At 72.5% G+C, this 56,578-nt stretch carries 49 protein-coding genes and 1 tRNA gene (1 of these 50 cut by a window edge); 20 read left to right on the forward strand and 30 right to left on the reverse strand.

Annotated elements, in window-relative coordinates; genetic code table 11:
• Positions 1-187: 187 nt before the first annotated feature.
• Complete coding sequence (locus ACFY1P_RS31690; protein WP_361529884.1) at positions 188-772, reverse strand: Uma2 family endonuclease; 585 nt, start codon at positions 770-772, stop codon at positions 188-190.
• Between the two features lie 124 nt (positions 773-896).
• Positions 897-2,501, reverse strand: coding sequence for a glutamine-hydrolyzing GMP synthase (gene guaA / locus ACFY1P_RS31695; RefSeq protein WP_390752572.1), 1,605 nt, complete (start codon positions 2,499-2,501; stop codon positions 897-899).
• A gap of 315 nt (positions 2,502-2,816) precedes the next feature.
• Between guaA and ACFY1P_RS31700 the strand changes: the two genes are divergently transcribed.
• Entirely contained in the window at positions 2,817-3,104 is a 288-nt protein-coding gene (locus tag ACFY1P_RS31700; protein ID WP_361529878.1) for a chorismate mutase, read from the forward strand.
• A 589-nt stretch (positions 3,105-3,693) separates the two neighbouring features.
• Here ACFY1P_RS31700 and ACFY1P_RS31705 read toward each other — a convergent pair.
• The 3 genes from ACFY1P_RS31705 to ACFY1P_RS31715 all read right to left on the reverse strand — a co-directional run bounded on the left by ACFY1P_RS31705 (position 3,694) and on the right by ACFY1P_RS31715 (position 8,933).
• The gene (locus ACFY1P_RS31705) at positions 3,694-5,463 is read right to left on the reverse strand and encodes an FAD-dependent oxidoreductase (RefSeq protein WP_390752573.1); all 1,770 of its coding nucleotides are present in this window, start codon (positions 5,461-5,463) and stop codon (positions 3,694-3,696) included.
• Positions 5,464-5,487: 24 nt separating this feature from the next.
• On the reverse strand, positions 5,488-7,131 hold the full coding sequence (locus ACFY1P_RS31710) for a succinic semialdehyde dehydrogenase (RefSeq protein ID WP_390752574.1): 1,644 nt from the start codon (positions 7,129-7,131) through the stop codon (positions 5,488-5,490).
• 128 nt (positions 7,132-7,259) lie between these two features.
• Positions 7,260-8,933 carry a serine/threonine-protein kinase gene (locus ACFY1P_RS31715; RefSeq protein WP_390752575.1) on the reverse strand — a complete coding sequence of 558 codons (1,674 nt, stop codon included), beginning with the start codon at positions 8,931-8,933 and terminating at the stop codon, positions 7,260-7,262.
• Between the two features lie 225 nt (positions 8,934-9,158).
• Between ACFY1P_RS31715 and ACFY1P_RS31720 the strand changes: the two genes are divergently transcribed.
• Positions 9,159-9,231, forward strand: a tRNA-Arg gene (locus ACFY1P_RS31720).
• Positions 9,232-9,394: 163 nt separating this feature from the next.
• The gene (locus tag ACFY1P_RS31725) at positions 9,395-9,871 is read left to right on the forward strand and encodes a hypothetical protein (protein WP_361533150.1); all 477 of its coding nucleotides are present in this window, start codon (positions 9,395-9,397) and stop codon (positions 9,869-9,871) included.
• A gap of 13 nt (positions 9,872-9,884) precedes the next feature.
• On the opposite strand, the gene ACFY1P_RS31730 is transcribed toward ACFY1P_RS31725, so the two are convergent.
• The 3 genes from ACFY1P_RS31730 to ACFY1P_RS31740 are packed head-to-tail and all read right to left on the reverse strand — an operon-like array spanning position 9,885 to position 11,571.
• Entirely contained in the window at positions 9,885-10,592 is a 708-nt protein-coding gene (locus ACFY1P_RS31730; RefSeq protein WP_361533147.1) for a TetR family transcriptional regulator, read from the reverse strand.
• Positions 10,593-10,601: 9 nt separating this feature from the next.
• Complete coding sequence (locus ACFY1P_RS31735) at positions 10,602-11,138, reverse strand: thiol-disulfide oxidoreductase DCC family protein (RefSeq protein WP_390752576.1); 537 nt, start codon at positions 11,136-11,138, stop codon at positions 10,602-10,604.
• 4 nt (positions 11,139-11,142) lie between these two features.
• Positions 11,143-11,571 carry a hypothetical protein gene (locus ACFY1P_RS31740; protein WP_390752577.1) on the reverse strand — a complete coding sequence of 143 codons (429 nt, stop codon included), beginning with the start codon at positions 11,569-11,571 and terminating at the stop codon, positions 11,143-11,145.
• Between the two features lie 325 nt (positions 11,572-11,896).
• On the opposite strand from ACFY1P_RS31740, the gene ACFY1P_RS31745 reads away from it, so the two are divergent.
• Complete coding sequence (locus ACFY1P_RS31745; protein ID WP_361533139.1) at positions 11,897-12,322, forward strand: VOC family protein; 426 nt, start codon at positions 11,897-11,899, stop codon at positions 12,320-12,322.
• Between the two features lie 130 nt (positions 12,323-12,452).
• Here ACFY1P_RS31745 and ACFY1P_RS31750 read toward each other — a convergent pair whose 3' ends face one another.
• The 3 genes from ACFY1P_RS31750 to ACFY1P_RS31760 all read right to left on the reverse strand — a co-directional run bounded on the left by ACFY1P_RS31750 (position 12,453) and on the right by ACFY1P_RS31760 (position 16,541).
• Entirely contained in the window at positions 12,453-13,634 is a 1,182-nt protein-coding gene (locus ACFY1P_RS31750) for a winged helix DNA-binding domain-containing protein (RefSeq protein WP_361533136.1), read from the reverse strand.
• A gap of 68 nt (positions 13,635-13,702) precedes the next feature.
• Positions 13,703-14,992, reverse strand: coding sequence for a M64 family metallopeptidase (locus ACFY1P_RS31755; RefSeq protein WP_390752578.1), 1,290 nt, complete (start codon positions 14,990-14,992; stop codon positions 13,703-13,705).
• A 208-nt stretch (positions 14,993-15,200) separates the two neighbouring features.
• The gene (locus ACFY1P_RS31760) at positions 15,201-16,541 is read right to left on the reverse strand and encodes an alpha/beta fold hydrolase (RefSeq protein WP_361533130.1); all 1,341 of its coding nucleotides are present in this window, start codon (positions 16,539-16,541) and stop codon (positions 15,201-15,203) included.
• A gap of 168 nt (positions 16,542-16,709) precedes the next feature.
• Here ACFY1P_RS31760 and ACFY1P_RS31765 point away from each other — a divergent pair, with 168 nt between their 5' ends.
• On the forward strand, positions 16,710-18,071 hold the full coding sequence (locus ACFY1P_RS31765) for a helix-turn-helix transcriptional regulator (protein ID WP_361533156.1): 1,362 nt from the start codon (positions 16,710-16,712) through the stop codon (positions 18,069-18,071).
• Here ACFY1P_RS31765 and ACFY1P_RS31770 read toward each other — a convergent pair.
• Positions 18,068-18,223, reverse strand: a complete 156-nt coding sequence (locus tag ACFY1P_RS31770; protein ID WP_390752579.1) for a hypothetical protein — start codon at positions 18,221-18,223, stop codon at positions 18,068-18,070. The two genes, ACFY1P_RS31765 and ACFY1P_RS31770, sit on opposite strands and share 4 nt — an antisense overlap.
• Positions 18,224-18,451: 228 nt before the next feature.
• Here ACFY1P_RS31770 and ACFY1P_RS31775 point away from each other — a divergent pair, with 228 nt between their 5' ends.
• Together ACFY1P_RS31775 and ACFY1P_RS31780 are read left to right on the forward strand one after the other, a co-directional pair.
• Positions 18,452-19,147 carry a response regulator transcription factor gene (locus ACFY1P_RS31775; RefSeq protein ID WP_361533825.1) on the forward strand — a complete coding sequence of 232 codons (696 nt, stop codon included), beginning with the start codon at positions 18,452-18,454 and terminating at the stop codon, positions 19,145-19,147.
• Between the two features lie 52 nt (positions 19,148-19,199).
• Positions 19,200-20,348 carry a sensor histidine kinase gene (locus ACFY1P_RS31780; protein ID WP_390752580.1) on the forward strand — a complete coding sequence of 383 codons (1,149 nt, stop codon included), beginning with the start codon at positions 19,200-19,202 and terminating at the stop codon, positions 20,346-20,348.
• A gap of 38 nt (positions 20,349-20,386) precedes the next feature.
• Here ACFY1P_RS31780 and ACFY1P_RS31785 read toward each other — a convergent pair whose 3' ends face one another.
• On the reverse strand, positions 20,387-20,755 hold the full coding sequence (locus ACFY1P_RS31785; protein WP_361533819.1) for an STAS domain-containing protein: 369 nt from the start codon (positions 20,753-20,755) through the stop codon (positions 20,387-20,389).
• A 398-nt stretch (positions 20,756-21,153) separates the two neighbouring features.
• Between ACFY1P_RS31785 and ACFY1P_RS31790 the strand changes: the two genes are divergently transcribed.
• Complete coding sequence (locus ACFY1P_RS31790; protein ID WP_361533816.1) at positions 21,154-21,726, forward strand: sigma-70 family RNA polymerase sigma factor; 573 nt, start codon at positions 21,154-21,156, stop codon at positions 21,724-21,726.
• Positions 21,723-22,862 (forward strand): maleylpyruvate isomerase N-terminal domain-containing protein, encoded by a 1,140-nt coding sequence (locus ACFY1P_RS31795; protein WP_361533813.1) that lies wholly within the window; start codon positions 21,723-21,725, stop codon positions 22,860-22,862. Before ACFY1P_RS31790 ends, ACFY1P_RS31795 begins: the two co-directional genes overlap by 4 nt.
• Before the next feature lie 28 nt (positions 22,863-22,890).
• Here the strand turns inward: ACFY1P_RS31795 and purU are convergent, their stop codons facing one another.
• The 3 genes from purU to ACFY1P_RS31810 form a co-directional block, all read right to left on the reverse strand.
• Positions 22,891-23,775, reverse strand: coding sequence for a formyltetrahydrofolate deformylase (purU, locus tag ACFY1P_RS31800; RefSeq protein ID WP_361533810.1), 885 nt, complete (start codon positions 23,773-23,775; stop codon positions 22,891-22,893).
• A 59-nt stretch (positions 23,776-23,834) separates the two neighbouring features.
• Positions 23,835-24,272, reverse strand: coding sequence for a hypothetical protein (locus tag ACFY1P_RS31805; RefSeq protein ID WP_361533828.1), 438 nt, complete (start codon positions 24,270-24,272; stop codon positions 23,835-23,837).
• Between the two features lie 126 nt (positions 24,273-24,398).
• Positions 24,399-25,811, reverse strand: coding sequence for a hypothetical protein (locus ACFY1P_RS31810; protein ID WP_361533807.1), 1,413 nt, complete (start codon positions 25,809-25,811; stop codon positions 24,399-24,401).
• Positions 25,812-26,326: 515 nt separating this feature from the next.
• Between ACFY1P_RS31810 and ACFY1P_RS31815 the strand changes: the two genes are divergently transcribed.
• Positions 26,327-26,629 (forward strand): hypothetical protein, encoded by a 303-nt coding sequence (locus tag ACFY1P_RS31815; protein WP_116213435.1) that lies wholly within the window; start codon positions 26,327-26,329, stop codon positions 26,627-26,629.
• Between the two features lie 718 nt (positions 26,630-27,347).
• Here the strand turns inward: ACFY1P_RS31815 and ACFY1P_RS31820 are convergent.
• Positions 27,348-28,754 carry a transcriptional regulator gene (locus ACFY1P_RS31820; protein ID WP_361535640.1) on the reverse strand — a complete coding sequence of 469 codons (1,407 nt, stop codon included), beginning with the start codon at positions 28,752-28,754 and terminating at the stop codon, positions 27,348-27,350.
• 329 nt (positions 28,755-29,083) lie between these two features.
• On the opposite strand from ACFY1P_RS31820, the gene ACFY1P_RS31825 reads away from it, so the two are divergent.
• Positions 29,084-29,755, forward strand: a complete 672-nt coding sequence (locus tag ACFY1P_RS31825) for a bifunctional DNA primase/polymerase (protein ID WP_390752581.1) — start codon at positions 29,084-29,086, stop codon at positions 29,753-29,755.
• A 47-nt stretch (positions 29,756-29,802) separates the two neighbouring features.
• Here the strand turns inward: ACFY1P_RS31825 and ACFY1P_RS31830 are convergent, their stop codons facing one another.
• From ACFY1P_RS31830 to ACFY1P_RS31840, 3 genes are all read right to left on the reverse strand, one after another.
• A complete protein-coding gene (locus ACFY1P_RS31830; protein WP_390752582.1) occupies positions 29,803-31,212 on the reverse strand; it encodes an FAD-dependent monooxygenase in 1,410 nt (469 codons plus the stop codon).
• 130 nt (positions 31,213-31,342) lie between these two features.
• Positions 31,343-32,200: an alpha/beta fold hydrolase gene (locus ACFY1P_RS31835; RefSeq protein WP_390752583.1), complete on the reverse strand. Its 858-nt coding sequence runs from the start codon at positions 32,198-32,200 to the stop codon at positions 31,343-31,345.
• 746 nt (positions 32,201-32,946) lie between these two features.
• Positions 32,947-33,639 (reverse strand): metal-dependent transcriptional regulator, encoded by a 693-nt coding sequence (locus tag ACFY1P_RS31840; RefSeq protein ID WP_361530934.1) that lies wholly within the window; start codon positions 33,637-33,639, stop codon positions 32,947-32,949.
• A gap of 196 nt (positions 33,640-33,835) precedes the next feature.
• Here ACFY1P_RS31840 and ACFY1P_RS31845 point away from each other — a divergent pair, with 196 nt between their 5' ends.
• Entirely contained in the window at positions 33,836-34,591 is a 756-nt protein-coding gene (locus tag ACFY1P_RS31845; protein ID WP_361530937.1) for an SIS domain-containing protein, read from the forward strand.
• A gap of 29 nt (positions 34,592-34,620) precedes the next feature.
• Here ACFY1P_RS31845 and ACFY1P_RS31850 read toward each other — a convergent pair whose 3' ends face one another.
• Both ACFY1P_RS31850 and pdxH read right to left on the reverse strand, forming a co-directional pair.
• Positions 34,621-36,066 carry a PAS domain-containing protein gene (locus tag ACFY1P_RS31850; protein ID WP_390752584.1) on the reverse strand — a complete coding sequence of 482 codons (1,446 nt, stop codon included), beginning with the start codon at positions 36,064-36,066 and terminating at the stop codon, positions 34,621-34,623.
• 319 nt (positions 36,067-36,385) lie between these two features.
• Positions 36,386-37,009, reverse strand: a complete 624-nt coding sequence (gene pdxH, locus ACFY1P_RS31855; protein ID WP_390752594.1) for a pyridoxamine 5'-phosphate oxidase — start codon at positions 37,007-37,009, stop codon at positions 36,386-36,388.
• Between the two features lie 441 nt (positions 37,010-37,450).
• On the opposite strand from pdxH, the gene ACFY1P_RS31860 reads away from it, so the two are divergent.
• The gene (locus ACFY1P_RS31860) at positions 37,451-38,560 is read left to right on the forward strand and encodes a citrate synthase 2 (RefSeq protein ID WP_361530943.1); all 1,110 of its coding nucleotides are present in this window, start codon (positions 37,451-37,453) and stop codon (positions 38,558-38,560) included.
• A gap of 268 nt (positions 38,561-38,828) precedes the next feature.
• Here ACFY1P_RS31860 and ACFY1P_RS31865 read toward each other — a convergent pair whose 3' ends face one another.
• The 6 genes from ACFY1P_RS31865 to ACFY1P_RS31890 are packed head-to-tail and all read right to left on the reverse strand — an operon-like array spanning position 38,829 to position 46,699.
• Positions 38,829-39,479, reverse strand: a complete 651-nt coding sequence (locus ACFY1P_RS31865) for a TetR/AcrR family transcriptional regulator (protein WP_390752585.1) — start codon at positions 39,477-39,479, stop codon at positions 38,829-38,831.
• A complete protein-coding gene (locus ACFY1P_RS31870) occupies positions 39,467-40,207 on the reverse strand; it encodes an enoyl-CoA hydratase family protein (RefSeq protein WP_390752586.1) in 741 nt (246 codons plus the stop codon). Before ACFY1P_RS31870 ends, ACFY1P_RS31865 begins: the two co-directional genes overlap by 13 nt.
• A gap of 18 nt (positions 40,208-40,225) precedes the next feature.
• Positions 40,226-41,383, reverse strand: coding sequence for an acyl-CoA dehydrogenase family protein (locus ACFY1P_RS31875; RefSeq protein ID WP_390752587.1), 1,158 nt, complete (start codon positions 41,381-41,383; stop codon positions 40,226-40,228).
• On the reverse strand, positions 41,380-43,332 hold the full coding sequence (locus tag ACFY1P_RS31880) for an acetyl/propionyl/methylcrotonyl-CoA carboxylase subunit alpha (protein WP_390752588.1): 1,953 nt from the start codon (positions 43,330-43,332) through the stop codon (positions 41,380-41,382). Before ACFY1P_RS31880 ends, ACFY1P_RS31875 begins: the two co-directional genes overlap by 4 nt.
• A gap of 8 nt (positions 43,333-43,340) precedes the next feature.
• Positions 43,341-44,939, reverse strand: a complete 1,599-nt coding sequence (locus tag ACFY1P_RS31885) for an acyl-CoA carboxylase subunit beta (RefSeq protein ID WP_390752589.1) — start codon at positions 44,937-44,939, stop codon at positions 43,341-43,343.
• Positions 44,936-46,699: an acyclic terpene utilization AtuA family protein gene (locus tag ACFY1P_RS31890; RefSeq protein WP_390752595.1), complete on the reverse strand. Its 1,764-nt coding sequence runs from the start codon at positions 46,697-46,699 to the stop codon at positions 44,936-44,938. The genes ACFY1P_RS31885 and ACFY1P_RS31890 overlap by 4 nt, the downstream gene beginning before the upstream one ends.
• A 962-nt stretch (positions 46,700-47,661) precedes the next feature.
• Between ACFY1P_RS31890 and serC the strand changes: the two genes are divergently transcribed.
• The 5 genes from serC (at position 47,662) to ACFY1P_RS31915 (ending at position 52,898) form a co-directional block, all read left to right on the forward strand.
• Positions 47,662-48,780, forward strand: a complete 1,119-nt coding sequence (serC, locus tag ACFY1P_RS31895; RefSeq protein ID WP_361533276.1) for a phosphoserine transaminase — start codon at positions 47,662-47,664, stop codon at positions 48,778-48,780.
• A gap of 185 nt (positions 48,781-48,965) precedes the next feature.
• The gene (locus tag ACFY1P_RS31900; protein WP_390752590.1) at positions 48,966-49,910 is read left to right on the forward strand and encodes a hypothetical protein; all 945 of its coding nucleotides are present in this window, start codon (positions 48,966-48,968) and stop codon (positions 49,908-49,910) included.
• A gap of 427 nt (positions 49,911-50,337) precedes the next feature.
• Entirely contained in the window at positions 50,338-51,552 is a 1,215-nt protein-coding gene (locus ACFY1P_RS31905; protein ID WP_361533267.1) for a helix-turn-helix transcriptional regulator, read from the forward strand.
• 286 nt (positions 51,553-51,838) lie between these two features.
• Positions 51,839-52,117 carry a hypothetical protein gene (locus ACFY1P_RS31910; RefSeq protein WP_361533264.1) on the forward strand — a complete coding sequence of 93 codons (279 nt, stop codon included), beginning with the start codon at positions 51,839-51,841 and terminating at the stop codon, positions 52,115-52,117.
• A gap of 13 nt (positions 52,118-52,130) precedes the next feature.
• Positions 52,131-52,898 carry a phosphotransferase family protein gene (locus ACFY1P_RS31915; RefSeq protein WP_390752591.1) on the forward strand — a complete coding sequence of 256 codons (768 nt, stop codon included), beginning with the start codon at positions 52,131-52,133 and terminating at the stop codon, positions 52,896-52,898.
• 28 nt (positions 52,899-52,926) lie between these two features.
• Here the strand turns inward: ACFY1P_RS31915 and ACFY1P_RS31920 are convergent, their stop codons facing one another.
• Positions 52,927-53,310, reverse strand: a complete 384-nt coding sequence (locus ACFY1P_RS31920; protein WP_390752592.1) for a VOC family protein — start codon at positions 53,308-53,310, stop codon at positions 52,927-52,929.
• Positions 53,311-53,466: 156 nt separating this feature from the next.
• Here ACFY1P_RS31920 and ACFY1P_RS31925 point away from each other — a divergent pair, with 156 nt between their 5' ends.
• Both ACFY1P_RS31925 and ACFY1P_RS31930 read left to right on the forward strand, forming a co-directional pair.
• Positions 53,467-54,153, forward strand: a complete 687-nt coding sequence (locus ACFY1P_RS31925) for a GDSL-type esterase/lipase family protein (protein ID WP_361533255.1) — start codon at positions 53,467-53,469, stop codon at positions 54,151-54,153.
• 82 nt (positions 54,154-54,235) lie between these two features.
• The gene (locus ACFY1P_RS31930) at positions 54,236-55,216 is read left to right on the forward strand and encodes an aldo/keto reductase (RefSeq protein WP_390752593.1); all 981 of its coding nucleotides are present in this window, start codon (positions 54,236-54,238) and stop codon (positions 55,214-55,216) included.
• A gap of 789 nt (positions 55,217-56,005) precedes the next feature.
• Here the strand turns inward: ACFY1P_RS31930 and thpR are convergent.
• Positions 56,006-56,578: the 3' portion of an RNA 2',3'-cyclic phosphodiesterase gene (gene thpR / locus ACFY1P_RS31935; protein WP_361534792.1), read on the reverse strand. It continues 15 nt past the right edge of the window; only the last 573 of its 588 coding nucleotides appear in the window; its start codon lies beyond the right edge, outside the window; it ends in the stop codon at positions 56,006-56,008.

Raw genomic sequence — 56,578 nt, forward strand, 5'->3', positions numbered from 1 at the left:
AACGTTCTGTGGGCGATGATCCGAGACGGAGAGTGCTTTCACTCTTCACCCCCCGTCACGGGAGCAGCTTGACAACACGATTGGGAAGTTCCTTCCGTGGGGTTGCGGTGCGTCGATTCGAAACGATACGTTTCGTCTCGCGATCTCGCAAGAGAAATGGCGGCGTCCGGAGGGACGCCGCCGTTGGCTACAGCTGGTTGATCTCCGTGAGATCGATGTCGATGTCGAAGGGGACGGAGAGCTTCAGGGTGTCGCGGTATACGCCGGTCGAGGTGTAGACACGCGCCTCTTTGTCGAGCTCGAAGACATGGACGACGGGCTGAAGGTCCGTACCGGCCATCTCGACGCGCCAGAAGTGCGGGATGCCCGCAGTGGCGTACTTGTGCGGCTTGGTGTCACGGTCACGGGACACCGAGTCAGGAGAAACCACCTCGATCGCGAGCACCACATCTCTGACCTGGTAGTAGGTCTGCTGCATGCTCTGCACCGACAAAGCGCGCACTACAGAGACATCCGGCTCCGGTGCATTGTGCTCATTGATGACCACAGTCATCTCCCGCCGGACCCTGAGCTCAGGTGGCGCGGCGAGGCGCAGGCTATGTGTCAACAGGTCGATCACAACGCTGTGAAAGGCTCGCTGCGGACTCACGAAAACCAGGCTCCCGTCGATCAGCTCCGTGTGCGGCGGGAGGTCGGGCAGCGTCAGCAGGTCGTCCACGGTGTAACCGTCCTGCGGCGGCACCGGCCAGGGGTGCGCGGTCTCAGCGGTCATAAGTCCTCCCATGGACGGGATTCTGGGCCGTACAGCCAGCGTACCCACCACAAAAGACAGTGCCGCCGCCCAAACGGATGAGCGACGGCACTGGCGTTTGATCCCGGCGGGCCTCAGGGGAGGGCTACTCCCACTCGATGGTGCCCGGCGGCTTGCTGGTGATGTCGAGGACGACGCGGTTCACGTCGTCGACCTCGTTGGTGATGCGGGTCGAGATCTTCGACAGGACGTCGTACGGCAGGCGCGACCAGTCGGCCGTCATGGCGTCCTCGGAGGAGACCGGGCGCAGCACGATCGGGTGGCCGTAGGTGCGGCCGTCGCCCTGGACGCCGACGCTGCGGACGTCCGCGAGCAGGACGACCGGGCACTGCCAGATCTCGCGGTCGAGACCGGCGGCGGTCAGCTCCTCGCGGGCGATGGCGTCGGCCTCGCGCAGCAGGTCCAGGCGCTCCTTGGTGACCTCGCCGACGATGCGGATGCCGAGGCCCGGGCCCGGGAAGGGCTGGCGCTGGACGATCTCGTCCGGCAGGCCCAGCTCCGAACCGACCATGCGGACCTCGTCCTTGAAGAGCTGGCGCAGCGGCTCGACGAGCTCGAACTCCAGGTCCTCGGGGAGGCCGCCCACGTTGTGGTGGGACTTGATGTTGGCCGTGCCGGTGCCGCCACCGGACTCGACCACGTCGGGGTAGAGCGTGCCCTGGACGAGGAACGCGACGTCCTCGCCCTCGGCGCCGGCCTCGGCCACGATCTCGGCCTGGGCCTGCTCGAAGACGCGGATGAACTCCCGGCCGATGATCTTGCGCTTGGCCTCCGGCTCGGAGACCCCGGCGAGGGCGGTCAGGAAGCGCTCCTGCGCGTCGACGACCTTGAGCTGCACGCCGGTCGCGGCGACGAAGTCCTTCTCGACCTGCTCCGTCTCGCCCTTGCGCATGAGGCCGTGGTCGACGTAGACGCAGGTGAGCTGGTCGCCGATGGCCTTCTGGACGAGGGCGGCGGCGACGGCGGAGTCCACGCCGCCGGAGAGACCGCAGATCGCGCGCTTGGTGCCGACCTGGGCACGGATCGCGGCGACCTGCTCCTCGATGACGTTGCCGGTGGTCCAGCTGGGCTCGATCCCGGCGCCGCGGTAGAGGAAGTGCTCCAGCACCTGCTGGCCGTGCGTGGAGTGCATGACCTCGGGGTGGTACTGGACGCCGTAGAGCTTCTTCTCGTCGTTCTCGAAGCCGGCGACGGGCACGACGTCCGTGGACGCGGTGACCGTGAAGCCCTCGGGCGCGGCCGAGCAGGCGTCGCCGTGCGACATCCACACCGACTGCTCGACGGGGGTGCCCTCGAAGAGCGTCGAGCCCGGCTTGGTCACCGTCAGAGGCGTACGGCCGTACTCACGCGCGCCGGAGTTGTCGACCGTGCCGCCGAGGGTGGTGGCCATCAACTGGAAGCCGTAGCACATGCCGAAGACCGGGACGCCGGCCTCGAAGAGGCCGCGGGCGTCGTCGAGACGGGGGGCACCCTCCTCGTAGACGGACGACGGGCCGCCGGAGAGGATGATCGCCTTCGGGTTCCTGGCGAGCATCTCGGCCACCGGCATGGTGGACGGGACGATCTCGCTGTAGATCCGCGCCTCGCGGACTCGACGGGCGATGAGCTGGGCGTACTGCGCACCGAAGTCGACAACGAGCACCGGTTCCGCGGTGTTGTCGTGGGCGGCGGCGGGGGGTGCTGCTGACACGGGAGCGGCCTTCCGGCGGTCGGTGAGGGGGTCTCTATTTGTCGATTCTACCGGGGCGTGGGTGCTTGCTTTTGTCTCACCATCCGAATCCGCGTTGGCCCCGGAGCCTCGGCCGGGCCATACTGTGCGCCATGCGCAAGCACCTGACCTACGTCTTTACCTATGGCGACCGGCCCGTCCGGCTGCCATGGTCGTGCTGCTTGAGCCACTGACAAGCGACTTCGACAGGCGCCCCGGGCCGACAAGGCCCGGGGCGCCTGTCGTTTTCCCGGGTCTTGCCGCTCCGGGGGGCCACGCCCCTTTGGAGGAACACACATGAGCACTCGGACCGTCGCGGAGACCGGCGCCCGTACCGACGAGGCCGCGGGCGTCATCACCGACGAGCGCAAGCGGATCGACGATCTCGACGGCCGGATCATCGGTCTCGTGCAGGAACGGATGGCCGTCTCGGCGGTGATCCAGCGCGAACGTATCGCCTCCGGCGGCCGGCGCGTGAACCTGGCGCGCGAGATGGAGGTCCTCGGCCACTACAGCGACCAGCTGGGCAAGCCGGGCACGGCCCTCGCCATGACGCTGCTGGAGCTCTGCAGGGGGCGCGTCTGAGCCGGTGGCCCGCTCCCGCACCACCCCCTCGTCACCCGTACGGCGCGTGACCGCCCCCTGAAGCCCTTCGTTGGACCCGGTGCCGCCCCGGCCAGGAGCGGCACACCGAAATCCACGCGTGGCTTCCGTCCCTGTTCACCTGGGCGCCCGGCGACGACAGGGCGGATCCGCCGGAACGCGAGACGTGCGCGTGCGTGCGTCGTGGGACCGCGTTCCGGTGACGCGGCGACCGGTCAGCAGGGGACAGCAGCCCGGCCGCCACCCGGAGGACGGTCGGTTCCGGGGACGCCTGGAACCGACCGTATCCGGTCGAAACGGTTGCGCTCGGAGCGGCGCATCCCGCACGATGCCAGGAGAGCGCCGAAGCCCCGGCTCCGTACCGCCATTGGTTGAACCACCGCCGTCGGTGAGGCGCCCGCACGAGTCGCGCGGCGAGCGCGACGCACCACCCGGAAGCCAGCGGCGCTCCCCCCGGCGCCGCTCCGCGGCACCGACCCTGCCCTGACCCCTCGGTGCCGGCAGTCAAGGGCCCCGTGGCCGCCCGCACGCCCCCGCGGAGGCGGCCCGGGGCCCTTCGCCGTGCGCCTGGCTAAAGCAGCCGCAACTCCCCGAACGCGCCCTTCGGCACCGCCGGACGGCGCGGTGCCACCGCCCGCACGCGCTCGTACGCACCGCCCTGCGGCGGGCGCGCGTCCTGCTCGCCCTTGTTGGGCCAGAGGGACATCGCGCGCTCCGCCTGGGCCGTGATCGTCAGTGACGGGTTGACGCCGAGGTTCGCCGAGACCGCGGCGCCGTCGACGACGGAGATCCCCGGGTGGCCGTACAGCCGGTGGTACGGGTCGATGACACCCTGTGTGGCGTCCGCGCCGATCGGGCAGCCGCCCAGGAAGTGCGCGGTGAGCGGAGTGCCCATCAGCTCGCCGACGTTGCTGCCCGCGAAGCCGTTGATCTCCCGCGCGATCAGCGTCGCCGCCCGGGCCGCCTCGGGGATCTGCTTCGGGTTGGGCGCGCCGTGCCCCTGCCGCGCGGTGAGCAGCCCTTTGCCGATGCCCTTCCGCTTCCGGTACGTCGTCAGGGAGTTGTCGAGCGACTGCATGACGAGCCCGATGATCGTGCGCTCGGACCAGCGGTGGTTGGACAGCGAGCGCAGCAGCTGCACCGGGTGGCGTGCGCAGTGCGCCGCGAACGCCACGGCCCGTGGTGCGCGGGTGCCCACCGGCACCTGGAGGATCGACAGGGTGCCCATCGCGTTGGAGCCCTTGCCGTAACGGACAGGCTCGATATGCGTGTTGGCGTTCGGATGGATCGACGACGTGATCGCGACGCCCCGGGTGAAGTCGACCTCCGGCACGCCATGGGCCGCGCGGTAGCGGCGGTTGTCGGTCTGGGCGCCGACCAGCGCCTCGGAGTTCGTCCGGGTGAGCCGGCCGAGCCCGTCGGGGATACGGGGCAGCAGCCCCTTGTCCTTCATAGTGTGCAGCAGCGTCTGTGTGCCGTACGTGCCGGCCGCGATCACCACGTACCGCGCGCGCAGCACCCGGGGGCGGGCCTTGTGGCGCTTGTCGGTGGGGACGGTGAGGACGCGGTGGCCGCCCTCCCGGTGTTCCGTGACGGCGACGACCGTCGTCATCGGGTGAATGACCGCCCCGGCCCGTTCGGCGAGATGGAGGTAGTTCTCGTTGAGGGTGTTCTTCGCGCCGCGGCGGCAGCCGGTCATGCACTCACCGCATTCGACGCACGCCTTGCGCGCCGGACCGGCGCCCCCGAAGTACGGATCGGCGACCTCCTCGCCGGGCCGCGCCCTGGCCGCGCCGTCCGCGTCCTGGCCGTCCCCGAAGAACACGCCCACCGGTGCGCGGTGGAAGGTGTCCCCCACGCCCATCTTCTCGGCAGCCGCGCGCAGATGGACGTCCGAGGGCGTCATGGTCGGGTTGAGCCGTACGCCGAGCATGCGCCGCGCCTGCGCGTAGTACGGCTCCAGCTCCTTCTGCCAGTCGGTGATGCCGGCCCACTGCGGGTCGTCGAAGAACGCCTTCGGCGGGACGTACAGCGTGTTGGCGTAGTTGAGGGAGCCGCCGCCGACACCGGCGCCCGCCAGGACCATCACGTGGCCGAGCAGGTGGATGCGCTGGATGCCGTAGAGGCCGAGGGCGGGCGCCCACAGGTAGTTGCGCAGGTCCCAGGAGTTCCTGGGCAGGGTGTCGCGGGTGAAGCGGCGGCCCGCCTCCAGCACGCCCACCCGGTAGCCCTTCTCGGTCAGCCGGAGGGCGGAGACCGCTCCGCCGAAACCCGAACCGACGACGATCACGTCGTAGTCGTAGCCGCCTTCACTGTCCTTCTCGTCGGCAGACGCCGGCACCTGTACCTCCGTAAGAGCGTCCGGTCAGCGCAGGCGCAGGGCCTTCAGCGCGCGCAGGCTGCGGGTCATGAACTCCGCGTACTTCTCGTCCGTCATCCCGAAGGACGGTGCGAGCGGCATGAGCCGCTGCTGGGCGACGGTCTGGGACTCGGTGTACTTCAGGATGCCCTCGGAGCCGTGCCGGCGGCCCAGGCCGGAGTCGCCCATGCCCCCCATGGGTGACTGCGCGCTGCCGTAGGCCGCCGCGTACGCCTCGTTGACGTTGACGGTGCCGGCCCGCAGCCGTGCGGCGACCGCGCGGCCGCGCCGTCCGTCCTCCGTCCAGACGGACGCGTTCAGCCCGTAGGGAGTGGCGTTGGCCGTCGCGACGACCTCGTCCTCGTCACGGAAGCGATAGACGGAGACGACCGGCCCGAACGTCTCCTCCGCGCAGACCGCCATCGGTGCCTCGACGCCTTCGAGGACGGTCGGTTCGTAGAAGAGCGGGCCGATGTCCGGCCGGGGGCGGCCGCCGGTGAGGACGGTGGCGCCCTTGGCCACGGCTTCCTCGACGTGCCGGGTCACGGTCTCCAGTTGCCGGGCGGAGACCAGCGACCCCATGTCGGCGCCGTAGGCGAGGCCCGTGCCGAGCCGCATCGCGCGCGTACGGGCGACGAACCGCTCGACGAAGGCGTCGGCGACCGACTCGTGGACGTACAGCCGCTCGATGGAGATGCACAGCTGTCCCGCGGAGGAGAAGCAGCCGCGGACCGCGCCCGCCGCCGCCTTCTCGACGTCGGCGTCGCGCAGGACCAGCATGGCGTTCTTGCCGCCGAGTTCGAGCGAGCAGCCGATCAGCCGGGCCGCGGCGCCCTGCGCCACCTCGCGGCCTGTACGGGTGGAGCCGGTGAAGGAGACGTAGTCGGCGTGCGCCACGACGGCGGGTCCGACGACCGGCCCCTCCCCCAGCACGATCTGCCAGACCGCCGGGGGCAGCCCCGCCTCGATCAGCAGCTCCCGGGCCCACAGGGCGGTCAGCGCGGTCTCGGTGTCCGGCTTGGTGACCAGGGTGTTGCCCGCGACCAGGGCGGGCAGCGCGTCGCCGACGGACAGCTCAAGGGGGTAGTTCCACGGCGATATCTGGCCCACGACACCACGCGGCTGACGCAGTTCGGTGACCTTGGTGAGTGCCGGTACGACGCCGGCGTGCCGCTTGGGTCGCAGATACGCGGGAGCCTTGCGCCCGTAGTGCCGGGCGGCGACGGCCACCGCCTGCACCTCCTCGTGCGCGTGCAGCCGGGCCTTGCCGGTCTCCACCTGGATCAGGTCGAGCGCCTCCGCCTGGCGCGCCAGCACGAGGTCGTGGAAACGCAGCAGGACGGCGGCACGCTCCCGTACGGGCACGGCCGCCCACGCGCGCTGCGCCTCGCGGGCCCGCCCGAACGCGGCGGCCACGTCCTGTGGTCCGGCCTCCGGCAGGTCCGCCAGCTTCCGCCCGGTGAAGGGCGTATGGCTGACGGTCGTCCCGGATCCGGGGAGCCCCCGGGTGAGCCGGGCGACGAGCGCGGGTGTGACGACGTCCGCGGCGGTACGGGCTCCGGGCGGGGCGACCGGGTTCCCGCCCGGAGCCGGTATCGCTGCTTCCACTGCCGTTCCGTCTGCTGCTGCGCCGTGCCGCGAGTCGGTCATGAGGGCGAGCGTAGGCGGGCTCGCACACTTTGGGTACCCGGCAGTAACCACTTTCCGCCGGGCTCGCTCCCGTGACGGTCGTCATGGAAATCCCGGTGACCGTCGTGGACGACGTTCCCTGACGGCCGTCAGGGAACCGATACGGGCCGGACGCGTACGAAGGTGTCGAGCGCCGTCTGTGCGTAGCGGCGGCCCTCGTCGGCCTGGCCGTCGGGGGAGGCGACCCATACGTCGTACCGCTTGTCGCCCTCGTCCCAGCAGACGTCGTACATATGCCGGGTGCCCTTCGCGCCACCCGTGTCGCCGTCCCCTCCCCCGTCCCAGGTGAATTCCCACAGGGCGGCGAAGTCCTCTTTGTGCGTCGAGGGGTTGACCGTGGCGTCGCGGTAGCCGGGGTAGCGGTCGGGGGCCGCTTCGGCGGCGGTGCGCAGTGCGCCCATGGGGCCGTCCTCCTGCCGGTCCTGGATCGTGACGCCGATGACGAATTTCCCGCCGGGTGAGCGGTAGAGGACGCGTGGCGGCTCGAAGGAGCGGGTGAAGCCGTCCGGGACGGCGAGGGCGAACCCCGCGGGGTCCTGGACCGCGTGATAGCCGTCCGGGGCGTCGACGGCGGCGGTGGCGGGCGGTGCGGAGGGCGAGTGGGGTGAGTGCGACAGCGGGCCGCTCGCCACATGGCTCGGTTTGTCGTCGGCTCCTCCGGTGTGCGAGCCCGTCAGCAGGGTGGCGAGCCCGGCGCCCATCCCGGCCAGGGTCATCACGGCGACACCGGTCATCAGGGCGAGCCGGGCGCGGCCCTGGGCGGCGCGCTCGAAGGGCGGTGGCGGGGGCAGCGGGGAGATGGTGGCGGACCGCGGGGCGAGCGGCCCGGTGTCGCGCCCGCGCCTTCGCGCGCGCGGCGCGCCCCGGCGGGACCGCCGGGGCGCCCGGGGGCCGGGCCGGGGCCCAGCCGGAGGCATGCGGCCCGAGGCGAGGTAGGACAGCAGCAGCCACTCCGCCTCGTCCACGCCCATCCGGCGCTCGGGGTCGCGCTCCAGCAGTCCCCGGACGACCGGCAGCAGCGGTTCGGCCGCGGCAGGTGGCCGGATCTCGTCCTGGACGACGGCTTGCAGGATGCCGCCCAACGAGTCGCGGCGGAAGGGCGATTCACCGCTGAGCACCACGCACAGCAGCACCCCCAGGGACCACAGGTCGGACGCCGGTCCTGTGCTACGGCCCGCGATCCGCTCCGGCGCGGTGTATTCAGGCGAGCCGACGAACGCGCCGGACTCGGTGATCGTCGTGGCTCCGGAGACCCGCGCGATGCCGAAGTCCGTCAGCACGACGCGCCCCGTACCGGCCTCCAGCAGGACGTTCGGCGGCTTGATGTCACGGTGCAGGACGCCCCGGGCGTGCGCGGCCCGCAGCGCGCCCAGCAGCGCGGCCCCGATGCGGGCCGCTTCGCGCGCCCCTGCGGGCCCGTCCGTCGTCAGGACCTCGGACAGCGCCCGCCCCTCGATCAGCTCCATCACGATCCAGGGGCGCCCTTCCTGGATCACTATGTCGTGGAGGGCGACCACGTTCGGATGGTTGATCAGCGCGGCGGCGCGCGCCTCTCTGAGCGTGCGGTCGACGCTGGACGTCGGGAGGGTGGTGGCTCCGGAGAGCGAACGGTCGTCGTCCATGTGCAGCTCTTTGACCGCGACTTCGCGGGCGAGCAGCTCATCGGTGGCACGCCAGACGGTGCCCATGCCGCCGCGCCCGATCTTCTCCCTCAGGCGGTAGCGGCCCACGATCAGACCATCGTGCGCGGCGAAGGTCCCCATGAACACATCTTGCCCCTCCTCCCCCCACCTCACCGCGCCTGTACCGGCCGGTTGTGCGCGTACGGGGGACACGCCCCGGGGCGGCGCCGCCGGTGGCCGCTCCGCGGGCGCTCCCGGCCGACGGGACGGCCGTCGGCGGGGCGGGAAGGATCACGGAAATGTTCGGGTAATATTGCTCCCGCAACGCCGACCCGGCAGCCCCACGAGGGCCACCGGAATCGACGGGCACTCGTAGCTCAACGGATAGAGCACTTGACTACGGATCAAGAGGTTGCAGGTTCGAATCCTGCCGAGTGCACAGCCGGCGCCCCGGACGATGATTTCGTCCGGGGCGTTTTGTCTTGCCCCGAGCCCGGCCCCGGGCGCTGTTCACTCGTTCGTGGCAGGTCACCGCGGTCCGGCGACCGCGGCCGCCGCGGGTTGGGATGCTCCCTGCCACACATCGAACGTGGGGGGGCACCATGTCGGAACAGCCGGCCGCCGGGGCGAGTGGCGGCAAGTGGAAGAAAGGCTGCGGTGGCTGCGCCGTCGCGGGCGCCGCGTTCACGGTCGTCCTCGTGATCATCGGAGTCGCGTCCTCGGGCAGCGGGAAGAGCTCGGCCCCGGCGGCGTCAGGGCACAGCCCTTCCGCGGCCCCGGCCGACCCACCCCCGGCGAAGCCGCGGACGGTGCTCACCGAGTCGGGCAACGGCGTCAAGTCGACCGCGAAGTTCACGGTCCCCGGCGACTGGGACCTGCGCTACTCGTTCGACTGCTCGTCGTTCGGCAGCGCGGGGAACTTCGCGGTCACGGAGGGCGGGGCGCTGGGCGAGGTGCTGGTGAACGAGCTGGCGGCGAGCGGCAGCGACGTGACGCACCGCCATGACGGCGGGACCAAGTACCTGGAGATCAACTCCGAGTGCTCCTGGAAGGTGGAGGCCGTCGCGCTCCCCCAGTGACTCCCCCGCGCCCTCACTTGCGCGCGGCCACCGACTGCGCCATTCCCGGCAGGAAGTCCGTGAAGAGCTCGTGGACTTCGTGGACCAGGGGGCGCAGGACGCGGAAGCGGGCCAGGGTGACGCCGCGGGTGGTCAGGCGGGCGCCGCGGTCGGCCAGGCGGCGGCTGCGGGCGCGGCCGGGTGAGCGGTCGAAGATCCAGTAGAGGACGAGCCCCATCTGGGACAGCCACATCAGCTCGGGCAGCACGTCGGCGAGCTCGGCCGGGATCTTCGCCTTGGAGCCCGCCAGCACCTCGCGGTGCACGTCGATGGCCGCCTCGCGCGCGTGCTCGGACTCGGACGAGAAGGGGCTGAGGGGGCTCTCCGGGTCGGCGGCGTTCTTGAAGAACTGCGCCGCGAACTCGTGGTACGGGGCGGCGATGTCCAGCCACACCTGGAGGACACCGGCGAGCCGCGCCTCCAGGTCGGTCTCCCGGTCGAGCACCTCCCGGACGGCCACCTGGTGCTCGGCGGCGATCCGGTCGTAGAAGCCCTGGATCAGGTGCTCCTTGCCGGCGAAGTAGTAGTACGCGTTGCCGACGGAGACCCCGGCCTCCTTGGCGATGGCCCGCATCGTGGTCTTGTCGTAGCCCCGCTCCTGGAAGAGCCGCATCGCGGTCTCCAGGATCAGAGCGCGGGTCTGCTCGCTCTTGGCCGGTCGGGGCTCGTTGTCTGCTGGCACGCTCAGAGCCTAATCGGGCGTGGCACAACCGGTGTCACAGGCCGCGGGGGCCTCGGGGACGGTGGGAGGGGCGTAGGTCCACCCGGCCGCCGGGGTGTACACCCAGCCGGCCCGCCCGTCGTACGCGCCGCCGCCGGCCGCCCCGGAGCGCGGCTGCCACTGCGCCCCGCGGTACTTGGCGGCGGCCAGCACCGCGCCGCGCGCCAGGCGCATCCCGGAAGGCGTGCTGAACCGGTGCGAGAGCGGGCGGTACTCGGCGAGCGCCCACAGGCACACCACCCAGGCGGCGGCCCCGCGGTAGACCTGCCCGCCGTCCCCGACAACGGTGATCTCCTCGAAGGCCGCGGCATGGTCGAGGTAGGGAAAGCGGTTCCGGGCCTCCGGGGAGCCGACCGGCACCAGGTCGAGCGGCACGAGCTGCCGCTGCCGGACAAGCCAGTCGCGCAGGAAGGAACAGAGCGGGCACCGGGCGTCGTACAGCACGGTGAGCCGGCGGACCGGGGCACGCTCGGCGCCCCGGTCCGCGGTGCTGACAGTGGTGTCCACGGACTCAGGCCCCACCGGTCGGCGCGGCCCACGGTCCGGCCGGGCCGGTGTACGCCTGCGGCGGGACCGGCGGGACCTGCTCCCGGTCCATCATTCCGCGCCGCCGGAACTTGTTCAGCGCGTAGACATTGCCCAGGTGCATGACGCCGAGCACGAGCAGCACGACACCGAGTTTCTTCGACAGGGCCTCGAACACGCCACGGGCGTCGGCGATCGTGCTGTCGTCCTGGAGGTAGAGGGCGATGAAGCCCAGGTTCACCAGATAGAAGCCGACCACCAGCAGGTGGTTCACGGCGTCCGCGAGCTTCTCGTTCCCGTGCAGCACATCGGCGAGAAAGACCCGGCCGTTCCGGCTGAGCGTGCGCGCGACCCAGACCGTGAGACCCAGGCTGATCACCAGGTAGATGACATACGCGACGACGGTGAGATCCACGTCCCCAACCCCTTCTTGAACGTGTTCAAAACTCTCTTGCCGGTGACTGTAGACCTGTTTTTGAACGCGTTCAAGTGAAGTGTTGGGAGGGGCTGCCGGGAACCCAAGGGACCCGTCCGGCGCGGACCGAGTACACGGGCCGCCGCTGGGTACTGTTCGTCAATGTGCCCATAGGCCTCGCCTTGCCGGCCGCGGCCCTGGCGCGCGTCCCGGCCACCGCCTCCGGGCGGGGCGGACCGCGCCGCCGCGGCCTGGCCACCGCCGACCTCATGTGGGGGTTCACGAGCGGCCGCCCAGCCGCTCCCACCCCAGGGAAGGACCCGTCATGGCCAACGAGTTGAACCACATCATCGTCCACGTCAAGGACCGCCGGCAGACCGCCGCGTTCATCGCCGAGCTGATGGACACCGAAGCACCCGTCGACTGGGGCCCGTTCACCCAGATCACCAGCTCCAACGGCGTCGGCATCGACTTCGCGGACGACCATGTGGCGCCGGATGCGATCAACTTCAGCCATCTCGCCTACCTCGTGACGGACGACGAGTTCGACGCCATCTTCGGCCGCATCGAGAAGAAGGGTCTGCGCTACTGGGCGGACCCGGCGATGAAGCGGGAGGGGCAGATCAACCACGAGTACGGCGGGCGCGGGGTCTACATCAAGGACCCGGGCGGCACGTGCGCGGTCGAGTTCATCACCAAGCCGTACGGCCAGACGCCGTCCCCGAACGTCGAACGGCCCGAGCCGGCTTGACGCTCTAGGGCCGGCGATGTCGGGCGGAGCTTGTCGGTCGGCTGCGGGCCGGTGGGGGCTGGTCGCGCCCGCGCGGCGGAGCCGCACAGCATCGCAGCCCCGCGCCCCGACCGGACTTCGACAAGACCGCTCAGCGCGTCAGCAACAGCTCCCTCTCCAGCGGCGTGCGGAAACGTGGCGTGACCCGCACGTCGCCCAGCCACGCCGACAGCCGTGCGGCCTCCGCGGCGATCGCGGCGGCCGCTTCGGCGCCCGCGTCCGACAGCGGCCGCCAGACGACCTCGCCGTCCGGGCGCTGCGCCCAGCCGCCGACGACGCGGCCGTTCCACCACACGGTGGGGCCGACGTTGCCCGCGCGGTCGAAGAGGGCGGGCACGTGCTCCGGGTCCAGATACCAGTCCCGGCCGCGCCAGCCCATGGCCGTGGGGTCGAGGCCCGGGAGGAACGCCGCCCACGGCCCGGCGGGTTCGGCGTCCTCCAGGTCGTCCGGCAGGACGAAACCGGGGCCGTGCGCCAACTCCACGTCCTGGGCGCCCACATCGGCCAGCGCCCGGCGCGTGTCACCGAGCGTCCAGCCGGTCCACCACTTCAGATCCGCCTCCGTCGCCGGACCGAAGGACGCGAGCCACCGCCGGGCCACTTCCGCCTTGGCCTCCCGCACGGGGACCTCCGGCAGCCGGTGCACGGGCGCCCAGGTGTACATGCTGCTGGTCCACGAGCCGCGCGGCCGGGCGCGGCGCACGTGGCCGTCCGAGGCCAGCAGGCGCAGCATCCGGCTGCCCACGCTCTGCCGGGACGCGTACGGCTTGCCCGCCGAGACCAGGACCGTCTCCCGCAGGGCGGGCACGTCCTCGGCGAGCTGGGCGGTGGTGGCCTCGCCGCGGGCGGCGAGGGCGGCCAGCACCTCCTTCTCCGTCCGGGCGAGCCGCTGTTCGTCCCAGCCGCTCCCGGTGCCCTGCTGGAGGAACTTCACGAACGCGGCCCGCTCCCGCACGGCGATCGCCCGCGCGGTCGAGGCCTCGACGTACGGAGCGAGCCGGGAGCTCACGGCGAAGATGGTGCGGCGCATGGAGAGCAGCTTCCACAGCGTCACGTCGTCGTACAGCGCGCGCTCCACCTCGGCCACCGACGGCTCCGCCAGCCGCGCGTACGCGGAGAGGTAGACGGTCGCGGCGTCGGTGGCGTGCAGCCCCACGAGGGCGTCCGCCACGTCCTCGACGGACGCGGCGCGGTGCGCGGGTGCGAGGAGGTGCCGGCGGCCGAGGCGGGCGCGGCGCTGTTCATCGGTGATGCGAGGGCGGAAGCTGCTCATGGGGTGAGCGTAGGAGCGATATAGGTCGGATCCTGTCCTATGCCGCGCCGCTCGGGCCACGCATCGGTTCAGCGCGCGGTCTCCCAGGCCAGTGAGGTCCGCATCCGCTCCCGCAGCAGCGGGTCGCGCACGGCGTCCGTGCCGTCCGCCGCCCGGGCCGACACCGTGTGCGCCCGGTGGTCCACAGGGACGCCCAGCGTGCGGGGCGTCACCGACAGCCGCCCGCGCGCGCCGGTGACCTCGCGCCCGTCGACGTACCACCGGACGACCGCGCTGTTCACGGCCGGCCGTACGGTGATGTGCTCGTTCCGGCCGACAGCGGCGTCCGTGCGGCGGTCGCTCGTCAGCACGCTCGCGTGCCGGTAGAACCCGGCGATCATGGCCTCGCGGCCGGGCAGGTTGAACTCGTGCCCCAGGGTGCGCATGATCGAGTTCTCGGTGGGCCGGAAGAGGCCCTTGGGGTAGTAGCCGCCGCCCTCGTACGCGCCGACCGTGCCGCCGTCCGGTGAGGTCCGGCCGATCCAGCGGTACCACTTCTGCCGCTGTGCGGTCATCTCGTCGGCGGTGAGCTTCGTGATGTTCGCCTGGCCCGGTTCGGTGCCGGTGTAGGTGCCGTTGTCGTCGTACTGGTACTCGTCCGCGAGCTTCCCCAGGGAGTGGCCGGTCTCGTGGACAGCGATCTGGTCGGACTTGGCGTTGTCCGATGAGGCGGTGGCGATCCCGTCGTAACCCACCTTGGAGACCACGTCGTTGTAGCCCGCGCCACCGTATTTGGTGGAGTTGGACAGGACCACGGCGAGGTCGGCCGCGGGCGCCTTCGCGGCGTACGACTCGACCCTGCCGGTGTCGACACACAGCAGCCGCTCGACGCCGTCGCAGAAGAAGGCGGAGCGGAGCGCGGTGTCCTTGACCACGTCCTTGCCCGGGTCGCCGGAGACGCCGGAGTCGTGGGAGACGGCGTCCACGGCCCACACGTTGAACAGGTTCTTGTACGAGGCGTAGGGCTCGACGGCGGACATCTTCGCCCACTTGGCGCGGACGGCGGTGTGGAAGTCGCCCTGCTGGGCGGCGGTGTAGCCGTCACCGACGAAGACGACGTCGAGCTTGCTGCCGACCGGGCCGTTGCGGACGATCGAGGTGACGTCGCCGTCGCCGCGCACGGACGGCGCCAGGGAGCGGGGCGGTGCGGGAGACGCGGGCACCGTGGTGTGGCGGGGGTGGCCGTCGGGGCCGAAGTATTCGACCTGCTGGGAGCGTTCGGGCCGTGGTGTGGCGCCGGAGGCCGCCGGAGCGGCCGTGGCGGCCAGCGCCGCCGTCAGGGCGGCCGCGCCGGCCGCGAGGGATATTCGTCTGCGCATGGGGGGTTCCTCCCGAATCCCCGCCGCGCTGTAAGCGGCGGGTTAAGTCGAGTTAAGGTGCCGCTCAACGTAGGGGTTCGGGAGGACGGGGGCAATGGCCGTGACGCGAGTGATGGCTCGAGAAGTCGCGGGAACTTCCGCCGGGTCACGGGGAGTTATCACTCCGGTACGGCCACCCGCCGGTCCGTATCAGCCTGAAGCGCCTTGGTCACCCCTCGTCGCGCACGAGCGTCAGCAGCCGGTCCAGCACCACGCGCCCGCTCGCCCGCACGCCGTCGTGCTCGTATTCGTCGGTGACCCAGGTGCGCAGGCCGCCGATGGCGCGGGCGGTGCGCAGGGAGTGTCCGGTGTCGACGTAGAGGTCGTCGTGGTAGATCGCGGCGGCCACGGGGACGGTGTTGCGAGCGAGACGGTCGGGGTCGTAGAGGGGCGTCCAGCCCTTGCGTTCGGCGAGGAGTTCCGCGGTGTGCCGCAGGGGGCGCAGCGCGGGGTGGGTGCGCAGCATCCAGGGGTGGACGGTCTCACCGGTGAAGAGGAAGCGCGCACCGGGCTCGAAGTGCTGGTCGAACTGCGGGAATTCGGCGCGCACGCGCTCGGCGGACCAGTGCGTCGCGCGCCCGTCCTGGGCATAGATGGCCTCATGGAGGATCGCGTAGAGCGGGCAGTGGGCGCGGGAGAGCACCGCGGCGACCGCCTCCGCGAAGGCGTCGGACAGGCGGGGCCCTGCGACCGTGTCGACGAAGGCGTCCTCCAGGAGGTAGTGCAGCCGGTGCGAGCCGTCGCCGGTGCCGAGCAGGATGCCGAGCTGCTGGAACGCCTCGACGGTCAGGAGGGTGCCGTCGGGCAGCACCTCCTCGCGCTCGGCGAGGTGGGCCGCGATGCGCCGGGCGGCCGCCTCGTCGCCGGGGTAACGCGCGTAGTGCGCGAGGTTCTTGCGCTCCATGCGCGGATAGGCGGCGCGGTAGACCTCGTCCGGGTCGGCGTCGAGCGAGGGCAGGCCGCCAGTGATGATCACCTCGGCGAGCCCCTCGGGGGCGTACGAGAGGTAGGTCACCGCGCAGAAGCCGCCGAAGCTCTGGCCGAGCACGGTCCAGGGCCGCCCGCCGGTCAGCCGGGGGCGGATGAGCTCGCAGTCGCGGACGATGGAGTCGGCCCGGAAGTGGGCGAGGTAGTCGGCCTGTTCGGCGGGCGTGCCGCGGAGCGGGAGCGTCTGGCGGTCGGCGGGTGTGGAGCGTCCGGTTCCGCGCTGGTCGAGCAGCAGGACGCGGTAGTCCTCCAGGGCGCGGTCCAGCCAGTTCTCCCGGCCGAGCGGGCGGCCCGCCGCGAAGCCGGGCCCGCCCTGGAGGTAGACCAGCCACGGCAGGTCGTCGTGCTCGTGGCGGGTGGCGACGACCTCGCGGGCGTAGAGGCGGATGGTCTCGCCGCCGGGGTCGGCGTGGTCGAGGGGCACGTCGAAGTGGTGATCGGTGAGGACGAGTCCGGGCTGCCGGAAGGTGGCCGCACCAGCTGTTCCCGTCGTGACAGCCGCTCCGCGGACGGTCTCCGGCATGCTTTCCACCCTCATGTGAACGGGCCCGCCAGGTGTCGGCCGGACATCGGACAGGCATCAGTAGGACATCGGACAGCGGTGAGCGGGCCCGGCGGGGTCCGGCTCACGCGTGCGTCGCACGGCGTAACTTATCGAGGGGCACCAGTGGCCGAGAACAGCACCCAGGGCATGCGGGCGGACGAGCCCTTGGACATAGGGCGGCGCGTGCTGCGGCTGCGCACGCAGAAGGGCCTCACCCAGCGCCAGCTCGCCGAGCCCGCCTATACCGCCGCGTACGTCTCCACCCTGGAGGCCGGGCGGGTGCGTCCCTCGGAGAACGCGCTGCGCCACCTCGCCGAGCGGCTCGGCACGACGGTCGAGGAGCTCGCCACCGGCCGCCCGCCGCACCTGGCGACGGGCTTGCGGATGCGGCTCACGGACGCCCGGCGGACGCTGGCCACGGGCGCCGCGCGGGACGCCGCCGAGCTGTTCGGCGCGCTGCGCGAGGAGGCCGCCGGGCTGGCGCTCGTGCCCGAGCAGAGCGCCGCGCTCCTGGGCCTCGGGGACTGCGCCCTGGAGACGGGCGACCTCACCGAGGCGCGCGAGCACTTCACCGCCGCCGAACAGCTCCTCGCGGACGAGCCGTTGCCGCGCCGCGTCCCCGCCCTCCGGGGGCGCGCCACCGCGCACCTGCTCGCCGGTGAACTGCGCTACGCCTGCTATCTGCTGGAGAGTGCCGTCGACGAACTGAACGCCTCGGGGCTGCACGACCCGGACGCGCTGCTGCTCCTCTACACGGCGTCCATCGCGCCCTATATGGACATGGGGGCGCACGCCCGCGCCGCGCACGCCGCCGAGCTCGCGCTGGCCCTCGCGCCGAAGGTGGAGGACCCGGCGCTCGTCGCGGGGATGCACCGGGGGGTGGCCCGTACGCTGATCGCCGAGGGGCGCACCGCCGAGGCCGACGCGTCCCTGGCGAAGGCGCAGGAGCTCTACCTCCAGCTGCACATCCGTACGGAACTGGCCCACTGCCACTGGATGCGCGGTTACGTCCGCGCGCAGGACGGCGACCTGGAGGGCGCCGAGAGCGAGCTGCGCACGGCCCGGGACATGCTGGCGTCCAAGCGGGCCGCGCTGTTCACCGTGCAGGTCGAGGTGGAGCTGGCGGACGTGCTGCGGCGGCGCGGCAGGACGGACGAGGCGGAGCGGCTGCTGCGGCCCCTGCTGTCGCCCTCGGCGCTGGGTGCCGAGCGGGGCGCCGTCCACGCGGGCGGCGCGCACCGGCTGCTGGGCCTCATCGCGGAGGAGCGCGGGGAGCACGAGACGGCGGAGGAGCACTACTGCTCCGCCCTGTCCCTCCTGGAGCGCACGGGGGCCGCGGGCGACCTGGCGGACCTGTGCCGCCTGCTGGGTGACCTGCTGCGGCGTACGGGCCGGACGGAGGCGGCGCTGGACGCGTACCGCACGGGCCTGGGGCACCGCGCGGCGCCGGGGACGACGACGCTGGGTCCCGCGCCCACCGAGCCGCCCTTCCGGGGCGGGGCGCTTTAGCGGGCCACCGCGGGCGGCGGCGCGCGGTGCGCGGGCCGCCGCTTGTGGGGGACGCGGCGGTCCGCGACCGCGAGCCGCCGCACCGCCCGCGGCCGCACGGGCGCGCCACCGGCGGCCGGGCGTCCGGACCCGGCCCCGGCATGGTGCAGCATGGAGTCACTCTGCCCGGTGGTGTGCCCGGACGGTATCCGTCCGGGGTCCCGGCGGACCCCCTCCGGTCGGCGGGGGTGCCGCACGGAGCGGACAAACCGACGACTGGAGCCTTACGCTCCGTTTCTAGCCGTCCTCGCCGAACGGTGCGGCAGGCTGGAGACCGGCCGGCCCCCGGAGGCACCCGGGCGGTCCGGCTGAACAGAGCTGACAGGAAGAGGTAGCGGTCGGTGATCCGTGTTGCGGTGGTGGACGACGAGCAGCTCGTCCGGTCCGGGCTGCGGATGATCCTGGGCACGGCCCCGGACATCGAGGTCGTCGCGGACTGCGGCGGGGGCGAGGCCGTGGACACCGTGCTCGGCTGCGCCCCGGACGTCGTCCTGCTCGACATCCGGATGCCCGACGTCGACGGCCTGACCGTGCTGCGCTCCCTGCGCGACCTCCCGCGGCCGCCCGCCGTGGCCATGCTCACCACCTTCGACGCCAACGAGTACCTCGCCGCGGCACTGCGCGGCGGGGCCACCGGCTTCCTGCTCAAGGACACCGACCCGGAGCAGCTCGTCCAGGCCGTACGCACCCTCGCGGCCGGGGGCAGCGTCCTCGACCCGGGCGTGACGCGCGCGGTCATCGGCGGCTATCTCGCCGCGGAGTCCGAGTCGACGGCCGCGCGGGCGGTGGCCACGCTGACCCCGCGCGAGCGCGAGGTCCTCACCCACCTCGGCGCGGGCCTGGCCAACCCCCAGATCGCCGAACGCATGGGGCTGGCCCCCAGCACGGTCAAGGACCACGTGCGGGCCGTCCTCGGCAAGCTGGGCGGCCTCAACCGCGTCCAGGCCGCGATCGTCGCCGACCGCGCGGGCCTGGTGACGACCCCGCACCCCACGCCCGGCCGCGGCCCGCGCCCGGCGCCGGGACACCCGCGATGAGGCGCGCCGCGGCCCGCCCCGGCGGCGCGAGCACGGCCGGGCGGGGCGGCCGGTGACCGGGAGAGCGTGGCACCGGGTGCCCGCCGGTGCGCGCGAGGCCGCGCCCGTCCTCGTGCCCGCGCTGCTGGCGACGGTCGACGCGCTGCTCGTCAACGGCGCCGGATTCGGCCGGGGCATGGGCGTCTCGCTGCTCGCGGCGGTGGCGCTGCTGTGGCGGCGGCGGTTCCCCGTCACCGTCTTCCTGGCCACGCTGCCGGGCATCTACATCGGCTACATCTGGTTCGCGCCGATGATCGCCCTCTACACCGTGGCCGTCCGCCGCCCCGACCGCCGGCTGCTCGCCGTCACCGGACTGCTGCTGGCCGTCGCGCACTTCCTGCCGTTCCCGGCCACCGAGCTCTCCTTCTCCGACCGCCGCCAGACCGCCCTGCTGCTCGTCGACGCGCTGGTCACCGCCGCGACCCCCATCGCGCTCGGACTGCTCACCCGCACCCGCCGCGAACTCGCCGCCCGGCTCGACGAACTGACCCGCAGCCGCGCCCGCGAGGACCGGCTCCTCGCCGACCAGGTGCTGGCCACCGAACGCGCCCGGCTGGCGCGGGAGATGCATGACGTCGTCGCCCACCAGGTCAGTCTGATCAGCCTTCAGGCGGGCGCCGTGCAGATCAGCACGCGGGAGGAGCGGGCGCGCGAGGGAGCCACGAAGATCCGCGAACTGTCCGTGCGCACCCTGGAGGAGCTCCGCCACATGGTCGGCATCCTGCGCGCGGCGGGCGCGGACACCGAGGAGCTCACCCCGCAGCCGAGCCTCGCCGATCTGCCGCGGCTGATCGAACTGAGCGCGCTGGACGTCGCGTACGAGAGCGGGTGCGACCCGGCGGCGGAGCGCTCGGAGGCCGTGGAGCGCGCGGCCTTCCGGACGGTCCAGGAGGCGCTGACCAACGCCCGTAAGCACGCGCCCGGCGCGCGCGTACGCGTGCGCGTGGCCGAGACGGGCACGGCGACGGCGGCGCCCCGGCTGCTGGTCGAGATCCGCAACGGCCCGCCGGACGCGGCCGCGGCCGCGCCGGACCTGCCGGGCGGCGGCCACGGGCTGGTGGGCCTGCGCGAGCGCGCGCAGAGCCTCGGCGGAACGCTCCTGGCGCACCGGACGGAGGACGGGGGATTCGTCGTACGGGCGGAACTCCCCCTGGAAGGGTAGGGCCGGGGCACGTCGGGCTTCAGGCAGCCGGGCAACCGCTATGCGGAGAGCGGCTCTTCGTGCGTCGCCGCCGCCAGATCGGGGTAGATGTCGAAGAGACGGCGCACCCCGAGCGCCGCGAGGACCCTGTTGACGTGTGATCCGTCCGCGCCGCCCTGCTCGGGCAGGATGAGTCTCAGCCGGCCCTGACAGGAGCGCATCAGACGACGCGCGGCGATCAGCACGCCGACGCCGCTGGAGTCGCAGAAGCGCACCTCGGCCAGGTCGAGCACCAGACGGCGGCGGCCGTCGGCGACCGCGTCGTGCACGCGTTGCCGGACCACCGGCGACGTCACCAGGTCCATCTCACCGGATACCAGGAGGACTGCCCAGTCCCCCTGGTCGGCGTCCTTCACCTTCAGCGTCACGCGCTCGAAGCCCCTTCGCTCGGTCTCTCGTTCCCCGGAACGGACCCTTCCTCGGATGCGGCTGCCCGACCGCTCCCCCGTGAAACGCCACAGCGCCAGCCGGCCCTCATCGAGCCTATGCCCAGCTCGAACCCGCAATTCTCATAGATCCGGTCACACACGCATAACACATCGGCACATTCGCGCACGCACGATCTATAACGATCGGACAATGGTGCGGAACGTGACCGCGGCAATACCATCCGCAGCCGCGGCGGGGCCACCTTTGCGGCAAACGCGTCTGCGATGTCACACCCGGCAACTACATTCGGAAAGCATGTGACGCCGCGCACAAGCACGAGCGATCATCAGTACGAGAGCCACGCGGGGACGACCGGGCGCACGTAAGGAGGGGCGGCATGACGACCGACGCAGCACCACCCAAGTGGGACCGCAAGATGCAACAGCGGCTCGCGCACGGTGAGGCGGCGGCGCTCGGCGAGCTCTACGACCGCTTCGCCACGCTCGTCCACACCCAGGCCCACCGCGTGCTCGGCGACGAGAGCGGCGCCGACCGGGTCACCCGCGAGGTCTTCGGCTATGTCTGGGAGCACCCCGGCGCCTACGACCCCAAGCAGGGCTCCCTGCGCTCCTGGATCGCCTCCCTCACCCACCAGCAGGCCGTCGAGCGGCTCCGGCAGGCGCAGAGCGACGACGACCGGAGCGGCCCGGAGGAGATCGAGGAGAAGGTCCGCGCGGCCTCCGCCGCCGCCCGCGCCGACTACATCGTCACCTCCATGCCCGCCCCGCTGCGCGCCGCACTGGACCTCGCCTACCTGCGCCGCCTCGACTACCGCCAGGCCGCCGCCCAGCTCGGCGTCACCGAGGACGAGGCCCGCCGCCGACTGCGCCTCGGGCTGCAACTGCTCTCCACCGCGCACCACGGGCCCCGCGTCGTGACCGCGCCCCGTACCCACGGAGGAGCGCGATGAGCGGCGCCGCGGCCGGGTCCCGGGCGACCCACAAGGTGCTGAAGTCGCTGCTCGGCGCCTGGGCGCTGGCCGCCTGCTCCGGCGAGGAGACGGCCGCCGTCGAGGAGCACCTGACCGACTGCGCCACCTGCGCGGACGAAGCCGTGCGGCTGCGGGACGCGGTCGCCCTGCTGCACCCCGAGGACAGCCTCGACCTCGACCCGAGGCTGCGCTCCCGGGTGCTCGCCTCCTGCCTGGGGCGCCGCCCGGCCCGGATCCCGGTGCCGGAGTGGGCCGCGCCGTACGACGCGGAGACGGCCCGGCTCGACGCCCTGCTGCGTGACATCGGCGAGGCGGAGTGGCGGGCTCCGGTGCGGCTGAGGTGGTTCGACGGCGAGCGGAGCATGGCCCGCGACCTCACCGCGGCCGCCGTGATCAGCCACCTCACGGCCGTGGACGGCCTCGTCTCCGCCGCGCTCGGCCTCCCGGACCCCCTCGGCCCCGGCGCCAGCCGCTCGCCCACGGAGCGCACCGAGGTGCTCTGGGCCCAGCAGGCGGCCGCCGGCGCTCCCGACCGGCACAGCCCCGGCACGGCGCGCGGCGCCTGGCGCGAGCAGAGCACCGCGCTGATCCGCAGCGTGTCCTTCGCCGCCGACGAGGTGGCGGAGCTGCCGGTGCCCTACGGCGCGTTCAGCCTGCCCCTGCGCGACTCCCTCGTCGACCGCGCCTTCGAGTGCTGGGTGCACGCCTCGGACATCGCCGAGGCCGTCGACTATCCCTACGACCCGCCCGCGCCCGGCCACCTCAAGCACATGGTGGGCCTGGCGGCGCGGATGCTGCCCGCCGCCCTGGCCGGCCGCCGCCGCGCCGGGCTCGCCCCGCCGGCCCGCACCCTGGTCGCGGCGGGCGCCCCGGGCCGCACGCTCCACCTGGAGGTCGAGGGCAGCGGCGGCGGCCACTGGTACGTCCCGCTGGACTCCCCTGGCGCCCTCGGTTCACCCGAAGGGACGGTGGCCCACGTCGCACTGGACGGCGTCGAGTTCTGCCGGCTGGCCGCCGGCCACATACCCCCGAAGGACGTGGCCGTGGGCCGCACCGGCGACGGCGAGGCGATCGACGACGTCCTCCTGGCCACGGCCTCCCTCTCCCGGCTGTGACGGGAGAGGGCAGCCACCGGCCGGGGGACTAGGCGAAGACGACCGTCCGCCGGCCGTTGAGGAGGACGCGGTGCTCGCTGTGCCACTTCACCGCGCGGGCCAACGCCTGGCACTCCACGTCGCGGCCGATCGCCACCAGCTGGTCGGGCGTGACGCCGTGACCGACGCGCTCGACCTCCTGCTCGATGATCGGGCCCTCGTCGAGGTCGGCGGTCACGTAGTGTGCGGTGGCACCGATCAGCTTCACACCACGCGCGTGCGCCTGGTGGTACGGGCGGGCGCCCTTGAAGCTCGGCAGGAACGAGTGGTGGATGTTGATGATCTTGCCTGAGAGCACCTTGCACAGGTCGTCCGAGAGCACCTGCATATAGCGCGCCAGCACGACCAGCTCGACGTTCTCCGCCTGCACGAGCTCCAGCAGCCGGGCCTCGGCCTCGGCCTTGTTGTCCTTCGTCACCGGGATGTGGTGGAAGGGGATGCCGTAGGAGCCGACGAGCTCGGCGAAGTCGGTGTGGTTGGAGACGACCGCCGCGATCTCGACCGGCAGCGCGCCGATCCGCGAGCGGAACAGCAGGTCGTTGAGGCAGTGCCCGAACTTGGACACCATCAGGACGATGCGCATCTTCTCGTCGGCCCGGTGGATCTGCCAGTCCATCGCGAAGGAGTCACCGATCGCCGCGAAGCTGGCCCGCAGCTTCTCCAGCGTCACCGGCGCGTCCGCACCGAAGTGCACGCGCATGAAGAAGAGCCCGGTGTCACGGTCGCCGAACTGCTGGCTGTCCTCGATGTTGCAGCCGGTCATGAAGAGATAGCTGGACACCGCGTGCACGATGCCCTTCTTGTCCGGGCAGGAGAGGGTGAGCACGTACTGTTCCGGGGCCCCTTCGGTGACAGGGGACTGCGAGGCGTTCATAGCCCAATAGCGTCGCACACCCGGCGGCCCCTCCTGACCGCGCCGGCCGCCCGGCCCGCTCAGCGGGCGCCGGTGGCCAGGGCCAGGACGTCCAGCGAACGGGGCGGGACGTCCGGATCGTCACCGTCGTTCGCCGCCAGCCGGACGTGCGCCTCGCGGGCGGCCCGTACGGCGTCCGGCCAGCCGTGGTGCTCCAGATACGCCGAGACCGGGGCGTCGGCCCCCACCTGGTGCATGATCCGCAGGACCCGCAGCACGGCGACGTCGACGACGGCGACCTCGGCGGCGTCCCGGAAGATCGTCCCGAGGTACTTCTCGGCCGACCAGTTGTCCAGCCAGGTGTCCTCGACCAGCCGGTAGACGGCGTCGGTCACGTCCCCGAAACCCGCGCGCCCGGTCAGCCAGCACTCCTGCTGGAACACCGGGTCGGAGAGCATGTGCAGCGCGGAGCGTACGTTTGCGCGCCAGCGCCACCACGGCATGTCATTGAGCGGCATGCCGTCCATGGTGGTCGAGCGGCGGCCGCGGCGGGGAGACTTCTCCGAAGCTGTCACACGCTCGATCGTACGTTCCCCCTCCGTGCCCCCGGTCAGGGGTCCGGGCCCGGCGGCGGACCGGCGGTGCTACAGCTGGGTCCACTGGTGCTGGGACAGGTGGTATTTCCTCGCGATCGGGTTCCACAGGTCGGCCGCCTTCTTCTTGGCCGCCGTGGCGTCGCCGCTCGCCTTGTCACCCGCCGCGGCATCACCCGTCGGCTTGGCGTGGCCCTTGACGCAGCCGCCCTTGCCGCCCGCCTGACCCGCCCACGCCGCGTAGTGGCTGTCCGCGGCCGAGGACGACTGCCAGGCCTTCGTCAGCTGCGCCGACAGCTCCGCGCTGTCCGGAAGCTTGTCGATCGATGTCTGCTGGAGCCGGGTCACCAGGCCGTCACGCTGCTTCGCCGCGTCCCGCAGGTCGTTCCCCGACGTGTCGAGGTCCTTGCAATTGCGGATCGCGTCGACCGCCCTGATGACGGCGTCACGGCTGTTGTTGCTGTCCTTCAGGAGCGCGTCGAGCGCCTTCGCCTGCGCGAGCGCCGGGTCGTCGGCCTTGGCCTCCGGGTCCTTCTTGCCGTCGTCGGCGGCCGGACCGGAGCCGGGGGCGGACGAGCTCGACGCCGTGTTCTGCTGATCGCTCTTCTTGTCGTCGCCACCACCGCTGAGCAGCGCACCGGCACCGAGCCCGGCCGCGGCACAGGCCGCCACGACGATCCCGACGATCGCGGCGGTCGGCAGCTTCTTCCTGCGCGGCGCGGGAGGCTGGGGCTGGGGCGGCGGACCCGCGTGCGGCCCACGCGGCGGCGGCGCCTGCCGGTGCCCCTGGGACGGCTCCGCGGCACCGCTCCCGCGGAACAGCCCGTCGAACTCGGCCGGCGGCGGCCGCTCCCCCGCCTGCGCGAAGGCCGCACCGCCGGCCGGGGGTATGGGCGGACCGGACGACACCGGCGGCAGGTACTGCGTGGCCGCCTCGTTGGTCACCGGAGGCAGATACTGCGTCGAGCCCGCCTCCTGCACCGGCGGGAGGTACTGCGTGGCCGCGCCGTTGTCGACCGGCGGCAGGTACTGCGGAAGCTCCGACCCGCCCGGCTGCGGAGGCAGGAGCTGCGTGGCGTCCCCCTGCGGGCTCGCGGGCACGGGCGGCAGATACTGCGTCGCCGCGCCCGCGGCGTCGGGCAGCGGCCCGCCGCCCACGGGCGGTATGTACCGCGTCGCCTCGTTGTCCGAGGCCGGGTCCTGGACCGGCGGGAGGTACTGCGTGGCCTCCGAGGCACCGGGCGCCTGGGCGGGCGGCAGCGGCGCGCCCGGCGGCATCTCCGGCGGCAGCGGCGCACGCTGCGCGTCCGGCCCCCAGGGCTGCCCCCACGGCCGCCCCGGTGCCGGAGCCTGCTGACCGGCGCCCCGCCGCTCGGCGGACTCCTGCTGAGCGGGCAGCACAACACCCTCGCGCGGGGCCTGCGCGGGAGGCTGCGGCACGTTTCCCTGTCCGCTCTGCGTCACCGGGACTCCTAGTTGTACGGGACTTGGCGTCGGCTCACGCTACCGGGTCGCCGGGCGGCGGTGCCATGTCCGCTGGGTGCGGGGGCGGGGATGGGGGCGGCTCGTTCTTTTTGGTGCGGGCCGATTCACGCCTGCGGCGGGCAGCCTCGAGCGCCGGCCGGGCTGGAGGGATGAGGCCGGGACAGGGGCACGGCCCGCCAATTCGGGCACGGGTCGATTCACGCCTCCGACGGGCAGCCTCAAACGCCGGTCAGGCCGGAAGGATGAGGCCGGGACAGGGGCACGGCCCGCCAATTCGAGTACGGGTCCGTTCACGCCTCCGACGGGCAGCCTCAAACGCCGGCCGGGCTGGAGGGATGAGGCCCGTTCACGCCTGTCGGGCTCGAGGGGCGACCCGCCTTCCCTGTGTGGGGGGACGGTGCGGGTACGGCTTGTCAAGCCGGAGTGCGGGGCATTGCGGGTTGCCCTACGGTGCTCCCAAGTAGCCAGGAATCATGCGCAGAAGGAGGGGAAGAGTGGACGAGGAGGAGGACCGGCGGCTGCGGGCGATCGCACCGGAGATCTCCCACACCACGATCGGCCTGATGCGAAAGGTCGTCGGACTCGAACCGGCCGAGCGGGTGCCCGAGGAGGCCATGCGGGTCGCCGACGAGGTGCTCGCCAAACATGGCACGGACGGTCTGCGCGTACTCATCATGAGCCTGTCGGGGTGGATGGCGGTCGGTATCGAGAACGTCGCCCACCTCACCCACCAGACGAACGAGGCCGTGATCGACAGCATCGAACTGACCTGCTTGGAAGCCAACCCCGACGGCTGAGCCGGACGAATGGGCCCGCCGCGCCGCGCCGGCGGCGGGCTTTTCCCCGCCCTGCCCCGCCCCTTCCCGGCTGTATCTGATGTGCGGCTCCGCCGCGTGGGGGGCGCTGCCCCAGCCCACTGGGTGCGGGCCCGTTGCGCCTGCGGCGGGCTTCTTCCCCCTATCCCGCCCCTTCCCGAAACTGGGGGCAAGCCCCCAGACCCCCTGACCGCGCTCCGCGCGGTGTCCTCAAGCGCCGGACGGGCTGAAAAGAACGGCGCACCCCGGAACTGGGGATCCGCCCCAGACCCCGAGCCTCAGGCCCGTTGCCGCCTACGGCGGGAGCGGCCTGCGGCCGCGTCCTCAAACTCCCCCAGCTACCTCCCCCAGACTCCGTCCGGGGGTGCCCCCAGAGGTGCCCCCAACGGGCTGAAAGAAAAGCTGGCGTGCCCGGGCTGGAATGAGCGCCCCGGACGGGCGAAAAGAAAGAATGGCGCACCCCACGACCCGATGTCGCCCACCGGCGGGAGGGGGTGGGGTCGGAGGGTGGGGTTCTGGAACGCGGTGCGACTTCACGGCACTCAATACGAGGCACGGTGCCCGCACCGCGTTCCAGGTCCCCAGCCCGGAGGCCCCACCCCCGGCACCCACCACCAACCCAGCCCGGCCGGCGATTGAGGCCACCCCACCCCAGCCGCAACACAACCCGCACCCAAAAGCAGGGGCAGCAGCCTGCCACCTACGCCGCCGCCACCTCCAACCGCGCCCCGAACTCCCGCACCACCGGCTCCTCCCGATAAGGCGCCAGCCTCTGCTGGAAGTCGTCCAGATACTCCGCCCCCCGGTTGGACCGCAACGTACCGAGCAGTTCCAGCGCCCGGGTGCCCGTCGCGCACGCCTCGTCGACGTCACGCTGCTGGACCTGCGCGGTGGCCAGGAGCAGCATCCCGATGGCGCGGCGGCGGACCCGCCCCTCGGGGTGGCCCGCGATGGCGTCCTCCGCCTGGCGGCGGGCCTGGTCGGCCTGGCCGAGGTCGCGGTGGCAGTGGGCGAGTTCGTCGGCGAGATAGGCGTGGTCGAAGTGGCGGATCCACGGCGGATCGTCGCCGGTGCCCTTGCCGGCGGCGTCGGCCCCGGCGGCCCCGGCCTGTTCGAGGTGGTTCAGGGCACGCCCGGCGGCGGTCTGGAAGGCACGCGCGTCCCCCATCAGCGCGTGCCCCCGGGCCTCCGCCGCGCAGAACATCGCCTCGGCCCGCGGCGTGACCTGCCCCCGCGCCCCTTCCTGCGCGGCCTTGGCGAGTTGGGCGATCTCCCGCGGGTTGCCGAGGGAGGCGGCGAGGTGGCTCATGCCGGCGGCCAGTACATAGCCGCCGTAGCCGCGGTCCCCGGCGGCCTGGGCGAGCCGCAGGGCCTGGATGTAGTAACGCTGCGCGAGCCCCGGCTGGCCGGTGTCGACGGCCATGTAGCCGGCGAGCTCGGTCAACCGGGCGACGGCGGCGAAGAGTTCCCGCCCGACGGATTCCCGGTAGGAGCCGGCGAGCAGCCCGGAGACGACGCTGTTGAGGTAGTGGACGACGACGGGCCGGACGTGTCCGCTGCCGTAACGGTGGTCGAGCTCGACGAGGGCGTCCGTGGTCGCGCGTACGGCCTCGACGTCCGAGGCGCCCACGCGGGCCCCGGCGTTGCGCGCGACCTGGGGGTCGGCGCCGGTGATCAGCCAGTCGCGGCTGGGCTCGACGAGGGCGGAGGACGCCACGGACGTGCCGCTGAGGAAGTCCCGCCGTCCGACGTCGCTGCGCCACAGTTCGCAGACCTGCTCGATGGCTCCCAGTACGGTCGGGGAGAACTGGAGGCCGACGCCGGACGCGAGGTTCTTGCCGTTGGCCATGCCGATCTCGTCGATCGTGACCGTGCGTCCGAGCTTGCGGCCGAGCGCCTCGGCGATGATGCCGGGTGCGCGGCCGCGGGGCTGCTGGCCACGGAGCCAGCGGGCTACGGATGTTTTGTCGTACCGCAGGTCGAGGCCGTGCTCGGCACCGCACATGTTGACGCGGCGCGCCAACCCGGCGTTGGAGCAGGCTGCTTCCTGGATGAGTGCTTGCAGCCGTTCGTTCGGCTGCCGCGCCACGAGTGGCCGTGCGGCCATGCTGTACCCCCTGAGACTGCTAAGCGTTCGCGGCTCGCGCCGCGAGGTGCGGAGAAGCTGAGACAGCTGCTGAGAGCGCCTTCCCCTGTGATCTTTGCCCCCTGAATGTCCGGAGAATGCGGACTTAACGGTAATGACAGCAAAGGCGGTAATGGCCAAACAATGACTGTCTCGCCCTTTCGCCTCGCAGGTGGCTACCCACCTGCGGCGGGGGACCCGCACCTGCGCCCCCGTACATGCATCCGTGCGCCCCATGTGCATATCCGACCGCGACGGACAAGCATGACCCTGAGCCGTAACCCCTCGTGACAAGGGGAGTTGTGAAGGACGTGGAAGAGACCATCGGAGTAGTAGGAGCACCGCTCGTCCCCCAACAGCGCGGCGAGCGGCTGCTCGACGCGGCTGTCCGGTACGCGGAAGAACGGCACTGGGACGTCTTCGCCGGCACCTGGCTGGAGGCCGAGGAGGGCCGGGAGCGCTGCTCGTGCGGCGAACTCGGCTGCCCCGCCCCGGGCGCGCACCCCGCCCGCCCCGACTGGGCGACCCAGGCCACCGGGAGTGCCGTCGCCGCCCGCCGGATGTGGGCGCGGCAGCCCGGCTCCTCGGTCCTGCTGCCGACGGGGCGCACGTTCGACGCGCTGGACGTCCCGGACACCGCCGGCTGCCTGGCGCTCGCCCGCATGGAGCGCATGGGCACCCCGCTCGGTCCCGTCACCTGCACACCGTACGGACGGATGCTGTTCTTCGTGCTGCCCGGTGGGGCGCTGAAGGTCGGCGACCTCGCGCGGAAGCTCGGCTGGCACCCCTCCACGCTCGACCTGGTCGCCCGCGGCGAGGGGGACTACGTCGTCGCACCGCCGACCCGCATGGGCTCGCGCGGCTCGGTGCTGTGGGCGCGCGAACCCACCGCCGCCAACCGCTGGCTCCCCGACGCCGAGGAGCTGGTCAGCTCACTGGCGTACGCGTGTGGGCGGGACGCGGCGGACGCCCGGCGCAGGTGACGCGCCCCCGACGCGCCCCCGTTTTCCGCACCTGCGCCGGGCGCCGGTCAGGAAGCCTCCGCCACATGCCCGTCCGGGCGCACGAGCAGGGTCACCGGGAGCGCGTCGGCGCGGGTGACCGTGGTGACGTCCGGCTCGGGCCCGGCCTTCGCGCCGCGCGGCAGGACGCGTACGTGCCGTCCGGCGCGCAGCGCTTCGTAGAGCCTCGACGGGCCGTCGGCCGTCTCGGCCAGGGGGAGGTCGGGGGCGCGGTGGCCGGTCATCGGGTGGGCCCCGGGCGGGGCGGGGTAGTCGATGCCGATGCCGGACACCAGGCCCGCGCCGCGGTCCAGCGCGGAGGGCAGGACGCCGACGGCACCGGCCGCGAGGTCGCGCAGGGCGCGGGCGGCGGGTGAGCCGAGGAGGGCGGTGTGCAGGATGGCGCCGCTGAGGCGGAGGGTCAGCTTGCCGACCGGGTGGCGTTCGTCGTGATAGCTGTCGAGCAGCGCCTCGTCCGCCCGGCCCTGGAGGACGGCGGCGAGCTTCCAGCCGAGGTTGGCGGCGTCCTGGATGCCGGCGTTCATCCCCATGCCCCCGGCGGGCGAGTGGACGTGCGCGGCATCGCCCGCGAGGAAGACCCGGCCGTCGCGGTAGCGCGGCACCTGCCGCTCGTCGCTGTGGAAGCGCGAGGTCCAACGGACGTCGTGCATCCCGAAGTCGGTGCCGAACGCGTCCCGGGTGACGGCCCGCAGCTCGTCCATGTCCACGGGGGCGCCGGAGGGCAGGTCGCTGCCGCGCTTCCAGGCGATGGCGCGGTACCACCCGTCACCGAACGGCACCAGGAACGCGAAGCCGCCGGACCCGGCCTGGAAGGCGGGCAGCTCCTCCGGCTCGGACTCGACCCGGACGTCCGCGAGCATCACGGACCGCAGGATGCCCTTCCCCGGGAAGGGCATCCCCAGCGCCTTCCGCACGGCGCTGTGCACCCCGTCGGCCCCCACCACATACGCCGCGCGCAGCCGGCTCTCGGCGCCCTCCTCGCGTACGTCCACGTCCACACCGTCGGCGTCCTGGCGGACGCCGGTCACCTCGGCGCCCCGCCTGATCACCGCACCGAGGGCGAGGGCACGCTCCTCCAGGACGCGCTCCGTCTCGTACTGCGGGGTCAGCAGCACGCCCGGGAAACGGGTTTGCAGCCGGGAGAGGTCGACCCGGACCCGGCCGAAGAAGCGCAGGGAGGCGGTGAACACCCCGGTGGCCAGCAGTCGTTCGGCGACGCCCCGGGCGTCGAACTGCTCCAGGGTGCGCGCGTGCACCGCGAACGCCCTGGTCAGATTGGACTCCTCGGCCCGCCGCTCCAGCAGCGTGACCCGCACTCCGGCGGCGGCGAGATCCCCCGCGAGCAGCAGGCCGGTGGGACCGGCGCCGACGACGAGGACATCGGCGGACAGGGACGCGGAAGGCAGCTGGGAGGACATGGCATCTCCTCGGTGTGCACGGTCAGTGCTCGGTGAGCCGTACTCCCAGTGGACACCCGCACCCGAATTATGTCAACGCTCGTTGAATTAAATGGGCGAGGGCCGGACGGAAGCCGGGAAGGGTGCCCGGCTACGCCGGGAGCGCCGCTTCCAGGAAGCGCTCGACCTCGCGCCGCCAGGCGTCCGGCTGGTCGTAGTGGACGAAGTGCCCGGCGTCGTGGACCTCGGCATAGACCCCGCGCGGGAGCACCCGCACCATCTCCTGCGCCTCGGCCCGCCCCAGCTCGCCGTCGAGCCCGCGGACGACCAGCGTCGGGCACTGCACCAGCGCCAGATCCTCCCAGTGCGCGTCGCGCGCGTACGTCTCGCGTGCGAGCAGCATCTGGCGGCGGGAGAAGACCGGGCGCCAGCCGTCGGAGCGCTCCGCCATCACCTCGGCATAGAAATCGCCGCGGGCCGGCTTGGGGCGCTCCAGGGCCGGGTCGTCCTCCCCGAACCACTTGCGGACGTCCGCGAGCGTGGCGAAGGGCACGGGCCAGGAGTTGAACCACTCGCCCCACTCCCGCCGACCCGCCACCCCCAGCGCGGAGGCCCGCATCTCGCAGATCACCAGGGCCCGCACCAGATCGGGGCGGCGGGCGGCGAGCTGCCAGGCGACGAGGGCGCCCATGGCGTGACCGACGAGGGTGACGGGCGCGAGCCCGAGCTGCTCGACGGCGGCCTGGGCGTCGGCGACATACGCCTCGCGGGTGAAGGGGCCGTCGACGGGGCGCTCGCTGCGGCCGTGGCCCCGCAGGTCGAGGGCGACCGCGCGGTGGCGGGTGGAGAGCCAGCGGGCCGTATCCGCCCAGTGCGCGGCGCGGCCCATCAGGCCGTGGAGCAGCAGCACCGCACCCTCGGGGCCGCCCTCCGCCTTCGGCGGGTCGGCGAACTCCCAGGCGGCGAGCCGGACTCCGCCGCCTCCCCTCACGTCGATACGCCTCGCCATGAGCCTGGCACCCCCTTTTCTCCCCCGAGCAGCTCCACCGTATAGAACTGGCATTCGAAAACTCGGCTGTCGTGCGCAACACCCCTCGTTCGAGTGACCTTGCTGAAGGGTTGACCGGCGGCGCCCAGGGGAGTAATCGACCTGGGCGTGGACCGCTCGGGGAAGAAGGTCCACGGGGCGGACCCTGGGAGCTCGGGGCTCCGGGTCGCCACGGGGGTACATGGGGAGGCAGGGCCCCGGCAGCTCGTGAGAGCTCCGGGGCCCTCGCCATGCCCGGCCACGGACCTCATCGCAGCCCCCTCCCCAGGACGACGGCGCACCGCGCATATGCGTCAGCGCCAGCGTGGCATGAGGCGAGCCGCTTCGCGCCCTATACGCGGACTCCGGGCTGGAGTTGACCGTTGTCCGCGGGTCCGTTGCCGCCTGCGGCGGGAGCGCCCTGCGGGCCCGTCCTCAATCGCCGGACAGGCTGGATTGCGGACCGTAGTCCGTAACCCGGCGGCCCGGCACGATCAGCCCGGCCGACGCTTGAGGCCGCCCGCCGCAGGCGCGAACCGGCCCCCGCACCCGACAACAGCGGCCCGCACACTCAGCCCGTTGGGGGCACCTCTGGGGGCACCCCCGGACGGAGTCTGGGGGAGGTAGCTGGGGGAGCTTGAGGACACCGCGCGAAGCGCGGTCAGGGGCCCGGGGTGAAGCCCCTCAGTCGACAACAGGCAGCAGTCCAACCGCCACCACCGCCGGAACTACCGCTTCGCCACGAACACGTGCGTGGCGATGTCCGCCTCCAGCTCCGCCGCCTCACCGCCGCTGCCGACGAGCACGCCGCCCGCGGACTCCGTCACGCTGACGACCGCGCCCGGCTGCACTCCCGCCCGGCGCAGCGTGTACATCAGCTGGGGGTCCGTCTGGATCGGCTCGCCGATGCGGCGGACGACGACGGTCTTGCCCTCGGAGCCCGGCTCCAGGTCCATCAGGCTGACCATGCCGTCGTTGAGGAAGGGGTCCGGCTCGGGCTTCTCGCCCAGCTCCTCCAGGCCCGGGATGGGGTTGCCGTACGGCGACTCCGTGGGGTGGCGCAGCAGCTCCAGCACGCGCCGCTCCACCGCCTCGCTCATCACGTGCTCCCAGCGGCACGCCTCGGCGTGCACCTGCTCCCACTCGAGGCCGATCACGTCGACGAGCAGGCACTCCGCGAGCCGGTGCTTGCGCATGACGCGCGTGGCCAGCCGGCGGCCCTCCTCGGTGAGCTCCAGGTGCCGGTCGCCCGCGACCGAGACCAGGCCGTCGCGCTCCATGCGGGCCACTGTCTGGCTCACCGTCGGGCCGCTCTGGTCGAGCCGCTCGGCGATGCGGGCACGCATGGGGACCACACCCTCCTCCTCGAGCTCGAGAATGGTGCGGAGATACATCTCCGTGGTGTCGATCAGTCCGGACATGCGTGCCCCTTGATAAGTCGTGCGCTGGCCCTGGACTCAATTCTGACGCATATCACTGACAACGGTGCCGCGGGCGGCGACGCCCGCCGCCGTCGTATTGACAGGGCCCAGGTCCAGACCGCAACGTGATCCGCGCCACGAGCGTACGCCCAGACCGTACGCGCCACCGGATCCCTAGCTAAGGAGCCCCGCAGCGATGAGCGAGAACAAGCTGGCCGGGCAGTTCTTCGACGCCGCGATCGGGCTGCTCCAGCGGGTGCGCGACGAGGAGGCGGAGCACATCGCCGCCGCGGGGTCCATGCTGGCCGACGCCGTGGCGGCCGGGGGCCGGATCTTCGTCTTCGGCGCCGGGCACTCCTCGCTGCCCGCGCAGGACGTCGTCTACCGCGCGGGCGGCCTCGCCCTGGTCAATCTCCTCGCCGTGCCCGGCGTCATCGGCCTCGACGTCATGCCTGCCACCCTCGGCAGCGCCCTGGAGCGGGTCGACGGCCTCGCCGGGGCGGTGCTGGACACGAGCCCCGCGCAGCCCGGCGACGTGCTGATCGTCGTCTCGCTGTCCGGCCGCAATTCGCTGCCCGTGGAGATGGCCATGAACGCCCGCGCGCTCGGGCTGCGGGTCGTCGGCGTCACGTCGCTCGCCTACGCCGAGCACACCCGGTCGCGGCACACGTCCGGGACGTTCCTCAAGGACCACTGCGACCTCGTCATCGACAGCAAGATCGAGATCGGGGACGCGGAGCTCACCGCCGACGGCATCGCCGCGCCGTTCGGCCCGGCGTCCACGGTGGTCACGAGCGCGCTGATGCAGGCCGTCGTGGCGTCCGCCGTGGGAGCGCTCGCCGAGCGGGGGATCGACCCGCCGATGCTCCGCTCCGGGAACGTCGACGGAGGCCACGAGTGGAACGGCCGGGTCATGGACGAGTACGGCGACCGCATCTTCTTCCGGCACTGATCCTTCCGGCACTGACGGGCCCCCTCCCCCTAACTCCCCGTCGCCACCGCCAGGTCGACCGACGCCGCCACCCGTGAGGCGATGTCCTCCGCGTACGTCGCGTCCGCTCTGTCGAACGGCCGCCGGGACGGGCCGCGGAGGAAGGTGACCACGCCCACCGTCCGGCCCCGGCTGCGCAGGGGCGTCGACAGGGCGTGCAGCGTGCCGTCCGGCCACTTGCGCGCCGCCGCCCACCCTTCCGAGCAGTCCGAGACCGCCCGTACGGAACCGCAGCGCTCGACCGCCTGGAGCGCCGGGTGGCCCTCCCCGTACGGCACCGGGATACCGCCCCGGACGGTCGCCGGGGAGGCGACCGGGCCGGGCGTACCGGCGGGCGTGGCCGCGGCCCGTACGACTCTGACCGGCTCGCGCGGGGTCGCCTCCGGCTCCGGCAGCAGGTCGACCAGGGCGTGGTCGGCGAAGCCCGCGAGCGCGAAGTCCAGATAGAGGGTGGCGGCCTCCATCGGGTCCTCGCACTCGGCGACCGCCCGGCCCGCCCGGTGCAACTGGCTGCCGCGGAAGCGCAGTCGCGCGCTGTCCTGCTCCGTCAGCCGGGCCGCCGTCACGTCCATGAACAGCCAGGCCACCCCCAGCGGCACCGGCTCCTCCGCCAGCGGCGAGGCCAGCCGCAGGAAGCCGCTGCGCCAGCAGCGCCGCTCGGGCGGGGCCCCGCCCTGGTCGCGCAGGGTCACCCAGAGGTCGGTGGGGGTGGGCGGCGCGCCGGCGGCCAGTACGTGCTGGAGGGCGCCCTCGATCTCCTCCACCCCCTGGTCCAGCAGCTCACCGAGAGGGCGCCCCAGCAGGGCCGTGCGCCCCGAGCGCAGGGCGCGCGCCGCGTGCGCATTGGCGAGCGCCGGGCGCAGGTCGGCGTCCACGAGGACCACGCCCCACGACGCGTCCCCGAACAGCGCCTCGCTCAGCGCGATCGACCGCTCCAGGTCGATCTGCGTGTGCACCTCGCTGAAGGCGCAGTACGCCCCCGCGGGCCTGCCGTCCGCACCGGGCACCGCCGACAGCTGCGTACGGACCAGAACCCGCCCGCCGTCCTTGGTGAGCAGCGCGAACTCGTGCACCTGGCGGCCGTGCGCCCGCATCGCGGCCATCAGCCGCGCGGTGACCTCCTCGGCGTCCGCCGTGCGCACCGCCCAGCCGGCCAGGCCGTGCCGCCCGACGGCCTCGGCCGCGGTCCAGCCCAGTATCCGCTCGGCCTCGCGGTTCCAGTGGGTGACCGTGCCGTCGGCGTCGAACGCGCACAGGGCCGCGTCCATCCCGTCGAGGAGCGCGGCGAGGAGCCCCGAGTCGTCGCAGTCGGCGCCGGGGACGGAACCGGACCCCGGCCCGGCGAGTGCTTCCGGGCGGACCGGCCCGGACTGGTGTGGTGCGGTCACGAGGTACCCCCAGCTGGACGCGTCTGCATGTCCTGCACGACGGGCCATTCAACTCGACCGTGCTGGGCACCACACCGTCTTCGGGGAAATCGTTGCCCACAGGAAATTGGGTTGTGGGCTTCCGGCGCGCTTCCTAGGGTGGTGCGCACACGAGAAGGGAGGTGGTTCGGGACATGATTTCAGTCCGGACGCGTGAGGTGACTGCGGGCTAGCGCCCGTCGTCGCGCACAGCGCAGCGCCGGCTCCGCCGGCCAATCCCAAGCAGTCACCCGATCCGTGGGCTGCCGAGTCGTCCGCTCGGCGCTCGCCGTCATGGCGAGCAGTGGCCCACGGATCGCTGCGTTTTCCGGGTCCCTGCGTCGCGCCCTTACGGGCAGAGCCGCTCCACCCGCCAGCCGCCGCCCGCCCGGACATACCGCAAGCGGTCGTGCAGCCTGTTCTCGCGGCCCTGCCAGAATTCCACCGATTCCGCGGTCACCCGGAATCCGCCCCATCCCGTGGGCACCGGCACCGGTTCGCCTTCCGGATAGCGCGCGGCCAGCCGCTCGTACGCCGCGTCGATCTCCGCGCGTGAGGCGGCGACCGCCGACTGGGAGCTCGCCCACGCGCCGAGCTGCGAGCCGTGCGGCCGGGAGTGGAAATACGCGGCGGTCTCCGCCGGGTCCACCCGCCGCGCGGTGCCCGTCACGATGACCTGCCGGGCGAGCGGGTGCCAGGGGAAGAGTAGGCAGACGTGCGGATTGCCGTCGATCTCACCGGCCTTGCGCGAGCCGTAGTTGGTGTAGAAGACGAAACCGCGCTCGTCGTAGCCCTTGAGCAGCACGGTCCGCGCGCTGGGCCGCCCTTCTTCGTCCGCGGTCGACAGGACCATGGCGTTGGGTTCCTGGAGGCCGCTCGCGAACGCCTCGGCGAACCAGACGGCGAACTGCTCGTACGGGCCGGCGGCCAGGTCCGCCTCCAGGAGGCCCCGGGAGCCGTACTGCTCGCGCATGCCGGCGGGGTCGAGGGCGCCCGCGTGGAACTCCGGCGGGTGGAACTCCGGGGCGTGGAACTCATCGGGGTACGTCACGCGCTCATCTTCCAGCATCGGCCTTCTTCGCCCACCTGGGCGTAGCCGATCAGTCTGCCCCTCGCGTTCCCTCCGGACCCCGCGATCGCGGAATTCGGCGGTGTGCCGGACATCACCCTTCCCCGCGTCTGTCCGGACACCCCAAAATCGCAGGGCGGGAGGCTGTGGGACCCGCACATCACCAGCTATCGTGTCCGGCCTGAATCCGGTACCCGGCGCCTGGGACAAAGCCGGGCACGGAACCGGGTGAAAGACAGCCGCACGGGGCATGACCGGGTTGACCGATCCGGACCGCGAGCCACGCCGAGCGGCCGCGTAACCGGCCCGGACCCGCTCGTCGCACACATCATGAGGAGCCGCCTGATGTCCGACTTCGTACCCGGACTCGAAGGAGTCGTCGCGTTCGAGACGGAGATCGCAGAACCCGACAAGGAAGGCGGCTCGCTCCGCTACCGCGGTGTGGACATCGAGGACCTGGTCGGTCAGGTGTCCTTCGGGAACGTCTGGGGTCTGCTGGTCGACGGTTCGTTCAACCCCGGTCTGCCGCCCGCCGAGCCGTTCCCGATCCCCGTGCACTCGGGTGACATCCGGGTCGACGTGCAGTCGGCGCTGGCGATGCTCGCCCCCGTCTGGGGCCTCAAGCCCCTCCTCGACATCGACGAGGCGACCGCCCGCGACAACCTCGCCCGCGCCGCCGTCATGGCGCTCTCCTACGTCGCCCAGTCGGCGCGCGGCCAGGGCCTGCCGATGGTCCCGCAGCGGGAGATCGACAAGGCGGAGACCATCGTCGAGCGCTTCATGAAGCGCTGGCGCGGCGAACCCGACCCGCGGCACGTCAAGGCCGTCGACGCCTACTGGACGTCCGCGGCCGAACACGGCATGAACGCCTCGACGTTCACCGCCCGCGTCATCGCCTCGACCGGCGCGGACGTCGCCGCCGCGCTGTCGGGGGCGGTCGGCGCGATGTCCGGCCCGCTGCACGGCGGGGCGCCGTCCCGGGTCCTCGGCATGATCGAGGAGATCGAGCGCACGGGCGACGCGACGGCGTACGTCAAACAGGCCCTGGACCGCGGCGAGCGCCTCATGGGCTTCGGCCACCGCGTCTACCGCGCCGAGGACCCCCGCGCGCGCGTCCTGCGGCGCACGGCCAGGGAGTTGGCCGCGCCCCGCTTCGAGGTCGCCGAGGCACTGGAGAAGGCGGCCCTGGACGAGCTCCACAACCGCCGCCCGGACCGGGTGCTGGCCACGAACGTCGAGTTCTGGGCGGCGATCGTGCTGGACTTCGCGGAGGTCCCGGCGCACATGTTCACGTCGATGTTCACGTGCGCCCGCACGGCGGGCTGGAGCGCGCACATCCTCGAACAGAAGCGGACGGGCCGCCTGGTCCGCCCCTCGGCCCGCTACGTCGGCCCCGGCCCCCGCAACCCCCGCGAGATCTCCGGCTACGCCGACATCCCGGCGGTGCGGAACTGAAGTCCCCTCCCCCGGGCCCGCGTCGCGGGTCCGGGGGTTTCGCGTGGGCCGGGCCTCAGCGGACCGCGGCGGCCGGGGCCGGCGCCGCGAGCAGGCAGCCCTGCAGGGCGACGCGGAGATGACCCGGTACCGGCTCCGCCGCAACGACCGGGCACCCTCGGGCTGCCGGTCCGCGAGGACGGCCTCGGCGAAGGCCCGGTCGACCGGTGCGCTGATCACGACAGGCACGCGCACCATGACAACGCCGGAGCACCCCCGACCGCGCCCGTCATCCCCCGGCGCCGTGCGGTTCCGCTCCCTCCGGTCCGGGGGGCGGGGTCCGCAGCATGTCGTCCAGGACGTCCGACCAGTGGGCGACCACGCGTTCGCGGCGGGCGCTGTCGTCCGTCAGGAGGTTGGCCAGGCCCATGCCGCGGGCCATGTCCAGCACGCCCTGGACCGTCTCCCGTACGCCCGGGCGGCTCTCGTCCGCCCCGAGGAGTTCCGCGGTCATCCGGTGTACCTCCCGGCCCACCCGGGCCTCCAGGTCCGTCACCCGGGCGCGCAGCGGCTCCTCGTTCGCGGCGACGACCCAGAGCTGGAGGGCCGCGCTGAAGAGGGGGCCGGTGAAGACGCCGACGAGTTCGCGGACGACCGCGTACGTGCGGGCGGGGCCGGCGATCAGGCCGGCCGGGGCGAGGGCGGCCCGCAGGGCGGCCGAGCGCTGTTCGGCGACGTACTCGACGGCCGCCGTGAACAGGTCCTCCCGCGTACGGAAATGATGCTGCGCGGCGCCCCGCGACACCCCGGCCCGCTCCGCGACCACGGAGACCGTCGAGCCGGCCCAGCCGTGCTCCGCGAGACACTCCACGGCCGCCTCCAGCAGCCGCTGCCGGGTGACGCGGCTGCGGTCCTGCTTGGGCACGCTCACCGGACCCATGCGGGATCCCTCCGCTCCAGGAACGCCGTCATGCCCTCGCGTGCCTCCGGCGAGGCGAACAGCCGGGCGGACTCCTCGGCCAGCGCAGCCGTGTCGCGGTCGAGGGCGCGCCGCACCTCGGCCGTCACCAGCCGCTTGGACCCGGCGAGCCCCTGCGGCGAACCGCGCCGCAGCCCGTCCAGCACCGGCGCGAGCACCTCGTCCGGCTCGCCGGCCAGCGTGACCAGGCCGATCCGGGCGGCCTCCGCCGCGCCGAAGCGCTCGCCGGTCAGGAAGTAGCGCGCGGCCGCGCGGGCGTCCAGCCGCGGCAGCAGCACCATGGAGATCACCGCGGGCGCCAGCCCCAGCCGGGCCTCGGTGAAGGCGAACGAGGACTTCTCGCCCGCCACGGAGATGTCGCAGGCCCCCAACAGCCCCAGCCCACCGGCCCGGACGTGCCCGTCGGCGACGGCGACGACGGGCTTGGGCAGCTCCACCACCGCGCGCAGCAGCCGGACGAGCCCCAGCGGGGCCGACGCGTCCGATCCCGCCTCGCTCAGGTCGGCACCGGCACAGAAGGTGTCACCGGTGTGCGTCAGGACGACGGCCCGGACACCGGGGTCCTCCGCCGCCTCGGCGAAGGCGTCGTGCAGCTCACCGACGAGCCGTGCGGAGAGGGCGTTGCGATTGTGCGGGGAATCGAGCGTCAGGGTGGCTATCCCCTGCTCATGGGAACGGCGGACGAGCATCGGGCAACTCGATTCTTCTCAGTAGGACTTGGGGAGTCCGAGCGTTCGGTGCGAGACGTAATTGAGGATCATCTCCCGGCTGATCGGCGCGACCCGCGCCACCCGGGACGCCGTGATCAGCTGCGCGAGCCCGTATTCGGTGGACAGGCCGTTGCCGCCCAGCGTGTGCACGGCCTGGTCGACGGCGCGCACGGCGGCGTCGGCGGCCGCGAACTTCGCCATGTTCGCGGCTTCCCCCGCACCGGCGTCGTCACCGGAATCGTAGAGATACGCGGCCTTCCGCATCATGAGCCGGGCGAGCTCGATCTCGATGTGCGACTGCGCGAGCGGGTGCGCGACGGCCTGGTGCGCGCCTATGGGCTCTTTCCACACCTGTCGCGTACGGGCGTATTCCACGGCGCGGCCCAGGGCGTACCGTGCCATGCCGAGGGCGAACGCGGCGGTCATGATGCGCTCGGGGTTGAGCCCGGCGAAGAGCTGGAGCAGACCGGCGTCCTCGTTCCCCACCAGGGCGTCGCCCGGCAACCGGACGTCGTCCATGACCAGCTCGAACTGCGCCTCGGGCGAGGCGAGTTCCATGGGGATCCTCCGGAACGAGAAGCCGGGCGTCTCCCGCTCGACGATGAAGAGGCAGGGTTTGAGCTTGCCGGTCCGCGCGTCCTCCGTACGCCCGACGATCAGGGTGGCGTCGGCGACGTCGACTCCCGAGATGAAGACCTTCCGCCCGCCCAGCACCCATCCGTCACCGTCCCGGCGGGCGGTCGTGGTGATGCGGTGCGAATTGGAACCGGCCTCGGGCTCGGTGATGCCGAAGGCCATCCGGAGCGCGCCGGAGGCCAGTCCGGGCAGCCATTTCCGCTTCTGCTCCTCCGTGCCGAAGCGGGCGATCACGGTGCCGCAGATCGCGGGCGAGACGACCATCAGCAGAAGCGGACTTCCGGCGGCGCCCAATTCCTCCAGGACTATGGAGAGTTCCGAGATGCCGCCACCGCCGCCCCCGTACTCGACGGGCAGATTCACACCCAGATATCCGAGCCGGCCGGCCTCCGCCCACAGCTCGTCGGCGTGCTTTCCCTCGCGTACGGCCTGGGCAATGTATTCCCGCCCGTAGCGCCGCCCGAGCGCGGCGACGGCGGCGCGGAGATCGGTGTGTTCCGTGCTCTCGACAAGGGTCATGGCGTCGGCTCCTCGGTGACGACGGCGAGCAGGGCGCCGACCTCGACCTGACGACCGGGGACGGCGTGCAGGGCGGTGAGCGTGCCGTCGGCGGGCGAGACGACACGGTGTTCCATTTTCATGGCCTCGATCCACACCAAAGGCTGTCCGGCGCGCACGATTTCACCGACGGCGAGGCCCTCGGCGAGCCGCACGACGACACCGGGCATGGGCGCGAGAAGGGAGCCGGGGGCAATCTGGGTGCGGGGCTCGGGAAAGCGCGGCAGGGCGACCAAGGTGTGCGGGCCCACGTGCACGCGGTCGCCGTACGCGGCCACCTCGTACGCGCGGCGGATGCCGTCGGCTTCCAGCACGACTTCCGTGGGGCGGGAACTCAGCAGCCTGACGCGCGGGAATTCCTCCGCCACCAGACCGTCGCGCCCGATCCGGTAGCGGACCTCGATCTCTTCTCCGCCGGGCTCGGTGCGATAGCGCTTGATCTGCGGCTGAGAAGGGAGATTGCGCCACCCGCCCACGTGCCGGGGCACAGCGGGAATCTCCGCCGCCCGCCGCGCGGCGGCATCGGCCAGCGCGGCGACCAAAGCGGCGGTCCGTACGGCGCCGGCGTCCTCGGCGGCGGTGAGTTCGGGCAGATACCGTTCGAGGAATCCCGTGTCCATCTGCCCGGCGATGAACTCCGGGTGGCGCAGCGAGCGCACGAGCAATTCCCGGTTGGTCACGAGACCGTGGACGCGGGCACGCTCCAGCTCGTGGGCGAGCCGCCGCGCGGCCTCGGCCCGCGTGGGGGCCCAGGCGATGACCTTGGCGAGCAGCGGGTCGTAATGCACGCTGACGGCATCGCCGTCCTCGACACCGGAATCGACGCGAAGAATTCCACCGGCCGACGAGGGGGCGGCCGCCCCCACCGACAGGCACTGGACCACTCCGGTCTGCGGCAGCCAGCCGTTCGCCGGGTCCTCCGCGTAGAGCCGCGCGGAGACCGCGTGCCCGGACGCCACCGGCGGCTCGCCCAGGGCGATTCCCTCCGCCACCCGGAATTGCAGGGCGACCAGATCCACGCCGTATACGCATTCGGTGACCGGATGCTCCACCTGCAAGCGGGTGTTCATCTCCAGGAAGTACGGCCGCCCGTCCCGCCCCACCAGGAATTCGACGGTGCCCGCGCCCACATACCCGATGGCCCGTGCCGCGTCGACGGCGGCGACCGAAAGGGCGGACCGCAGTTCTTCGGGGAGGAACGGCGCCGGTGCCTCCTCGATCACCTTCTGGTGCCGCCGCTGGAGCGAGCAGTCGCGGGTGCCCATGGCCCACACGGAGCCGTGCGCGTCCGCGAGCACCTGCACCTCGACGTGCCGGCCGCCCTCCACATACGGCTCGACGAAGACCTCGCCGTCCCCGAACGCGGACAGCGCCTCGGCGCGGGCGGAGGCCAGGGCGCCCTCGAATTCGGCGAGCTCGCGCACCACCCGCATGCCGCGCCCGCCGCCGCCCGAGGCGGCCTTCACGAGCACCGGCAGATCGGCTTCGCAGACCTCGGCAGGATCGAGAGGCGAAAGCAGGGGCACCCCGGCGGCGGCCATCAATTCCTTCGCCCGGGTCTTCGACGCCATGGCCTCGACGGCGGCCGGTGACGGGCCGATCCACACAAGACCGGCGTCGGTGACGGCGCGGGCGAACTCCGCGCTCTCGGAAAGGAATCCGTATCCGGGATGCACGGCGTCCGCTCCGGCGGCGAGCGCGGCATTGGCCACGAGATCCCCGCGCAAATACGTGTCGGAGGCGGCCGAACCGGGCAGCCGCACGGACGCGTCGGCCTCCCGTACGTGCCGTGCGGAGGCGTCGGCGTCGGAATGCACGGCGACCGTGGTGATCCCCAGCTCACGGCAGGTGCGGAAGATCCGGCAGGCTATCTCGCCCCGATTGGCGACCAGCACGGAATGAATGGTCACGAGAGCCCTCACATCCGGAAGACGCCGAAGCCGCCACGCGCGCCCTCCACGGGCGCGGAGTGCACGGCGGAAAGGCAGAGCCCCAGCACGGTCCGCGTGTCGCGCGGATCGATGACGCCGTCGTCGTAGAGCCGCCCCGAGAGGAACATGGCCAGCGATTCCGATTCGATCTGCCGTTCCACGGCGGCCCGCAGAGCGGCGTCGGCCTCGTCGTCGCAGGGCTGTCCTTTCGCCGTCGCGGCGGCGCGGGCGACGATCGAGAGCACACCGGCCAGCTGCTGCGGGCCCATGACGGCGGATTTCGCGCTGGGCCACGCGAAGAGGAAGCGGGGGTCGTACGCCCGCCCGCACATGCCGTAGTGCCCGGCTCCGTACGAGGCGCCCATGAGCACCGAGAGATGCGGGACCCGGGAATTGGAGACGGCATTGATCATCATCGATCCGTGCTTGATGATGCCGCCCTGCTCGTACTCCTGGCCGACCATATAGCCGGTGGTGTTGTGCAGGAAGATCAGCGGGGTGTCGAGCCGGTTGGCCAACTGGATGAATTGCGCGGCCTTCTGGGACTCGGCGCTGAAGAGGACACCCTGCGCATTGGCCAGCACCCCCACCGGATATCCGTACACCCGGGCCCACCCGGTCACCAGGCTGGGCCCGTACAGCGGCTTGAACTCGTCGAAGTCGGAGCCGTCGACCACGCGGGCGATGACCTCGCGGGGATCGAAGGGCACCTTCAGGTCGCCGGGCACGACCCCCAGTAATTCCTCCTCGTCGAAGACGGGCGGCTCGAATGCGGTCGAACCGCCCTCAGCCTTACGCCAATTGAGCCGCGCGACGACCCGCCTAGCCTGGCGCAGCGCGTCGAGTTCGTCGACCGCCAGGTGATCGGCGAGCCCGGAGACCCGCGCGTGCATCTCGGCGCCGCCCAGCGCCTCCTCGTCCGCGTCCTCGCCGGTCGCCATTTTGACCAGCGGCGGCCCGCCGAGAAAGACCTTGGCCCGGTCCTTGACCATGATGACGTGGTCGGACATCCCGGGGATGTACGCGCCACCGGCCGTCGAGTTCCCGAAGACGACAGCGACGGTCGGGATGCCGGCGGCGGACAGCCGGGTGATGTCCTTGAACAACGCGCCGCCGGGGATGAAGATTTCCTTCTGGCTGGGCAGATCGGCGCCGCCGGATTCGACGAGCGCGACGCAGGGCAGGCGGTTCGCGCGGGCGATCTCATTGGCGCGCAGGATCTTCTTCAGCGTCCAGGGATTGCTGGCGCCGCCCCGTACGGTCGGGTCGTTCGCCGTGACGAGGCATTCCACACCCTCGACCACACCGATGCCGGTGACGACGGACGCCCCCACCGCGTAATCGCTCCCCCAGCCGGCCAGCGGCGAGAGTTCCAGGAAAGGCGTGTCGGGGTCCAGGAGCAGTTCGATGCGCTCGCGGGCGAGCAGCTTGCCGCGGGCACGGTGCCGGGCGACGTATTTCTCCCCGCCTCCGGCGAGCGCTTTCGCGTGCTCCGCGTCGAGTCCGGCGAGCTTGGCGAGCATGGCCTCGCGGGCGGCGAGGTATTCGGGGCCGGCGACATCGAGCGCGGAGGCCAGGGTGGTCACAGCAGCGTCTCCGGTATCTCCAGGTGCCGTGCGCGCAGCCACTCGCCGAGTGCCTTGCCCTGCGGGTCGAAGCGGGCCTGGGAGGCGACGCCCTCGCCGAGGATGCCGTCGATGGTGAAGTTCAGCGCGCGGAGGTTGGGCAGCGGATGCCGCTCGACGGTGAACCGGGCGCATTCGGGGAGGAGTTCGCGCAGCCGCTCGACGGTCAGCTCGTGGACGAGCCAGCGCCAGGCGTCGTCGCTCCGGACCCACACGCCGATGTTCGCGGACCCGCCCTTGTCGCCGCTGCGCGCACCGGCGATCGTCCCGAGGGGGACGCGGCGGGTGGGGCCCGCGGGCAGGGGCGGGGGCAGCGGCGGGGACGGCAGCGCCGCGAGTGCGCCGGCCTCCGGCCCGGCAGCCGGGGCGGGCCCGGCCGGCTCGTCCTCCTGGTGACCGGCGCCCGAGCACGCCGGGATCCGCAGCCGCGTCCCGTCGGGGAGCACCGCCACGTGCCGCACCGCGTACGCGTCCACATACGCCGCCTCGAAGACGCCGTACGGCATGCTGTTGCCGGGCGGGGCCGTGACGTGGAAGCCGGGATAGCTGGACAGCGCGAGCTGGATCGCCGCGCTGCTCACGGCCCGGCCGACCACCTCGGGGTCGGGGTCGCGCACGACGAGCCGCAGCAGGGCGCTCGCCTCCTCCTGCACGGAGGCGTCGGCCCGGTCCGTGCGGGCGAGGGTCCACTGGACCTCCGCCGGGCGCCGCCGGGCGAGGGCCTCTTCGAGCTGCTCGCGGACGAGGGACGCCTTGGCCTCGATGTCGAGGCCGGTGAGGACGAAGACGACCTCGTTGCGCCAGCCGCCCACGCGCGTGAGGCCGGTCTTGAGGGTCGGCGGCGGCGTCTCGCCCCGCACCCCGCTGATCCGCACCCGGTCCGGCCCGTCGTCCGTGAGCCGCACGGTGTCGAACCGGGCCGTGACGTCGGGGCCGGGGTAGCGCGGGCCCGCGGTCTCGTAGAGCAGTTGCGCGGTGACCGTGCCGACGGTCACCGCGCCGCCCGTGCCGGGGTGTTTGGTGATGACCGCGGAGCCGTCCGCGTGGATCTCGGCGATGGGGAAGCCGGGGTGGCCGACGCCGCGCGACCCCGATATCTCGTGGAAGAAGGAGTAGTTGCCGCCGGTCGCCTGGGCTCCGCACTCCAGGACGTGCCCGGCGACGACCGCGCCCGCGAGCCGGTCGAGATCCTCGGCGAGCCAGCCGAAGTGCGCGGTCGCGGGGCCGGTGACGAGCGCGGCGTCGGTGACGCGCCCGGTCACCACGACGTCGGCGCCCGCGCGCAGGCAGGCGGCGATCCCGGCGCCGCCGAGATAGGCGTTGGCGGTGAGCACGCCCGGCCCCCAGTCGCGGTCGGCGAGCAGGTCGTCGCCCTCGACGTGCGCGACCCGCACGGACACCCCGACGCGGTCGGCCAGCGCGCGGATCTCGTCGGCGAGCCCGGAGGGGTTGAGCCCGCCCGCGTTGGCGACGAGCTTCACCCCCCGGTCGACGGCGAGCCCGAGCCCCTCCTCAAGCTGGCCGAGGAACGTCTTGGCGTACCCACGCCGGGGGTTCTTGAGCCGGTCCCGGCCGAGGATGAGCATGGTCAGCTCGGCGAGATAGTCGCCCGTGAGCACGTCCAGGGGGCCGCCGGTGAGCATCTCGCGCAGGGCGTCGAAGCGGTCTCCGTAGAAACCGGAGGCATTGCCGACGCGGAGCGGGGAGCGGACCCCGCTCATCCGTAGGTCCTCGGCTGCCTCGACGGGGTTGACCACCGCGTACTCCTCTGGGACAGGTGATGTGACGAACGGTTGCGCCGACCCCCGTGCCTTTGGCGTTGCCGCCGCCCTGAGGTTCCCAGCCGCCGGATAAACAAGCAAGCGTGCTTGCCTTTATTTTCCTTGCTGCTTACGGGAGTTGCCTGTGTGGCAATTGATAGGCGGCGCTCCGCCGGGGGGCGGGCCGGTGGGTTGGCGCCTGCGGCGGGCTTGTTCCCCTACCCCGCCCCTTCCCGGCCGCGTCTGATGTGCGGCTCCGCCGCGTGGGGGGGGCGCTGCCCCAGACCCCGATGCGCGGGCCGGTGGGCGCCTGCGGCGGGCTTTTTCCCCTACCCCGCCCCTTCCCGAAACTGGGGCTCCGCCCCAGACCCCGAGCTGCGGGCCGGTTCGCCGCCCGCGGCGGGAGCGCCCTGCGGGCGCGTCCTCAAGCTCCCCCAGCTACCTCCCCCAGACTCCGTCCGGGGGTGCCCCCAGAGGTGCCCCCAACGGGCTGAAGACAAAAGCATGGCGGACCCGGGCTGGAACGAGCGCCCCGGACGGGCGAAAGGAAAAGCGTGGCGCCACCCATAACCCGCACTCACCCTCCGGCGGGAGGGGGTGGGGTCGGAGGGTGGGGTTCTGGAACGCGGTGCGACTTCACGGCACTCAATACGAGGCACGGCGCCCGCACCGCGTTCCAGGTCCCCAGCCCGGAGGCGCCGCCCCCGCACCCACCACAACCCCAGCCCGGCCGGCGTTTGAGGCCGCTCGCCGCAGGCGCACACAACCCGCACAAGACATCGGACCCGCACCCAGCCCGGCCGGCGACTGAGGCCACTCCACCCCACCCCAGCCACAACACACCCGCCCACAACCCCCCGCACAAAAATCTCACCCGCTGGACCCCCCACAGCCCCCAGCCCCCATACCGCTACCCTGCACCCGTGGCTGATATCCAGATCCCCGCTGACATCAAGCCCGCCGACGGACGCTTCGGCGCGGGCCCCTCCAAAGTGCGTACGGAGGCGCTCGGCGCCCTCGCGGCCACCGGGACCTCGTTGCTCGGGACGTCTCATCGCCAGGCGCCGGTCAAGAACCTGGTGGGCAGGGTGCGGGACGGCGTCCGGGAGTTGTTCTCGCTGCCCGAGGGCTATGAGGTGATCCTCGGCAACGGCGGGTCCACCGCCTTCTGGGACATCGCGACGCACGGGCTCATCGAGACCAAGTCGCAACACCTCTCCTTCGGCGAGTTCTCCTCGAAGTTCGCGAAAGCGGCAAAGCTCGCACCGTGGCTGGCCGAGCCGACCGTGATCTCGTCGGAGCCGGGCACGCACCCGGAGCCGGAGGCCGAGGCGGGGGTCGACGTCTACGCCTTCACGCACAACGAGACGTCCACCGGTGTCGCCGCGCCCGTCCGGCGCGTGGCCGGCGCCGACGCGGGCGCGCTCGTGCTGGTGGACGCCACGTCCGGCGCGGGCGGGCTGCCCGTGGACATCGCCGAGAGCGATGTCTACTACTTCGCCCCGCAGAAGTCCTTCGCCTCGGACGGCGGGCTGTGGCTGGCCGCGTTCTCCCCGGCGGCCCTGGAGCGCGCGGCGCGCGTCCACGCGTCCGGCCGGCACATCCCCGAGTTCTTCTCGCTGCCGACCGCGATCGACAACTCGCTGAAGAACCAGACGTACAACACCCCCGCCCTCTCCACCCTCTTCCTGCTCAACGAGCAGTTGGAGTGGCTCAACGGGCAGGGCGGCCTGGACTGGGCGGTCGCCCGGACCGCCGACTCCTCCTCGCGGCTCTACGCCTGGGCGGAGAAGTCGCCGTACGCCTCCCCCTTCGTCACCGACCCGGCCAAGCGGTCGCAGGTCATCGGCACGATCGACTTCTCCGACGAGGTGGACGCGGCGGCCGTCGCGAAGACGCTGCGGGCGAACGGCATCGTGGACACCGAGCCGTACCGCAAGCTGGGCCGCAACCAGCTGCGCGTGGCGATGTTCCCGGCGATCGAGCCGTCGGACGTCGAGGCGCTGACGGTCTGCGTCGACTACGTGATCGAACGCCTCTGACCCACCCCGTTCCTGGGAGGCGCCGCAGGCGACGAACAGCCTCCCAGGAACGCCACCTTCGGGTGAATCCGCACCATTTCCTCTTGTAAGGCCGCACCCGCGCCGCGAGCATGCGCACACGGGCGGCGGTCACGCGTCCCCACGGCCGTCGTCATCCGCTCCACCCTCCCGGAGGAGGCGCGTCGATGGACGTCCCACCCGACTCTCCCGTACCCACTCCGAACTCCGGCCAGGAGCCGTCCGCCCCGCCGTCGGACGAGCGCGAGGCCTTCCGCCGTACGGCCGGCCTCCAGAGCGACGAGCGCGCCGAACTGGCCTTCCTGGCGAGCAAAGTGCACGTGGCGCGTACGCACCCCACACTGAGCCTGGCCGAACGGCAGGCGTCGCTGGCCGAGTTGGCCGACCGGCTCGGCGAAGGAGCGCTCGGGCTGCGTGACCGCGCGGACGGCCCGACGCCAGGCGGCGTCGGCTACGGCGTCTTCTACAACACGCCGTTCAAGACCGGATTCGCCCAGGGCACTTCCCTCTACTGGGAAGTCATCTGCCCGACCTCGCCCGGCGGAAATGTCGATACGTGGCTCTATCTCACCGCCATGAACAGGGCGGGCAAGGGCCTGGAGGCATTCGTCTCCTATCACGCCCAGGACGCTCCGCGCTTCAAGGTCTTCGACTGGGCGCGCGACGACCACTGGCAGATCGACATTCCGTGGTCGTCGCTGGGCGCGTATCTGATGACCAGGTCCGCGCACGGCCAGAACTACCAGGTGTTGGGTATATGGAACAGCACCTGGCAGCTCTCGCCCGGAAGTTGGCGCAATCAGGCACTGCTGTGGAATCAGGCCGCCCAGCGGTACGACCTGATCTATCAGTACGACTACGCCGCCGCGCTGGCCGATCAGACCGGAGGCTGGATCGGGTCCTGGGCACCGATCGTCGAGACCTTCCAGCCGTCGTACAGCCACACCAACCGCTTCGGCGCGCTCCGGACGATGCTGATCACCCGGGACAGCGGCGGCACATGGGGCTCCTGGCAGCTGCTGAGCAGCGCGGACAGCTATATCCGCACCGACAACACGGGATTCCGCACGGTCTTCCTCGACCCGGACTACGCCTTCGCCGTGGAGAGCTGAGCCCCTCGATGTCCCAGCCACCCGGACCACCACGCGACCGCGGACCGGACGAACCGGAACCGGAGGAGCCGGCGCCGGTCGCCGACCTACGGGAGGATTTCGCACACGAAACCGCCCGTGCGCCACGGGACCGCAAGGCGGAACGCGCCTTTCTGCAAAAGAAGATCGAAACGTTACGCGCCGACCGGACGCTCCCCGCCTCCGAAAAGGAGAAGACCATAGCCGCACTGCTCCAAGAACTGGCCCGACTGCCGGAGGAGAACCCCGGCAGCGGCTCATAGCCGCCGCGTCCCCCTCCGTTCCGCCCCGCCGACCGGTGCGCCGGGGGCGCCGGAGAGCCCGGTCGTGGCCGTCGAGGCGACGCGCCCGGGATGAAGCTCCAGGCTTCCGCATTCGCTTCGCCCCGACGCGGCGTAGCGTCGAAGGCATGAGCAGCGAGCACTTGGGCGATCGTGTGTACCGGCTCCGCCGGACGGCCGGCCTCACCCAGGAGGGGCTGGCCGGGCGGTCGGGTGTGTCAGTGGACGTGGTGCGCAAGCTGGAGCAGAAGCGCAAGAGCTCCGCACGGCTGCCGACCCTCCATGCCCTCGCCGAGGGGCTGGGAGTCGAGGTCACCGCGCTGTTGGGCGATCCGCCCGCCGTGCCCTCCACCGGGGAGGCCGAGCCACCCGCGCTGGTCGCCCTGCGGCGCGCCATCATGCCACCGCTGTTCGCGCCGCCCGTCGAACCGAGCGGGGTGGAGGCCCTGTCGCCTCCCCTGCTCCGGGCCGAGATCGCGGCAGCCTGGACGCTGTACCACTCGGCGGCCTTCGGCCAGGTGATGGAGATGCTTCCGGGCATCATCGCCGACGCTCGCCTCGTCTCCGCCATCGGGAGCGCCGGCCAACGTGCCACCGGGCAGGGTGCCTTGGCCAAGGCGCTCCAGCTGGGCGGCCATCTGGCCGTCAGGCTGGGCAAGACGGACCTGGCCCTGTCGAGCCTCGAACGCGCCCTCACCGCTGCCGACGCCTCGGACGACCCCCTGCTCGCCCCAATGATCTGCGGCTCGGTGGCATGGGCGTACCAGCGCCAGAACCGGCTGGCCGACGCCGGGAGCCTCGCGGTCCACGCTGCCGACGGAGTGGAGCGCGGTCACCTCCACCGCGCGGAAGGCGTACGTGTCTGGGGCGGACTGCTCATGTCCGCCGCCACCAGCGCCGCCCGCTCCGGTGACTACGACACCGCGAACGACATGATGCGCACAGCCGAACGCGCCACCCATCGTCTGTCCAGCCTGCCGCCGCCCGCCGACAGCAAGCTGGTGAGCGTCTTCAGCAAGTCGTCCGTACGGATCGAACGCGTACGCCTGGCCGTCCAGCACGCCCGCCCCGAAGAAGCCCTGCGGCTCGCGAGCGGCATGCGGCTGAGCGCGGACACTCCGCTCTCCTGGCGCACCTGGCTCCTGCTGGACGTGGCCCGGGCGTACGCGGACACCGGCGACGCGCGGGGTGCCACCGACGCGTTGACGAAGCTCCATCGCCTCGCCCCCGCCTGGATGCGTCACCACACTCTGGCCGTGGCGATCGTCCAGGACCTCCGGGCCGACGCCCCGGGAACCCCGGGGCTGCGCAAGCTGGCCGACTTCCTGAGCATCGCCGATTAGCGCAGCGAAACTAGGACGTTACGCCCCTGGGACATCAGGGCCCATCGCGAAAGCCTTGGGTCATGGGGGCACGCAACGCCCGGTCCGCAGAAGGAGCGTCAACATGCGCAGTTTCATCTCCCGGTGGTTCGCACGAGTACGGGCATCATTCGCGCCAGGAACACCGGGATTTGACGGACGCGCCGACGACGCCACCCCCGTAGCGCCGTCGGTATCCACTCCCGGCCTTCCGAGCGCGTGCCGCTCACGCGCGCCGCAAGACGCCCCGGGCGAAACCTACCTATGGGTGACCGCGCACGGCATCGACCTCAAGCCACGCCATCGGCCACCCGCGCCCCAGAGCGTGCCGGTCGTCGGGATGTTCGTCGTGGACACCGTCACCGGAGGCGCCGGAAGAGTAACGGCCGTGGACGGCAACGGAATGATCAGCATCGAGCACCCCAACGGCCACACCTGGCGCTCCTGCACCGTCCGCCCCGCCGACCGCGTGGAGCGGCTCAACCTCCTCGCGGCGGACGCCGTCGCCGCGCAGCGCACCATCCAGTGGTCGGACGGCCAGAGTTAGGCGGCCGGAGACCATGCGCCTCGACTGGGCCACCCTCCCCGCAGCCGTACGGGCCGCGATCGAGCAGCGAAGTGGACCCGTGCGGGCCGTCCAGGACATCCCGCAAGGAATCACCTGCCGGTTCGCCGCGACGCTGCGCGCCCCCTCCGGATCCGTCTTCGTCAAGGGCGTGCCCCTCGGTGACGAGCAGGGGCGGGCGGCCCAGGCGCGGGAAGTGGCCATGAGCGGCGCCGTACCCGACACCGTCGGGACGCGGTTCCTGTGGCAGGTGGTGGCCGGCGGCTGGGACGTGGTCGGGTTCGCGTGGGTGGACGGGCGCCACGCCGACCTCTCGCCCGGGTCCGGTGATCTGCCGCTCGTCGCGGACGTCCTGCGCGAAGCGCAGACGCTGCGCGCCCCGGCCGGTCTGCCGCCCCTGGCCGACCGTTGGCCTCATCTCGGCCGCGCCGCCCGCGCCTCGCTGTCCGGGGAGACCTTGCTGCACACGGACACCAACCCGCACAACCTCCTGGTCGGTCCGGAGCGGGCCTGGCTGATCGACTGGGCGATGCCGGCCTCCGGGCCCGCCTGGGTCGACGTCGCGTACACAGCGGTACGGCTGATGGAGAGCGGCCACCTTCCCGGCGACGCCCTCGCCTGGGCCCGGACCTTCCCCTGCTGGCGTGCCGCGGATCCGCGCGCGGTCGCGGTGTTCGTGGGGGCGACGTGCCGGCAGTGGTCGGCCAGGGTGGGGGTACGCGGCGCCCGCGCGAGCAACGACCGCTTCGCCGCGCTGCTGTGACCGCGTCCCCCACCGCCCGCCGGGGCCGTCAGCCGGTCTGGAGCACCGACAGGACGTTGCCCGCCGGGTCGGTGAACCAGGCGATCTGCGGGCCGCCGGCCCGGGCGATGCCCTTCTCGTCCTGGTGGAAGCCCGAATAGCGCTCGAAGGTCACGCCGCGGCGGCCGAGTTCGTCCACAGCGCTGTCGATGTCGTCCACACGGAAATTGAGCACGGTGAACGACGCCGGGGTGTGGTTCTCCTTGGGGTAGATCATGACGACCCCGCCCCCCGCGAGCCGGAGCGTCACCAGAGTGTGGCCTTCCATGGACTCCTCGGACAGCCGCAGGCCGAGCGTCTTGCCGTAGAACTCCTTGGCGCGCTCGGTGTCGTTCACCGCGAAGCTGCTGAAGGCTTCGGTGTCCTCGAACATGGGCCGTGTCCTTCCCTCGTACCGCGTGGCTGACCAGCGGTACGAGTCTGCTGCCCGCGCGCGGGCACCCCGCGCCCGAACCGCGGCCGCCCGGCGGAATGGCCGTGCCGATTCCCTCCGGCGGAGGAGGCGCGCCCATGCGGGATGATGGGGGGCATGCGGATCATGTTCGTCGGCGACTCCATGACGATCGGTAGCGCCGGTGACCTCACCTGGCGCTACCGCATGTGGCAGCACCTCAACGCCTCCTACGGCGGCCCGTACCGGATCGTCGGCCCGCGCAAGGAGCTCTACGAGCCCGCCGCCGACGCGCCCGTCTCCCTCGACTACGGCGACCCCGGCTTCCCCGAGCGCGCCCGGGCACACCTCGCCGGGTGGGGCGAGGGCTGGCAGCACATGGCGCCGCTGATCAAGGACGCCGTACGGGCCGGGAAGGCCGACACGCTGCTGATCTCGCTGGGCCTGATCGACCTCGGTTTCTACACCGACGCCGAGCAGACCACCGAGAACGTCCGCCGCTTCGTCGCCGGGGCCCGCGAGGCGAATCCGCGCGTACGGGCCGTGCTGATGCCCGTCATCCCCAACGTACGGGCCCTGGCCGACCCCGCCTTCGCGGCCGAGGTCGAGCGGTTCAACGAACTGCTCGGCAAGACGGTCGCCGACCTCGACGCACCCGGCTCGCCCCTGCTCCTGGCCTCCCACCCCCGCGACTGGGATATCGACACCGACACCTACGACGGCACGCACCCCAACGCCTCGGGCGAGCACCGCATCGCCGCCGCGTTCGCCGACGCGATGCACCAGGCGTGGGACGTGGGCGGCCCGTACGCCGGCCGCCCGTAGGACCTCCCGTAAAGACGTACGGGCCCGCGACTCACGCGGGTCACCCTTGATCGGAGCGCACTCGAAGGCGTTGGCTGGTGCCATGGAGTACACGCAGCTCGGACGCACGGGGCTCAAGGTCAGCCGCATCGTGCTGGGGACGATGAATTTCGGTCCCCGGACGGACGAGGCCGAAAGCCACGCCATCATGGACGCCGCGCTCGACGCCGGCATCAACTTCTTCGACACCGCCAACGTCTACGGCTGGGGCGAGAACAAGGGCCGCACCGAGGAGATCATCGGCACCTGGTTCGCCAAGGGCGGCGAGCGGCGCGACAAGGTCGTCCTCGCCACCAAGCTCTTCGGTCACATGGGCCCCGACGGCCCCGTCTGGCCCAACCGCGACCGCCTGTCCGCCCTGAACATCCGCCGCGCCGTCGACGCCAGCCTCAAGCGGCTGCAGACGGACCACATCGACCTCTACCAGTTCCACCACGTCGACCGCCGCACGCCGTGGGACGAGATCTGGCAGGCCATGGACGTCCTGATCCAGCAGGGCAAGATCCTCTACGTCGGCTCGTCGAACCACGCGGGCTGGCACATCGCGCAGGCGAACGAGGCGGCCAGGCGCCGCAACGCGCTCGGCCTCGTCAGCGAGCAGTGCCACTACAACCTCGTCGAGCGGCGCGCCGAGATGGAGGTCATCCCTGCCGCCGAGGCGTACGGCCTGGGTGTCATCCCCTGGTCGCCGCTGGGCGGCGGCCTCCTGGGCGGCGTCCTGCGCAAGGAGCGCGCGGGGGGCTCGGGGCGGTCGGTGGACGCGCTCGCGAACACGACCGTCCGTGACCGGATCCAGTCCTACGAGGACCTCCTCGACAAGCACGGCTTCCCGCCGGGGGAGGTGGCCCTGGCCTGGCTCCTCACCCGCCCCGGGGTGACCGGGCCGATCGTGGGCCCGCGCACCTCCGAACAGCTCGCGTCCGCGCTGCGGGCCGTGGAGCTCCATCTCTCCGACGACCTGCTCGCGTCCCTCGACGAGATCTTCCCGGGACCAGGGCGGTCGCCGGAGGCGTTCGCCTGGTAGGCGCCTCGGGGGAACGGGCCCGCGGCGAATGTCTGTGGCGGGCTTGTTCCCCACCCGCCCTCCCCGCTGCACCTGATGCGCGGCTCCGCCGCGTGGGGGCACGCGCCCCAGCCCTCGACTGCGGGCCGGTGGGCGCCTGCGGCGGGCTTTGTTCCCCTACCCCGCCCCTTCCCGGCTGAATCTGACGTGCGGCTCCGCCGCGTGGGGGGCTGCCCCAGACCCCTGGCCGCCGGGCGGGTGGGCGCCTGCGGCGCTTGTTCCCCTACCCCGCCCCTTCCCGAAACTGGGGCTCCGCCCCAGACCCCGACCTGCACGCCCGATGCCGCCTGCGGCGGGAGCGGCCTGCGGCCGCGTCCTCAAACTCCCCCAGCTACCTCCCCCAGACTCCGTCCGGGGGTGCCCCCAGAGGTGCCCCCAACGGGCTGAAAACAAAAGCATGGCGTGCCCTGAAGCGTGATGTTGCTCTCCGGCGGGAGGGGGTGGGGTCGGAGGGTGGGGTTCTGGAACGCGGTGCGACTTCACGGCACCCAAAACGCAGAACGGCGCCCGCACCGCGTTCCAGGTCCCCAGCCCGGAGGCCCCACCCCCGGCACCCACCGCACACCCAGCCCGGCCGGCGATTGAGGCCGCCCGCCGCAGGCGCACACAACCCGCACCCAGAAACGCACAGCAAGCCCCCACCCCGGCCAAAATTCACCGCACGGCAGCCACCACAACCACCACAACAAGCATCACAACAAGCACACCGCTCATGATCCGGTTTCTGGTCTTAGGGTCCACCCCATGAGCCTAACCGCCGTCCCGGACCGCTCCGGGACGGCCCAGTTCCCACGCGGCCACCGTCTCGTAACGCGGCCGCTCACCAGGCACACCGGAAGCCGGGAGGCGGCTGCGGACGAGTTCCAGGCGGTCGACGGTCCACGGCGTGCCGGCGAAGTCCGCGAGGGCCTCCGCGTACGGGCGCAGGTGGACCGGGCCCGCGGCGCGGGCGAGGGTGAGGTGGGCGTGGAAGTCGTGGGTGCTGTCGACGGCGACCCCGGCGCGGCGCGCCCCGGCGGCGGTGGAGCGGGCGAGGTCGCGGAGCACCGTACGCTCGCCCTCGGCGCCGACCCACAGGATGCGGTCGCCGAACCGCCCGCCCCCGGCGAACCGCAGCTCGTGCGGCGGATGCCGGTGCGCCGCACGGGCCAGCCGCTCGGTGAGCTCCGGCAGCAGCGCCTCGTCGACCTCGCCGAGGAAGGCGAGGGTGAAGTGCCAGGTGCCCGGCTCGGTCCACCGGAGGTGCTCCGCGCCGGGCAGCGAGTGCAAGGGGGCGACGGCGGCCGCGAGTTCCGCGACGACCTCCGGCGGCGGGTTCACGGC

Source organism: Streptomyces sp. NPDC001407 (assembly GCF_042895325.1).
Classification (GTDB): domain Bacteria; phylum Actinomycetota; class Actinomycetes; order Streptomycetales; family Streptomycetaceae; genus Streptomyces.

Bases quoted from the DNA above. Each gene is read 5' to 3' on its own strand.
- ACFY1P_RS31875 (WP_390752587.1), bottom strand. From the start codon at position 41,383: ATGACCCTTGTCGAGAGCACGGAACACACCGATCTCCGCGCCGCCGTC.
- ACFY1P_RS31835 (WP_390752583.1), bottom strand. From the start codon at position 32,200: ATGGCGAGGCGTATCGACGTGAGGGGAGGCGGCGGAGTCCGGCTCGCC.
- ACFY1P_RS31820 (WP_361535640.1), bottom strand. From the start codon at position 28,754: ATGGCCGCACGGCCACTCGTGGCGCGGCAGCCGAACGAACGGCTGCAA.
- purU (WP_361533810.1), bottom strand. From the start codon at position 23,775: ATGAACGCCTCGCAGTCCCCTGTCACCGAAGGGGCCCCGGAACAGTAC.
- ACFY1P_RS31925 (WP_361533255.1), top strand. From the start codon at position 53,467: ATGCGGATCATGTTCGTCGGCGACTCCATGACGATCGGTAGCGCCGGT.
- ACFY1P_RS31795 (WP_361533813.1), top strand. From the start codon at position 21,723: ATGAGCGGCGCCGCGGCCGGGTCCCGGGCGACCCACAAGGTGCTGAAG.
- ACFY1P_RS31765 (WP_361533156.1), top strand. From the start codon at position 16,710: ATGCGGGCGGACGAGCCCTTGGACATAGGGCGGCGCGTGCTGCGGCTG.
- ACFY1P_RS31715 (WP_390752575.1), bottom strand. From the start codon at position 8,933: ATGGGGACCTTCGCCGCGCACGATGGTCTGATCGTGGGCCGCTACCGC.
- ACFY1P_RS31870 (WP_390752586.1), bottom strand. From the start codon at position 40,207: ATGCTCGTCCGCCGTTCCCATGAGCAGGGGATAGCCACCCTGACGCTC.
- ACFY1P_RS31890 (WP_390752595.1), bottom strand. From the start codon at position 46,699: ATGAGCGGGGTCCGCTCCCCGCTCCGCGTCGGCAATGCCTCCGGTTTC.
- ACFY1P_RS31725 (WP_361533150.1), top strand. From the start codon at position 9,395: ATGTCGGAACAGCCGGCCGCCGGGGCGAGTGGCGGCAAGTGGAAGAAA.
- ACFY1P_RS31920 (WP_390752592.1), bottom strand. From the start codon at position 53,310: ATGTTCGAGGACACCGAAGCCTTCAGCAGCTTCGCGGTGAACGACACC.
- ACFY1P_RS31745 (WP_361533139.1), top strand. From the start codon at position 11,897: ATGGCCAACGAGTTGAACCACATCATCGTCCACGTCAAGGACCGCCGG.
- ACFY1P_RS31830 (WP_390752582.1), bottom strand. From the start codon at position 31,212: ATGTCCTCCCAGCTGCCTTCCGCGTCCCTGTCCGCCGATGTCCTCGTC.
- ACFY1P_RS31860 (WP_361530943.1), top strand. From the start codon at position 37,451: ATGTCCGACTTCGTACCCGGACTCGAAGGAGTCGTCGCGTTCGAGACG.
- ACFY1P_RS31865 (WP_390752585.1), bottom strand. From the start codon at position 39,479: ATGGGTCCGGTGAGCGTGCCCAAGCAGGACCGCAGCCGCGTCACCCGG.
- ACFY1P_RS31760 (WP_361533130.1), bottom strand. From the start codon at position 16,541: ATGCCGGAGACCGTCCGCGGAGCGGCTGTCACGACGGGAACAGCTGGT.
- ACFY1P_RS31840 (WP_361530934.1), bottom strand. From the start codon at position 33,639: ATGTCCGGACTGATCGACACCACGGAGATGTATCTCCGCACCATTCTC.
- ACFY1P_RS31700 (WP_361529878.1), top strand. From the start codon at position 2,817: ATGAGCACTCGGACCGTCGCGGAGACCGGCGCCCGTACCGACGAGGCC.
- ACFY1P_RS31905 (WP_361533267.1), top strand. From the start codon at position 50,338: ATGAGCAGCGAGCACTTGGGCGATCGTGTGTACCGGCTCCGCCGGACG.
- pdxH (WP_390752594.1), bottom strand. From the start codon at position 37,009: ATGCGCGAGCAGTACGGCTCCCGGGGCCTCCTGGAGGCGGACCTGGCC.
- ACFY1P_RS31915 (WP_390752591.1), top strand. From the start codon at position 52,131: ATGCGCCTCGACTGGGCCACCCTCCCCGCAGCCGTACGGGCCGCGATC.
- ACFY1P_RS31805 (WP_361533828.1), bottom strand. From the start codon at position 24,272: ATGCCGCTCAATGACATGCCGTGGTGGCGCTGGCGCGCAAACGTACGC.
- ACFY1P_RS31710 (WP_390752574.1), bottom strand. From the start codon at position 7,131: ATGACCGACTCGCGGCACGGCGCAGCAGCAGACGGAACGGCAGTGGAA.
- ACFY1P_RS31790 (WP_361533816.1), top strand. From the start codon at position 21,154: ATGACGACCGACGCAGCACCACCCAAGTGGGACCGCAAGATGCAACAG.
- ACFY1P_RS31845 (WP_361530937.1), top strand. From the start codon at position 33,836: ATGAGCGAGAACAAGCTGGCCGGGCAGTTCTTCGACGCCGCGATCGGG.
- ACFY1P_RS31690 (WP_361529884.1), bottom strand. From the start codon at position 772: ATGACCGCTGAGACCGCGCACCCCTGGCCGGTGCCGCCGCAGGACGGT.
- ACFY1P_RS31755 (WP_390752578.1), bottom strand. From the start codon at position 14,992: ATGCGCAGACGAATATCCCTCGCGGCCGGCGCGGCCGCCCTGACGGCG.
- ACFY1P_RS31750 (WP_361533136.1), bottom strand. From the start codon at position 13,634: ATGAGCAGCTTCCGCCCTCGCATCACCGATGAACAGCGCCGCGCCCGC.
- ACFY1P_RS31850 (WP_390752584.1), bottom strand. From the start codon at position 36,066: ATGGCCCGTCGTGCAGGACATGCAGACGCGTCCAGCTGGGGGTACCTC.
- ACFY1P_RS31930 (WP_390752593.1), top strand. From the start codon at position 54,236: ATGGAGTACACGCAGCTCGGACGCACGGGGCTCAAGGTCAGCCGCATC.
- ACFY1P_RS31770 (WP_390752579.1), bottom strand. From the start codon at position 18,223: ATGCTGCACCATGCCGGGGCCGGGTCCGGACGCCCGGCCGCCGGTGGC.
- ACFY1P_RS31900 (WP_390752590.1), top strand. From the start codon at position 48,966: ATGGACGTCCCACCCGACTCTCCCGTACCCACTCCGAACTCCGGCCAG.